48 protein-coding genes and 1 pseudogene (1 of these 49 cut by a window edge) are annotated in these 57,671 nt (G+C 64.2%); 29 read left to right on the forward strand and 20 right to left on the reverse strand.

Annotated features, from left to right (window positions below; translation table 11 throughout):
* From pstA to LOY69_RS29825, 4 genes are all read right to left on the reverse strand, one after another.
* Positions 1-107: the 5' end (the start) of a phosphate ABC transporter permease PstA gene (gene pstA / locus LOY69_RS29810; protein WP_102881326.1), read on the reverse strand. Its footprint begins 1,564 nt before the window's first position; the window shows 107 of its 1,671 coding nt (coding positions 1-107); it begins with the start codon at positions 105-107; the stop codon falls past the left edge of the window.
* Positions 108-122: 15 nt separating this feature from the next.
* Positions 123-2,408, reverse strand: a complete 2,286-nt coding sequence (locus tag LOY69_RS29815; RefSeq protein WP_102862318.1) for an ABC transporter permease subunit — start codon at positions 2,406-2,408, stop codon at positions 123-125.
* A gap of 219 nt (positions 2,409-2,627) precedes the next feature.
* Entirely contained in the window at positions 2,628-3,611 is a 984-nt protein-coding gene (locus tag LOY69_RS29820; protein WP_102881328.1) for a phosphate ABC transporter substrate-binding protein PstS, read from the reverse strand.
* A gap of 262 nt (positions 3,612-3,873) precedes the next feature.
* Positions 3,874-5,172 carry an MFS transporter gene (locus tag LOY69_RS29825; protein WP_102862320.1) on the reverse strand — a complete coding sequence of 433 codons (1,299 nt, stop codon included), beginning with the start codon at positions 5,170-5,172 and terminating at the stop codon, positions 3,874-3,876.
* Between the two features lie 515 nt (positions 5,173-5,687).
* On the opposite strand from LOY69_RS29825, the gene LOY69_RS29830 reads away from it, so the two are divergent.
* Together LOY69_RS29830 and LOY69_RS29835 are read left to right on the forward strand one after the other, a co-directional pair.
* Positions 5,688-6,092 (forward strand): acyl-CoA thioesterase, encoded by a 405-nt coding sequence (locus LOY69_RS29830; protein ID WP_003229628.1) that lies wholly within the window; start codon positions 5,688-5,690, stop codon positions 6,090-6,092.
* A 40-nt stretch (positions 6,093-6,132) separates the two neighbouring features.
* Positions 6,133-7,032 carry a D-hexose-6-phosphate mutarotase gene (locus tag LOY69_RS29835; RefSeq protein WP_265073944.1) on the forward strand — a complete coding sequence of 300 codons (900 nt, stop codon included), beginning with the start codon at positions 6,133-6,135 and terminating at the stop codon, positions 7,030-7,032.
* A gap of 156 nt (positions 7,033-7,188) precedes the next feature.
* Here the strand turns inward: LOY69_RS29835 and LOY69_RS29840 are convergent, their stop codons facing one another.
* From LOY69_RS29840 to LOY69_RS29860, 5 genes are all read right to left on the reverse strand, one after another.
* Positions 7,189-7,725, reverse strand: a complete 537-nt coding sequence (locus LOY69_RS29840; RefSeq protein WP_102881330.1) for a DUF3299 domain-containing protein — start codon at positions 7,723-7,725, stop codon at positions 7,189-7,191.
* A gap of 138 nt (positions 7,726-7,863) precedes the next feature.
* Entirely contained in the window at positions 7,864-8,109 is a 246-nt protein-coding gene (locus LOY69_RS29845; RefSeq protein ID WP_102862323.1) for a GlsB/YeaQ/YmgE family stress response membrane protein, read from the reverse strand.
* Between the two features lie 108 nt (positions 8,110-8,217).
* Entirely contained in the window at positions 8,218-9,300 is a 1,083-nt protein-coding gene (locus LOY69_RS29850; RefSeq protein ID WP_102881331.1) for a 5-(carboxyamino)imidazole ribonucleotide synthase, read from the reverse strand.
* 11 nt (positions 9,301-9,311) lie between these two features.
* Positions 9,312-9,803 carry a 5-(carboxyamino)imidazole ribonucleotide mutase gene (gene purE / locus LOY69_RS29855; RefSeq protein ID WP_016967060.1) on the reverse strand — a complete coding sequence of 164 codons (492 nt, stop codon included), beginning with the start codon at positions 9,801-9,803 and terminating at the stop codon, positions 9,312-9,314.
* A 458-nt stretch (positions 9,804-10,261) separates the two neighbouring features.
* Positions 10,262-11,179: a LysR substrate-binding domain-containing protein gene (locus tag LOY69_RS29860; protein WP_102862325.1), complete on the reverse strand. Its 918-nt coding sequence runs from the start codon at positions 11,177-11,179 to the stop codon at positions 10,262-10,264.
* Positions 11,180-11,360: 181 nt separating this feature from the next.
* Here LOY69_RS29860 and aspA point away from each other — a divergent pair, with 181 nt between their 5' ends.
* From aspA to LOY69_RS29950, 18 genes are all read left to right on the forward strand, one after another.
* Positions 11,361-12,785 carry an aspartate ammonia-lyase gene (gene aspA / locus LOY69_RS29865; RefSeq protein ID WP_102862326.1) on the forward strand — a complete coding sequence of 475 codons (1,425 nt, stop codon included), beginning with the start codon at positions 11,361-11,363 and terminating at the stop codon, positions 12,783-12,785.
* 702 nt (positions 12,786-13,487) lie between these two features.
* On the forward strand, positions 13,488-13,841 hold the full coding sequence (locus LOY69_RS29870; protein WP_265073945.1) for a DUF3077 domain-containing protein: 354 nt from the start codon (positions 13,488-13,490) through the stop codon (positions 13,839-13,841).
* Between the two features lie 132 nt (positions 13,842-13,973).
* A complete protein-coding gene (locus LOY69_RS29875) occupies positions 13,974-14,753 on the forward strand; it encodes a hypothetical protein (RefSeq protein ID WP_265073946.1) in 780 nt (259 codons plus the stop codon).
* 98 nt (positions 14,754-14,851) lie between these two features.
* Positions 14,852-15,499, forward strand: a complete 648-nt coding sequence (locus LOY69_RS29880) for a YcxB family protein (protein ID WP_253084109.1) — start codon at positions 14,852-14,854, stop codon at positions 15,497-15,499.
* Between the two features lie 47 nt (positions 15,500-15,546).
* Positions 15,547-16,566 (forward strand): beta-ketoacyl-ACP synthase 3, encoded by a 1,020-nt coding sequence (locus tag LOY69_RS29885; RefSeq protein ID WP_265073947.1) that lies wholly within the window; start codon positions 15,547-15,549, stop codon positions 16,564-16,566.
* Positions 16,566-17,573: an NAD-dependent epimerase/dehydratase family protein gene (locus LOY69_RS29890; RefSeq protein WP_053160475.1), complete on the forward strand. Its 1,008-nt coding sequence runs from the start codon at positions 16,566-16,568 to the stop codon at positions 17,571-17,573. The genes LOY69_RS29885 and LOY69_RS29890 overlap by 1 nt, the downstream gene beginning before the upstream one ends.
* On the forward strand, positions 17,570-18,424 hold the full coding sequence (locus LOY69_RS29895) for an MBL fold metallo-hydrolase (protein ID WP_265073948.1): 855 nt from the start codon (positions 17,570-17,572) through the stop codon (positions 18,422-18,424). The genes LOY69_RS29890 and LOY69_RS29895 overlap by 4 nt, the downstream gene beginning before the upstream one ends.
* Positions 18,414-19,772 (forward strand): F390 synthetase-related protein, encoded by a 1,359-nt coding sequence (locus tag LOY69_RS29900; RefSeq protein WP_265073949.1) that lies wholly within the window; start codon positions 18,414-18,416, stop codon positions 19,770-19,772. The genes LOY69_RS29895 and LOY69_RS29900 overlap by 11 nt, the downstream gene beginning before the upstream one ends.
* Positions 19,760-20,914 (forward strand): ATP-grasp domain-containing protein, encoded by a 1,155-nt coding sequence (locus tag LOY69_RS29905; protein ID WP_265073950.1) that lies wholly within the window; start codon positions 19,760-19,762, stop codon positions 20,912-20,914. Before LOY69_RS29900 ends, LOY69_RS29905 begins: the two co-directional genes overlap by 13 nt.
* Positions 20,911-22,050 (forward strand): hypothetical protein, encoded by a 1,140-nt coding sequence (locus LOY69_RS29910; RefSeq protein WP_265073951.1) that lies wholly within the window; start codon positions 20,911-20,913, stop codon positions 22,048-22,050. Before LOY69_RS29905 ends, LOY69_RS29910 begins: the two co-directional genes overlap by 4 nt.
* On the forward strand, positions 22,047-23,063 hold the full coding sequence (locus LOY69_RS29915) for an aromatic ring-hydroxylating oxygenase subunit alpha (protein ID WP_265073952.1): 1,017 nt from the start codon (positions 22,047-22,049) through the stop codon (positions 23,061-23,063). The genes LOY69_RS29910 and LOY69_RS29915 overlap by 4 nt, the downstream gene beginning before the upstream one ends.
* Positions 23,064-23,502: 439 nt before the next feature.
* The gene (locus tag LOY69_RS29920; protein WP_102881342.1) at positions 23,503-24,942 is read left to right on the forward strand and encodes an alanine/glycine:cation symporter family protein; all 1,440 of its coding nucleotides are present in this window, start codon (positions 23,503-23,505) and stop codon (positions 24,940-24,942) included.
* 104 nt (positions 24,943-25,046) lie between these two features.
* Positions 25,047-26,048, forward strand: a complete 1,002-nt coding sequence (locus LOY69_RS29925) for an asparaginase (protein WP_110652876.1) — start codon at positions 25,047-25,049, stop codon at positions 26,046-26,048.
* A 151-nt stretch (positions 26,049-26,199) separates the two neighbouring features.
* Entirely contained in the window at positions 26,200-27,192 is a 993-nt protein-coding gene (locus tag LOY69_RS29930; RefSeq protein WP_213664461.1) for an AraC family transcriptional regulator, read from the forward strand.
* Positions 27,193-27,263: 71 nt separating this feature from the next.
* Positions 27,264-29,186, forward strand: a complete 1,923-nt coding sequence (locus LOY69_RS29935; RefSeq protein ID WP_413787137.1) for an ankyrin repeat domain-containing protein — start codon at positions 27,264-27,266, stop codon at positions 29,184-29,186.
* A 100-nt stretch (positions 29,187-29,286) separates the two neighbouring features.
* On the forward strand, positions 29,287-31,212 hold the full coding sequence (locus LOY69_RS29940; protein WP_265073953.1) for an ankyrin repeat domain-containing protein: 1,926 nt from the start codon (positions 29,287-29,289) through the stop codon (positions 31,210-31,212).
* 163 nt (positions 31,213-31,375) lie between these two features.
* Entirely contained in the window at positions 31,376-32,407 is a 1,032-nt protein-coding gene (locus tag LOY69_RS29945) for a histone deacetylase family protein (protein ID WP_170001406.1), read from the forward strand.
* 12 nt (positions 32,408-32,419) lie between these two features.
* The gene (locus LOY69_RS29950) at positions 32,420-33,520 is read left to right on the forward strand and encodes a polyamine ABC transporter substrate-binding protein (RefSeq protein ID WP_102862356.1); all 1,101 of its coding nucleotides are present in this window, start codon (positions 32,420-32,422) and stop codon (positions 33,518-33,520) included.
* Positions 33,521-33,625: 105 nt separating this feature from the next.
* Here LOY69_RS29950 and LOY69_RS29955 read toward each other — a convergent pair whose 3' ends face one another.
* Together LOY69_RS29955 and LOY69_RS29960 are read right to left on the reverse strand one after the other, a co-directional pair.
* Positions 33,626-34,837, reverse strand: a complete 1,212-nt coding sequence (locus LOY69_RS29955) for a YeeE/YedE family protein (protein WP_102881348.1) — start codon at positions 34,835-34,837, stop codon at positions 33,626-33,628.
* 40 nt (positions 34,838-34,877) lie between these two features.
* On the reverse strand, positions 34,878-36,428 hold the full coding sequence (locus tag LOY69_RS29960) for a PLP-dependent aminotransferase family protein (protein WP_265073954.1): 1,551 nt from the start codon (positions 36,426-36,428) through the stop codon (positions 34,878-34,880).
* Between the two features lie 102 nt (positions 36,429-36,530).
* Between LOY69_RS29960 and LOY69_RS29965 the strand changes: the two genes are divergently transcribed.
* The 3 genes from LOY69_RS29965 to LOY69_RS29975 are packed head-to-tail and all read left to right on the forward strand — an operon-like array spanning position 36,531 to position 38,322.
* On the forward strand, positions 36,531-37,154 hold the full coding sequence (locus tag LOY69_RS29965; RefSeq protein ID WP_110594178.1) for an FMN-binding negative transcriptional regulator: 624 nt from the start codon (positions 36,531-36,533) through the stop codon (positions 37,152-37,154).
* A 30-nt stretch (positions 37,155-37,184) separates the two neighbouring features.
* A complete protein-coding gene (locus LOY69_RS29970) occupies positions 37,185-37,631 on the forward strand; it encodes a GNAT family N-acetyltransferase (protein WP_102881351.1) in 447 nt (148 codons plus the stop codon).
* Between the two features lie 19 nt (positions 37,632-37,650).
* Complete coding sequence (locus LOY69_RS29975) at positions 37,651-38,322, forward strand: GNAT family N-acetyltransferase (protein ID WP_102881352.1); 672 nt, start codon at positions 37,651-37,653, stop codon at positions 38,320-38,322.
* A 185-nt stretch (positions 38,323-38,507) separates the two neighbouring features.
* On the opposite strand, the gene LOY69_RS29980 is transcribed toward LOY69_RS29975, so the two are convergent.
* Entirely contained in the window at positions 38,508-39,407 is a 900-nt protein-coding gene (locus LOY69_RS29980; RefSeq protein ID WP_102881354.1) for a homocysteine S-methyltransferase family protein, read from the reverse strand.
* A gap of 110 nt (positions 39,408-39,517) precedes the next feature.
* Between LOY69_RS29980 and LOY69_RS29985 the strand changes: the two genes are divergently transcribed.
* Positions 39,518-40,339 (forward strand): ABC transporter substrate-binding protein, encoded by an 822-nt coding sequence (locus tag LOY69_RS29985; protein WP_102881355.1) that lies wholly within the window; start codon positions 39,518-39,520, stop codon positions 40,337-40,339.
* Positions 40,336-41,172, forward strand: coding sequence for an amino acid ABC transporter permease (locus tag LOY69_RS29990; protein WP_102862364.1), 837 nt, complete (start codon positions 40,336-40,338; stop codon positions 41,170-41,172). The genes LOY69_RS29985 and LOY69_RS29990 overlap by 4 nt, the downstream gene beginning before the upstream one ends.
* Positions 41,173-41,259: 87 nt before the next feature.
* Here the strand turns inward: LOY69_RS29990 and LOY69_RS29995 are convergent.
* The 4 genes and pseudogenes from LOY69_RS29995 to LOY69_RS30010 form a co-directional block, all read right to left on the reverse strand.
* Positions 41,260-41,526, reverse strand: a pseudogene (locus tag LOY69_RS29995) (helix-turn-helix domain-containing protein); the annotation flags it as partial.
* Positions 41,523-42,797 (reverse strand): type II toxin-antitoxin system HipA family toxin, encoded by a 1,275-nt coding sequence (locus LOY69_RS30000; protein WP_265074926.1) that lies wholly within the window; start codon positions 42,795-42,797, stop codon positions 41,523-41,525. The gene LOY69_RS30000 and the pseudogene LOY69_RS29995, both read right to left, overlap by 4 nt.
* A 270-nt stretch (positions 42,798-43,067) precedes the next feature.
* Positions 43,068-44,876, reverse strand: coding sequence for a sodium-extruding oxaloacetate decarboxylase subunit alpha (oadA, locus tag LOY69_RS30005; protein WP_102862366.1), 1,809 nt, complete (start codon positions 44,874-44,876; stop codon positions 43,068-43,070).
* Between the two features lie 11 nt (positions 44,877-44,887).
* On the reverse strand, positions 44,888-46,303 hold the full coding sequence (locus LOY69_RS30010) for an acetyl-CoA carboxylase biotin carboxylase subunit (protein ID WP_025131542.1): 1,416 nt from the start codon (positions 46,301-46,303) through the stop codon (positions 44,888-44,890).
* A 189-nt stretch (positions 46,304-46,492) separates the two neighbouring features.
* Here LOY69_RS30010 and LOY69_RS30015 point away from each other — a divergent pair, with 189 nt between their 5' ends.
* Positions 46,493-47,455 (forward strand): LysR family transcriptional regulator, encoded by a 963-nt coding sequence (locus LOY69_RS30015; RefSeq protein ID WP_047306689.1) that lies wholly within the window; start codon positions 46,493-46,495, stop codon positions 47,453-47,455.
* Here LOY69_RS30015 and LOY69_RS30020 read toward each other — a convergent pair.
* The 3 genes from LOY69_RS30020 to LOY69_RS30030 form a co-directional block, all read right to left on the reverse strand.
* Complete coding sequence (locus tag LOY69_RS30020) at positions 47,397-47,609, reverse strand: PA3496 family putative envelope integrity protein (RefSeq protein ID WP_081002137.1); 213 nt, start codon at positions 47,607-47,609, stop codon at positions 47,397-47,399. The genes LOY69_RS30015 and LOY69_RS30020 overlap by 59 nt on opposite strands.
* Positions 47,610-47,714: 105 nt before the next feature.
* A complete protein-coding gene (gene hexR / locus LOY69_RS30025; RefSeq protein ID WP_011064325.1) occupies positions 47,715-48,581 on the reverse strand; it encodes a transcriptional regulator HexR in 867 nt (288 codons plus the stop codon).
* 167 nt (positions 48,582-48,748) lie between these two features.
* Complete coding sequence (locus tag LOY69_RS30030) at positions 48,749-51,613, reverse strand: EAL domain-containing protein (protein WP_213664471.1); 2,865 nt, start codon at positions 51,611-51,613, stop codon at positions 48,749-48,751.
* 246 nt (positions 51,614-51,859) lie between these two features.
* Between LOY69_RS30030 and uvrD the strand changes: the two genes are divergently transcribed.
* The 3 genes from uvrD to LOY69_RS30045 all read left to right on the forward strand — a co-directional run bounded on the left by uvrD (position 51,860) and on the right by LOY69_RS30045 (position 55,785).
* Complete coding sequence (gene uvrD / locus LOY69_RS30035; RefSeq protein ID WP_110594177.1) at positions 51,860-54,043, forward strand: DNA helicase II; 2,184 nt, start codon at positions 51,860-51,862, stop codon at positions 54,041-54,043.
* A gap of 322 nt (positions 54,044-54,365) precedes the next feature.
* Entirely contained in the window at positions 54,366-55,241 is an 876-nt protein-coding gene (locus LOY69_RS30040; RefSeq protein ID WP_102881360.1) for a Tim44 domain-containing protein, read from the forward strand.
* Between the two features lie 136 nt (positions 55,242-55,377).
* Positions 55,378-55,785 (forward strand): SMI1/KNR4 family protein, encoded by a 408-nt coding sequence (locus LOY69_RS30045; RefSeq protein ID WP_102862372.1) that lies wholly within the window; start codon positions 55,378-55,380, stop codon positions 55,783-55,785.
* Between the two features lie 51 nt (positions 55,786-55,836).
* Here the strand turns inward: LOY69_RS30045 and LOY69_RS30050 are convergent, their stop codons facing one another.
* The gene (locus LOY69_RS30050) at positions 55,837-57,600 is read right to left on the reverse strand and encodes a cation:proton antiporter (RefSeq protein WP_102862373.1); all 1,764 of its coding nucleotides are present in this window, start codon (positions 57,598-57,600) and stop codon (positions 55,837-55,839) included.
* Positions 57,601-57,671 lie beyond the last annotated feature (71 nt).

The following is a 57,671-nucleotide window of genomic DNA, read 5'->3' on the forward strand; positions in this document are numbered from 1 at the left end:
GCCAGCAGGCCGATGGTCATGATGACCGCGATGGACACCGCGCCACCGCTGATCCAGACGCCCGGGGCGCCGCTCTTGAACCAGTCTTTTAGGGAGTTCTGTTTCACAGACTTCTACCTTTCTTAAAGCGACGAGTATTTCTTGCGCAGACGCTGACGAATCAGTTCTGCGAGGGTGTTCATGACGAAGGTGAACAACAGCAGCACCAGCGCCGAGAGGAACAGCACGCGGTAGTGGCTGCCGCCGACTTCCGATTCGGGCATTTCCACCGCGACGTTGGCGGCCAGGGTGCGCAGGCCTTCGAACAGGTTCATTTCCATGATCGGGGTGTTGCCGGTGGCCATCAGCACGATCATGGTCTCGCCCACGGCGCGGCCCATGCCGATCATCAGCGCCGAGAAGATCCCCGGGCTGGCGGTGAGGATCACCACCCGCGTCATGGTCTGCCACGGCGTGGCACCCAGGGCCAGAGAGCCCAGGGTCAGGCCGCGAGGCACGCTGAACACGGCGTCTTCGGCGATGGAGTAGATGTTCGGAATCACCGCAAAACCCATGGCCAGGCCGACCACCAGGGCGTTGCGCTGGTCGTAGGTGATCCCCAGGTCGTGGGAGATCCACATGCGCATGTCACCGCCGAAGAACCAGTTTTCCATGAAGGGGCTCATGTACAGCGACAACCAGCCCACGAACAGGATCACCGGAATCAGCAGCGCACTTTCCCAACCATCCGGCACTTTCAGGCGGATCGACTCCGGTAGGCGGCTGAAGATGAAACCGGCCACCAGAATGCCGATTGGCAGCAACATCAAGAGGCTGAAGATGCCCGGTAGATGACCTTCGACATAGGGCGCCAGGAACAGGCCGGCGAAGAAGCCGAGGATCACCGTCGGCATCGCTTCCATCAGCTCGATCACCGGCTTGACCTTGCGGCGCATGCCCGGGGCCATGAAGTAGGCGGTATAGATCGCCGCTGCCACGGCCAATGGCGCCGCCAGCAGCATGGCGTAGAACGCCGCCTTCAGGGTGCCGAAGGTCAGGGGCGAGAGGCTCAGCTTGGGTTCGAAGTCGGTGTTGGCCGCGGTGGATTGCCAGACGTATTTAGGCTCGTCGTAGTTCTCGTACCAGACCTTGCTCCACAGCGCGCTCCAGGACACTTCCGGGTGCGGGTTGTCCAGCAGCAGCGGCTGCAGCTTGCCGCCGGCCTCGACGATCACCCGGTTGGCCCGTGGCGACAGGCCGAACAGGCCCTGGCCATCCACCACCTGATCCACCAGCAGGGTGCGGTGGGCGGTGCTGTGGAACACCCCGAGCTTGCCGGCGGCGTCCAGGGCAACGAAGCCCTTGCGACGCTCTTCGGCAGTGATTTCAACGATAGGCGCGGTGCCCATCTGGAAGGTGCGGATCTGCTTCAGGCGCAGTTCGCCATCCGGGTCGCGGGCCATGAACCACTGGGCCAGGCCACCCTTGGAGGTGCCGATGATCAGCGAGATGCCGCCCACCAGCTGGGTGCTGGCGGTAACTTCGGTGTCTGCGTCTTCCAGCAGTTTGTAGCGACCGTTGAGGCTCTTGTCCCGCAGGCTGAACACGTCGGCCTGGGCCCGGCCATTGATCACATACAGCCATTGCTGGCGCGGATCGATGTACATGGCCTTCACCGCCTCGGTCATCTGCGGCAGCTCGATGCGGCTCTGCTCGCTGGTGACCTCGCCAGTCATCATGTTTTCTTCGCGGGTCAGCTTCAGCACATGCAGTTGCGCACCGGTGGAACCGGCGATGATCAGCGACGAATCAGTGGCGTTGAGATTGACGTGCTCCAGGGCACCGCCCTGCTCGTTCAGGGTGATCGGGCTGTCGCCGTAGGGGTACTCGATGGCCGGTGAGATGGTCTTCTTGCCGTCCGGGTAGCTGACCTTGTAGGTGTGGCGGAACACCAGGGCCTGACCGTTGGACAGACCGACCACCACCAGCGGATTGCCGGGCTGGTCCTTGCCGATGGACACCACGTTGGCGCCGGCCGGGATCGGCAGGTCGACCTTGCGCAGCTCGGCACCGCTGTCGATGTCGAAGAACAGCGCCTGGCCCTTGTCGGAGACGCGCATGCCGACCTGGTTCTGCTCTTCCAGAGAGAACATCAGCGGCTTGCCGGCGTCCTGCATCCAGGCCGGGGTCAGCGGGTCCTTGACGGTCAGGTCGGCGCCCTGGAACAGCGGCACCACGACATAGGCGAGGAAGAAAAAGATCAGGGTGATCGCACCCAGTACCGCCAGTCCGCCAACAAGGACGTACCAACGGGTCAGGCGGTCTTTGAGCGCGCGAATGCGACGCTTGCGTTGCAGTTCAGGCGTATTGAAGTCAATGCGCTTGGGGGGAGAAGTCGTAGTCATGGGGGAATTGGCCAGATCATTCATGCGCACACCCTAGCGATCCTGTATGACAGAAAGATGACAATGCAGTGACGCAGCAAATCCGCCACGTGGCAAAGCCGGCAGCGGGTTGAAAAATGAGGTTGCAGGAGCCGGCTGGCCGACGAACCGGCCTTGAGCCTGGGTCGCCCTTGCGGGCGCTGCCGCCCGGCCCGCTCCTACGAAAACGAGAAGGTCCGGGGAGCCCGGACCTTCTGCGGCGGCTTATGCGCCTTCTTTCAGGCCCAGGTCAGCCAGGGCCTTGGCGGCCACCTTGGCTGGCAGCGGGATGTAGCCGTCCTTGACCACTACTTCCTGACCCTGCTTGGACAGGACCAGTTTCACGAACTCGGCTTCCAGCGGGGCCAGAGGCTTGTTCGGGGCTTTGTTGATGTAGACGTAGAGGAAGCGCGACAGCGGGTACTTGCCGTTCAGGGCGTTTTCTTCGGTGTCTTCGATGAAGTCGCTGCTGCCTTTCTTGGCCAGGGCCACGGTCTTCACGCTGGCGGTCTTGTAGCCGATGCCCGAGTAGCCGATGCCGTTCAGCGAGGAGCTGATGGACTGCACCACCGAAGCCGAACCTGGCTGCTCGTTGACGTTAGGCTTGAAGTCGCCTTTGCACAGGGCTTCTTCCTTGAAGTAGCCGTAGGTGCCGGATACCGAGTTACGGCCGAACAGTTGCACCGGCTTGTTGGCCAGATCGCCTTTCACACCCAGGTCGCCCCAGGTTTTTACGTCAGCCTTGGCGCCGCACAGACGGGTGGACGAGAAAATCGCGTCGACCTGTTCCATGGTCAGGTGCTGGATCGGGTTGTCCTTGTGCACGAACACCGCCAGGGCGTCCACGGCCACCGGGATAGCGGTTGGCTTGTAGCCGTACTTCTGCTCGAAGGCCGCCAGCTCGGTGTCCTTCATCTTGCGGCTCATCGGGCCCAGGTTGGAGGTGCCTTCGGTCAGCGCAGGTGGCGCGGTGGCGGAACCGGCGGCCTGAATCTGAATGTTGACGTTCGGGTATTCCTTTTTGTAGTTCTCGGCCCACAGGGTCATCAGGTTCGCCAAAGTATCGGAACCGACGCTGGACAGGTTGCCCGACACACCAGTGGTCTTGGTGTAGCTCGGGATAGCAGGGTCAACAGCGGCAACCGCGTGGGCAGTCGCAACGCCAGCGGCGACAAAGGTCATTGCCGCCATCAAACGCTTCAGTTTCATGCCTTACTCCTAGCAGATAGGGTGTGTTAAGTCGGGGCCAAGTATCTGTAGGCCGTGTGAACACTCTATGTCCGGAATATGACAATTAGATGAAAGGCCAGCACTCCTGAACGCAAGCGGGCCTTTCTTTATACGGCGATAAAAACCTCTGTAGCCACTGCCGAAGGCTGCGACCGACCCGCAGGGTCGCAACACTCTTCAGCGCCCAGCAGGGCCTGCGGCCCTGTCGCAGCCTGCGGCAGCGGCTACAAGATGGCGCAGATCAGCGGCCCTTGGCCCACAGGTACAGCCCCACCAGCAGGCCGATACCGCAAATGATTGCCACATAGTAAGCCGGCCCCATCGGGCTTTCCTTGAGCAGCCAGGTCACCACCATCGGCGTCAGGCCACCGAAGATCGCGTAGGCCAGGTTGTAGGAAAACGACAGGCCGCTGAAACGCACCACCGCCGGGAACGCCTTGACCATCACATAAGGCACCGCGCCGATGGTGCCGACAAACAGACCGGTCAGGGCATACATCGGGAACAGCCACTGCGGGTTATCCAGCAAGCCGTGATAGAAGGTCCAGGAAGTGGCCAGCAGCAAGGCGCTGCCGAACACGAACACCTTGCCAGCGCCGAAACGATCCGCCAGAACACCGGAGATCACGCAGCCCAGGCTCAGGAACACAATGGCCAGGCTGTTGGCTTCCAGGGCGGTGATGGCCGGGAATTTATAAACGGTCTGCAGCACCGTTGGGGTCATCAGGATCACCACGATGATCCCGGCGGACAGCAGCCAGGTCAGCAGCATGGAAATGACAATGGCGCCACGGTGATCGCGCAGCACGGTGCGCAGGGGCAGCTCTTCGGCCAGGGCCTTGCGCAATTGCAGCTCGGCGAACACCGGGGTTTCGTGCAGCAGGCGGCGCAGGTACACCGAGAACAGGCCGAACACCCCGCCCAGCAGGAACGGAATCCGCCAGGCGTAGTCGGCCACTTCCACCGGGGTGTAGATGCTATTGATGGCGGTGGCCACCAGCGAGCCCAGGAGAATCCCCGCGGTCAGGCCCGCCGTCAGGGTGCCGCAGGCGTAGCCGATATGCCGCTGAGGCACGTGTTCGGAAACGAATACCCAGGCGCCGGGCACTTCTCCACCGATGGCCGCGCCCTGGATCACTCGCATCAGCAACAGCAGGATCGGCGCCCATAGGCCAATCTGCGCGTAGGTCGGCAAGAGGCCCATGATCAGGGTCGGCACCGCCATCATGAAGATGCTCAGGGTGAACATCTTCTTGCGCCCCAGCAGGTCGCCGAAGTGCGCCATGACGATTCCGCCCAGAGGACGGGCCAGGTAGCCGGCGGCGAAGATGCCGAAGGTCTGCATCAGGCGCAGCCACTCGGGCATGTCCGCCGGGAAGAACAGCTTGCCGACCACGGTGGCGAAGAACACGAAGATGATGAAGTCGTAGAACTCCAGCGCGCCGCCCAAGGCAGACAGCGACAGGGTCTTGTAATCACTACGGGTCAAGGGACGGGCGGGCTGCGCTGGCTGCGCGGCGCTCGAGGGCACAGTGGTCATGGCAAGGGCTTCTCTTATTAGTCGGTTCCGGCAACCGCAACAGCGCTGGTTGGGGCCTGGCAGGTTCGGCACGATAGCAAATTGTTCGAATGCGTACACAGCGGCGCACAAATGACTCACAAATTTGCGAACTGAGTGGGTCGTCGCGGAGTCTATCGACCGATATACTCGCAAACCTCGAAGCGCAAAGCCGCTTCTGGCAAGGGTTGCTGTACGAAAACCCGTTGTCCTCATGCGCTGTGAGAACGTAGCGAGCGAAAGCAAGGCAAGGCAGAAACAGGCACGGATGCGGAGTCTACGTGTTGTAAATGAGCAATCCGTGCCTGTTTCTAACGCAGTATTGCTGAGCGCAGTAGTTCTCACAGTGCATGAGCAGCCGATTTCGCAGAGTTTCCCTATAGCACGCCTTAGAAAGAACGTGACGAACGCAGTGTGTTCGGGCTGAATCGTTTTTCCTGAAGACGGCTATTCACCTGAAGTCACCATGAAGCGTCACGGGTCAGAGGCCCCTCGGCATGATAGAACTCGAACAAGAAGATCCAATCCCGCAAGGCGACCTGGCCCTGCAAATCACCGCTTTGCCCCGGGAAACCAACGGCTTTGGCGATATTTTCGGCGGCTGGCTGGTGGCGCAGATGGACCTGGCGGGCACCGCCATGGCCAGCCGCGTCGCCGGTGGCCGAGTCGCTACCGTGGCCATCGATCGCATGGCGTTCCTGGTGCCGGTGGCGGTGGGCGCGCAACTGTCCTTCTATACCCAGACCCTGGAGATCGGCCGCAGCTCGATCCAGATGATGGTGGAAGTGTGGAGCGACGACCCGCTGTCCAGCGAATGGCGCAAGGTCACCGAGGCGGTGTTCGTGTTCGTCGCCATCGACGGCAGCGGCCGCACCCGTTCGGTTCCGCCCCGAGCGCGCTAGGTTCCTACAACGCCCAAGCCACCCTAACGAGAACCGCAGCATGCCCACGCCCCACGTTGAAACGGTGAAACTGGATGAACTGAACTGCTGGCGCATCCGCCACGGTGATGCCGAACTGCTGGTGGCCCAGCAAGGCGCGCACATCCTCAGTTATCAAGTGGCCGGGCAACAGCCGCTGATCTGGCTCAACGACGAGGCGCAGTTCAAGACCGGCAAGAGCATCCGCGCCGGGGTTCCGGTGTGCTGGCCCTGGTTCGGCAACTTTGCACGCAACCCGCAAAGCGTGCAGGCCATGCGCCAAAGCGCTGAACCGGCACCGGCCCACGGCCTGGCGCGGGCCAGCGACTGGGAACTGCAAGGCATCGAAAGCGACGGCGACAGCTTGCTGGTACGGCTGCGCCTGCCCTGCCCCGCTGGCGGCTTTCCTGGCTGGCCCCATCAGGTGGAACCGAGCCTGAGCATCCGCCTCGACGAGCAACTGCACATCAGCCTCACCAGCCATAACCTGGGCACAGAAAGCGTGAGCATCAGCCAGGCGCTGCACAGCTATTTCGCGGTCAGCGATGTGCGCAAGGTGCAGGTCGAAGGCCTGGACGGGCTGAACTACATCGAAACCCTGGAAGACTGGACCACCAAGGTCCAGAGCGGCGCCCTGCACTTTAGCGGCGAGACCGACCGCATCTACCTGAACGTCCCGGCGCAGCTGGATATCGTCGATCCGGACTGGCAACGACGGATTCGCCTGAACAGCGCAGGCTCGCGCACCGCCGTGATCTGGAACCCCTGGATCGACCGCGCCGCACAATTCAGCGACATGGCCAACGACGGCTGGCAGCGCATGCTGTGCATCGAGACCGCCAACGTGATGGACGACATCGTCACCCTGGCACCTGGCGCCCGCCACACCCTGAGCGTGAGCATCAGCGCCGCCCCGCTCTGACCCCACCTAGCTGCGTAGGAGCTGGCTTGCCAGCGAAGAGGCCCTCAGACCGTCAGCCTTCTTGAGGCCGCTTTCGCCGGCAAGCCGGCTCCTACAAATGCCTTCAGCGGTCCAGTTCAACAGAGCCGTTTGGAAGGCACATTCAGCGCTGCGGCTTCAGAGATCCGATTCCTGCACCACCCGCACCTTCGCCGCATCCAGGGCGTAGGCCGCGTCGGCCAGGTCATTGCTGACCGTCTCGATCTTCAAGGTGCCGGTCACCCACAGCGGCGTGTAGATGTCCTCCAGCTTCACGCCCTTGGGAAAGCGCACCAGCACCAGCTGGTTGGGCGGCGGTGGCGGCACGTGGATGCAGGCGCCCGGGTACGGCACCAGGAAGAACAGCGTGCTGCGCCCCTTGGCATCAGCCTCCAGCGGCACCGGATAGCCGCCCAGGCGGATCTGCTTGTCGTTCATCGCCGGCACGGTCTTGGTGGAATACATCACCGCCGGCAAGCCCTTGCTCTGCTTCAGGCCGCCCTTTTCGGTGAAGGTGCCGTTGGCTTCGGGGGAGTTGTGGTCGATTTCCGGCATCTGCTCCAGGGCTTTCTGGTCCGACTTGGGCATCAGCTCCAGCCAGTCGGTTTCCGGCAGTTCGCCAGCCTGGGCCAGGCCGCAGCCCAGCAGAACAAAGGTCAATAGAAGACGGCGCATGAGAGGGTGGCTCGGTCAAAAAGGAAGGACGGAAAAACCCGGGCATTCTAGTGCCCAAAGCGTCGGCTGCGTTGAAGTTTCAGATGAAGAAAAGGGCTCCCCTCGGCACGAACGGCAGAGGGGGCTTGCAGGGGGAAATCAGCTTTTCTTGACGAAGCCGTAGATCACCAGCAGGACGACCGCGCCCACCAGCGCACCGATGAAACCGGCGCCCTGGCCAGCCTGATAAATACCCAGCGCCTGACCGCCATAAGTGGCCGCCAGCGAGCCGCCGATACCCAGCAGGATGGTCATGATCCAGCCCATGCTGTCGTCTCCCGGCTTGAGGAAACGCGCCAGCAGACCAACGATCAAGCCGATGAAAATGGTTCCAATAATGCCCATGGCTGTTCCTCTGTAAGGGGGGGATCAAGCCAAAGCCTAGCCAGCACTTTGGCATCCTGCTATCAGAGAACGGCGGGAAACGAAGGTTCCCGCCAGCCGGAGGATTTGTTACTCGGCGATCAGCGCTTGCACCTTGAGGATCTGCGCTTGCAGGGTCGCCTGATCGGCGCAACGCAGGTTGGCGTGGCCGACCTTGCGTCCGGCCTTGAAGGCCTTGCCGTAGTGATGCAGGTGGCAGTCGTCGATGGCGATGACTTTGTCCACCGGCGGCACTTCGCCGATGAAGTTGATCATGGCGCTCTCACCGACTTTGGCTGTGGAACCCAGAGGGAGACCGGCTACCGCCCGCAGGTGGTTTTCGAACTGGCTGCACTCGGTGCCTTCGGTGGTCCAGTGCCCGGAGTTGTGCACCCGCGGGGCGATCTCGTTGGCCTTGAGGCCGCCGTCGACTTCGAAGAACTCGAACGCCATCACGCCGACGTAATCCAGCTGCTTGAGCACGCGACTGGAGTAGTCCTCGGCCAGGGCCTGCAGTGGGTGATCGCTGCTGGCCACCGACAGGCGCAGGATGCCGCTGTCGTGGGTGTTGTGCACCAGCGGGTAGAAACGGGTTTCACCGTCACGGGCACGCACGGCGATCAGCGAGACTTCGCCGGTGAACGGCACGAAGCCTTCCAGCAGGCAAGGCACGCTGCCCAGTTCGGCGAAAGTGCCTGCGACGTCGGCGGCGCTGCGCAGGACCTTCTGGCCCTTGCCGTCGTAACCCAGGGTGCGGGTCTTGAGCACGGCCGGCAGGCCGATGCGCGCCACGGCGGCGTCGAGATCCGCCTGGGACTGGATGTCGGCAAACTCCGGGGTAGGAATTCCCAGGTCCTTGAACATGCTCTTCTCGAACCAGCGATCACGAGCGATGCGCAGGGCTTCGGCGCTCGGGTAGACCGGCACGAACTGCGAGAGGAAGGCCACGGTTTCCGCCGGCACGCTCTCGAATTCGAAGGTCACCAGGTCCACTTCATCGGCCAGCTGGCGCAGGTGGTCCTGGTCGCCGTAGTCGGCCCGCAGGTGTTCGCCCAGGGCAGCGGCGCACGCATCCGGCGCCGGGTCGAGGAAAGCGAAGTTCATTCCCAGCGGAGTCCCCGCCAGGGCCAACATGCGGCCCAACTGGCCGCCACCGATTACACCGATCTTCATCGTCAACAACCTCAGGCGACGCGCGGGTCTGGATTGTCCAGGACGCTGTCTGTCTGTTCAGCACGGAATTTTTTCAGCACCGCATGGAACTGCGGGTGCTTGGCGCCCAGGATGCTCGCCGAGAGCAGGGCCGCGTTGATCGCGCCCGCCTTGCCGATGGCCAGGGTGGCCACGGGGATGCCGGCGGGCATCTGCACGATGGACAGCAGCGAATCCACGCCCGAGAGCATCGACGACTGCACCGGCACGCCCAGCACCGGCAGGTGGGTCTTGGCCGCACACATGCCCGGCAAGTGCGCCGCGCCGCCGGCACCGGCGATGATCACCTCGATGCCACGCGCCTCAGCCTCTTCGGCGTACTGGAACAGCAGGTCCGGGGTGCGGTGTGCGGACACCACCTTCACCTCGTAAGGGATGCCGAGCTTTTCCAGCATATCGGCGGTGTGGCTAAGGGTGGACCAATCGGACTTGGAGCCCATGATCACGCCAACCAGTGCACTCATCGTCGTGCCTCTTCTCTCTGGGCGCCCGCGGGCGCGTCAAAAACAACAAGCCACGCGAAAATGCGTGGCTTGACTGTACGAATTATGGCCGGACGAACCGGCCGAAGGCCGCGCAGTATACCGAAAAAGCCGCGCTAAACGCACTTTCGCCGACCATCTGTCGAACAAAGTATTTCCGGCGCAAAACCCCGGTTTTATTGACTCTGAAGTCAGTCTCCCCGAACTGAAAACCCCTCGCAGCCAGACCAGTTCCCTGTAGCCGCTGCCGCAGGCTGCGAACGACGGCGCAGCCGGCGCCAGCGCTATATCCCCAATCCTTCAGACACTTCGCAGCGCCAGGTTTGGCGGCCCCTGCGGGGCCGAGCGTCCGAACGCGGCCCGAACCTGCGGCAGCGGCTACAGGGTCTGGCGTTGCCGACGCTGACATTCCCTCGCGATCTGCAACACCGGCAACAGGCTCATGTGTTGCCCGTCGCTTGTGCGGCGGCGCCTTCCAGCTTGCGCCAGAGCAAACGCACGTTGGCCTTGCGCACCAGGGCGCAGCGATACAGGCGGATCTCCAGCGGCACATGCCATTGCGCACCACCACAGACCACCAACTCGCCCCGGGCCAGTTCGGCGCGCACGCTCAGTTGCGGCACCCAGGCAATGCCCAGCCCTTCCAACGCCATGCTCTTGAGGCTGTCGGCCATGGCGGTCTCATAAACCGTGGTGAAACGCAGGTTGCGCTGGCGCAGCAGCAGGTTCACCGAACGCCCGAGAAAGGCCCCGGCGCTGTACGCCAGCAACGGCACACTGGCCTCGCCTTCCAGATCGAACAGCGGCTTGCCCTGGGCATCGGCAGCGCACACCGGGAGCATCTCGGTGTGCCCCAGGTGCAGCGAGGGGAAGATTTCCGAGTCCATCTGCAAGGCCGCGTCCGGGTCATAGAAGGCCAGCATCAGGTCGCAGCCGCCTTCGCGCAGGGCGTGCACCGCATCACCGACGTTGGTGGCCACCAGCCGGGTGGCAATGTTCAGCCCTTCATTGCGCAGTTGCGCGATCCAGCGCGGGAAGAAACCCAGCGCCAGGGAGTGGGCCGCGGCCACCTGCATCACTTCGCCCTGGCCGCCTTCCAGATGGTGCAGGTGACGCACCACCTCGCCGAGCTGTTCGACCACGGTGCGCGCGGTGACCAGGAACAACTGCCCCGCCGCCGTCAGTTCCACCGGCGTGCGCGAGCGGTTGACCAGGGTCAGGCCCAGGGCTGCTTCCAGGCTGCGGATGCGCCGACTGAAGGCCGGCTGGGTCACGAAACGTCGCTCGGCAGCCTGGGAAAAGCTGCGGGTGGCGGCCAAGGCACTGAAGTCCTCGAGCCATTTGCTTTCCAGATTCATCACGTCCTCCCGGACACGCACCATTTTAGGTCACACGCTCGCCGGCAAAGCGGCGTCACACCGGCATTATGCCGAATATGCATAGCCCAGTGTTTAACAGCATTGGCCCAAAAATTCCCTTCGGCCTAGGATTCGCAGCGTTCCCGGCACAGACCGGGTCCCTACCGAGATGATCTCCGTCATGTCCTCCGCTGCATCTTTCCGCACAGAAAAAGACCTGCTTGGCGTACTCGAAGTACCGGCTCAAGCGTATTACGGCATCCAGACCCTGCGAGCGGTGAACAACTTCCGTCTCTCCGGCGTTCCGATTTCGCACTACCCAAAACTGGTCGTGGCCCTGGCAATGGTCAAGCAGGCAGCTGCTGACGCCAACCGCGAACTGGGTCATCTGAGCGAAGCCAAGCATGCGGCCATCAGCGAGGCCTGTGCCCGTCTGATCCGTGGCGACTTCCACGAAGAGTTCGTGGTGGACATGATTCAAGGCGGCGCTGGCACTTCCACCAACATGAATGCCAACGAAGTCATCGCCAACATCGCGCTGGAGGCCATGGGCCACAGCAAGGGCGAATACCAGTACCTGCACCCGAACAACGACGTGAACATGGCGCAGTCCACCAACGACGCCTACCCGACCGCGATCCGCCTGGGTCTGCTGCTGGGCCACGACGCCCTGCTGGCCAGCCTCGACAGCCTGATCCAGTCGTTCGCCGCCAAGGGTGAAGAATTCAGCCACGTCCTGAAAATGGGCCGTACCCAGCTGCAAGACGCCGTGCCGATGACCCTCGGCCAGGAATTCAAGGCCTTCGCCACCACCCTGGGTGAAGACCTGGCTCGCCTGAAGACCCTGGCGCCGGAAGTACTGACCGAAGTCAACCTGGGCGGCACCGCCATCGGCACCGGCATCAACGCCGACCCGCGCTACCAGGCCCTGGCCGTACAACGCCTGGCCACCATCAGCGGCCAGCCGCTGGTACCGGCTGCCGACCTGATCGAAGCCACCTCCGACATGGGCGCCTTCGTGCTGTTCTCCGGCATGCTCAAGCGCACCGCGGTCAAGCTGTCGAAGATCTGCAACGACCTGCGCCTGCTGTCCAGCGGCCCACGCACCGGCATCAACGAAATCAACCTGCCAGCGCGTCAGCCGGGCAGCTCGATCATGCCTGGCAAGGTCAACCCGGTCATCCCGGAAGCGGTCAACCAAGTGGCGTTCCAGATCATCGGCAACGACCTGGCCCTGACCATCGCGGCCGAAGGCGGCCAACTGCAACTGAACGTGATGGAGCCTTTGATCGCCTTCAAGATCTTCGACTCGATCCGCCTGCTGCAACGCGCCATGGACATGCTGCGCGAGCACTGCATCACCGGCATCACCGCCAACGAAACCCGTTGCCGCGAACTGGTGGAGCACTCCATCGGCCTGGTCACCGCACTGAACCCGTACATCGGCTATGAAAACGCCACCCGTATCGCCCGCATCGCCCTGGAAAGTGGCCGTGGCGTACTGGAACTGGTGCGCGAAGAAGGCCTGCTGGACGACGCCATGCTCGACGACATCCTGCGTCCGGAAAACATGATTGCCCCGCGCCTGGTTCCGCTGAAAGCCTAACCGCCGCGACACCGAAACATGCAACACCGCTCACCAGGTTGAGGGACTAGACACCTCTCACCTTTTGAGGGCTTGGAGATACGTCTCCAGGCCCTTTTTTTTGCCTGCGGTTTTTTCCTGCCGTTGAAATCGCCGCGCCCGCTGCGCGGCCGATCGCAGCCTGCGGCAGCGGCTACACCCCCAACCTGAACTGCGACCGCGACCTCATTTGTAGCCGCTGCCGAGCCCGCGAGGCTGCGAACGGCACCGCAGGGGCCGCAAAACCTGCCAGCACACTCTGGCAGCCCTACCCCACTCGCACATTCAACAAAGCCCCTATCCCCCCCTGGCCCAGCACCCGATTTGTCAGGGAATACCGCCCAGTGCCAGAGCCGTTTCGCTTTGTTTTGTAGGGCAAATCCGAGAGAATCCCCAACGCCTTTGAGCGCCTTGTACCCCTTCGAACGATCAGGCAGTCTCCCGGGGCCGCTGCCAAATCAGCGGCCCGGATGTGGAAGTCTGGGATAAAGGACGTGCAGTCGTCTCATTCGAACATCCTTGCCGATGCGGCTTGGGTGAACCCGATCTATGGCGGCTGTGCGTAGGGCACCTTCGGGTGCGCCGGTTCCTTTAGCCCGGTCTTCCACACCTGCGCACGGCTGCCACCCTCTCATGTGGAAGTGAGATCCGGCGGTTTCTTAAATTGCTAAAGGAACCAGTCTCATGAAAAAGCTCGTCCCCGATCCGCCCTTGCCCACCGATCATCCACGCCGCGACCCGGAACTAGACCGCGCCAATGCCAACCTGCTGGCCGCCTTGCACGGCACCCGCCATCGCCCCTTCGGCCTGCGCGACGCCCAGGGCCACCCGCTGTTCGCCGTACAGCCCCAGGTGAATGCCGAAGACGCCCTGATGCACGTTTCCCTGCTGCTCAAATGCGCCGAAGAGGTGTCCGATGAAATCACCGAACGGGCCAGCGGCATCGAGCGCGGGCTGATCTGGTCCATGGTGCATTCCGTGGAAATGGCCCGCGCCGTGGTGGACGCCTTGCTCGACGGCGCCCGCACCACTCCCTGACGCAACCTGTAGCCGCTGCCGAGCCCGCGAGGCTGCGAAAAGGTCCGCAGGACCTTCAGCGACCTTGAGAGCCCCGCGTCCCTTCGGGCCGTTCGCAGCCTGCGGCAGCGGCTACAGGTTTTGCCCGGCGCGGTGGATAATCAGCCTCCCGCCGCCACCGGCAATGACGACCAAGGCACCCTGTCGATGGACCCGACGCACACCCAAGCTCTGCAACAGCTACGCAAGCTGATCCCCATCGGCCTGCGCCACGCCCAGGCCCTGCTCGCCCGTTGCGCCAATAATCCGCAGCAAGCCGCCGAGCTCTACAAAGCCGAGCTGCTGCAAGTGCTGGTAGACAAATCCGGCCTGCCCCCCGAGCGAGCCCGGGAACACTTGCTCAACGCCGGTTACGACCTGAACCGCGCCCTGCACGCTATAGAAGAAGCGCGCTTCACCCTGACCCAGCGCATCCTGCGCAAGCATCACCAGGACAAGGGCCAGGCCCTGGACCTGATCGCCCAGGCCATCGAAACCGCCGAGCAGCTGCCGCGCCAGTACTGGCTGGATTTCCAACGACTGGAGGCGCTGCCCCCGGCACCGCGCTGCTTCATGATCCTTCACGAATGGCTGGCCTTCGAGGGCTGGGAAGGCTTCGACAGCGCCCTGCACTTTCATCTGCCCCAGGCCATCGCTCAGTTCAGGCTCCTGCATCTGGACGCCCTGGCGGACACCCTGGAGCAGGCCGATCAGCGCCAGCAGCAGCTACGAGCCGCCCACGCCGGGAGCGAAGGCCCCGTCGAGCTGGCCATGCGCATCAACCAGGACCCGTTCTTCAACCGCTGCCAGGACCACTTCAACCAGCAGCGGCCGCAGCTGGACGAGCGCCTGTACCAGTGGGTGGAGCAACATCTGGAGCAGTTTCCAGCCTGAACAGCCGCTCGGCGTTGGCGCACACGCCGCTGCTCAACACACCCCAGAAGCCGGTAGACTGCCGCCCTCACCGAACACGGACCTCGGATTCAGCCCCCATGGAATTGCACTACCGCATCACCCCCGCCCACACCGAAGCCTGGATTGCCGAACCGCTGAAGCAGGAATTGCTCAAGGATGATCAGCAGCATGTCCGGGCCATGAGCACATTTGCCCGGTGGCAAAGCCGCTTGATCGGTCCCGTGATGTTCACCCTGTGTCTGATCGGCGGCTGCCTGTCGATCTACTTCCCCGAGCGGACCTTCACCCCGGAGAAGGTCATCGCCATGGTGGCGTTCGCCTTGATCTTCATCCCCCTGTGGTGGCGCTTTTCCGGACGCTGGATCAAGCACCTGCAAACCCGGATTGCCGCCACCCCGATCAAACCCCAAGCGCCGTTGCGCGGGTTGAGTCAGCGCCTGATCGAAACCCGCTTGCGGGCCGTCGAAGGCACCTATTGCCTGAACTTCGACGACCAGGGCTTCACCCTGCTCAACACCCGCGGAGGTCAGAGCAGCCTGGCCTGGAAGCAGATCGCAAGCGTGCAGGAAATTCCCGACTTCTACCTCGTGGCGGACGCCGATATGGAGCGTCAAGGCGTGGCCTGCTTCATCGCCAAACACACTGACCTGATGCCCACCGAGGCCTACCAGCAGGGGCTGCAAGCCTTCCTGAGCCAATGCCCGGCGGCACTGCCAGCGCACTAACCGCCTCTCTCAACGCCAGCCTCGACGCCCACACACACGGAATTTGCATGCACACATCAGCGTCCTCCCCCCGCCCGGCCCGCGCCCTGGCCATCCTCGGCACCGGCCACGCCCTGCCGCAGCGGGTGGTCACCAGTGCCGAGCTGGACCGCCAGCTCGGCCTGGAAACCGGCAGCGTGGCGCGCATCAGCGGAGTGCAGCAGCGCCACGTCGCCGATCCTGCGGACACCGCCGCCAGCCTCGGTGCCAGTGCCGCGCGCCAGGCCCTGCACGCGGCGGGCCTGGAGCTTGGCCAACTGGACCTGATCGTCTGCGCCAGCGGCACCATGGACCAAGGCATGCCCTGCAACGCCGCGTTGCTGCAACGGGAGCTGGGCCTGGGCCAGTCGGGCATCCCGGCCATGGACATCAACGCCAGCTGCCTGGGCTTTATTGCCGCCCTGGACACCCTGTCCTGGCCGATCCAGGCCGGGCATTACCGGCGCGTGCTGCTGGTGTGCGCCGACATCGCCTCCTGCGGCCTGGACTGGCAGCAGGTGGAAGTCTGCGGCATCTTTGGCGACGGTGCGGCAGCGGTGGTGCTGGAAGCCGGCGACGGCGGCCCGAAGATCCTCGCCTCGCGCCTCAAGACCTACGCCGAAGGCGCGGCGCTGTGCCAGATCCCCGCCGGCGGTTCGCGCTTTCATCCGCGGCGCATCGACGTGCCCTTCGAGCCCCTGACCAGCTTCGCCATGCAGGGCAAAGGCGTGTTCCGCCTCGCGGCCAAGCACCTGCCGGACCTGATGGACGATCTGTTGCTGCAAGCCGGGCTCTCCCTTGGGCAAATCGACTGGGTGATTCCTCATCAAGCCAGCCAACAGGCCATGCAGCATGCGGCCAAACGCCTGAGCCTGGGGCCGGAGAAAGTCATCGATATCTTTGCCCAGCATGGCAATCAGGTGGCGGCGTCCCTGCCCACCGCTCTGGACATCGCGGTGCGCGACGGGCGCATTCAACGCGGACAAACCCTGATGCTGATCGGCACCGGCGCGGGCCTGTCCCTCGGCGGCATGATCCTGGAGTACTGATGAAGATCCTGGTCACCGGCGGCACCGGTTTTATCGGACGGCATCTGGTCTGGAAGCTGGCCGCCGAAGGCTGCGAGGTGCAGTTCAGCGGGCGCAACCCCGAGGCGGCGGCGCAAGTCATTGCCCACAGCCCAGCGCCCGTGCGCTGGCTACCCCTGGAGCACGGCAGCCCGTTGGCCAAACGCCTGCTGGCCGATGCCAGCCGCGAGCATGACGCCATCGTGCATTGCGCCGCCTTGTCTTCGCCCTGGGGTTCGCCCCAGGCGTTTGCCCGGGCCAACCTCGACTCCACTGCCGAGGTGATCCACGCCTGCGGCAAGAACCGCATCCCGCGGCTGGTGCACATCTCTACCCCAAGCCTGTATTTCAATTTCAGTGATCGCCTGGGCATCCGCGAAGACCAGCCGCTGCCACCACCGGTGAATGACTACGCCCGCAGCAAGGCCCAGGCCGAAACCCTGCTGGCAGACGCCAAGCTGCCCGAATGCGTGATCCTGCGGCCCCGGGCGGTGTTCGGCCCCTGGGACGCAACCCTGATGCCGCGCCTGCTGCGGGTGATGCAACGCGGGGCGATTCCGCTGATGCGCGGCGGCCAGGCACAGCTGGACCTGACCTGCGTCGACAATCTGGTGCACGCGGTGTGGCTGGCCCTGACCCGGCCCCTGCCGCGCCCGCTGTGCGTGTACAACCTGAGCAATGGCACACCCCTGGCCTTCAAGGACCTGCTGCAACAGATGGCCGAGCACTTCCGCCTGCCCCTGCGCACCCGTCGCCTGCCCTGGCCTCTGGTGCATGGCGTGGCGCGCCTGCTGGAGCTCAAGGCACGGCTGGGCAACGGCGCCGAACCCTTGATCACCCGCTACGGCGCAGGCGTCCTGGCCTTCAGTCAGACCCTGGACATCAGCGCCATCCAGCGCGAGCTGGGCTACCACCCGGTGATCACCCAGGACCAGGGCATTGCCCAGCACGCCCAATGGTGGTTGGCCCAACAGAGACAAAAACCATGAGCCGCAGCGTGAGTTTGAAGATCCTCCGGGCCGGCTGGTGCCAGCACCTGGAATGCATGGCCGACCGTGGCGGGCGCCTGGCGCCGGTGCAATTTCCGGCACTGTGCGGGCTGATCCAGCACCCGGAGCACGGCTGGATTTTGTACGACACCGGCTACGCCGAGCACTTCTTCCAGGCCACCCGCGCCCTGCCCGAGCGCCTGTACCGCAGCGCAGTGCCGGTGCAGTTGCCGGTGGTCGAGCAGTTGGGGGCGCAGTTGCATGAGCTAGGCATCGGCCCGGGGGATATCCGCCATGTGATCATTTCCCACTTCCACGCCGACCATATCGCCGGGCTGCGGGATTTTTCCAATGCGCGCTTTATCGCCCTGGAAGCCGATTACCGGCATATCGACAGCCTGCGCGGTCAGCGTTGGCGCGCCACCTTGGGCGGCCATCTGCCGGGCTTGCTGCCGGACGACTTCAGCGCCCGCCTGCGCCTGGCCGAAGCCAGCCCCAGCTGTGCGCTGCCAAGCTGGATGGCGCCCTTCGAGCAGGGCCTGGACCTGTTCGGCGATGGCAGCCTGATCGGCGTGCCGCTGCCCGGGCACAGCGAAGGCCAGCTGGGCCTGTTCATCCCCGACGCCCAGGGCCGACCGGTGTTCCTGGTGGCCGACGCCTGCTGGTCGGTGCCGGCCTGCCGCGCCGAGCGCCTGCCCGCTGCACCGGCACTGTGGTTTGCCAGCGCCGACCGTCAGCAGTACGTGCGCACTTACCACGGCCTGGGCCAGCTGATCCGCCGTGAACCAGCGGTGGCGGTGCTGCCGTCCCATTGCACCCAGGCCTGGGAGGCATTCGCCAATGAACAGTGAACGCCTACTGGGCACCCTGCGCAGCATCGGTTCCTTCGTGTTCAGCCGCTACGCCCTGCGCTTTCGCCGTCGCGAGCGGCTGGAAGCCTGGCAGGCCCGGCGCCTCAAGCACTTCATGGCCAAAGTCCTGCCCCGTGGCCAGCGCTTCAACGAGCTGACCCACGACGGCCTGCACAGCTTGCCGCTCATGGACAAAGCCACCCTGATGAGCGATTTCGCTGCCTTCAACACCCGCGCCCTGAGCCTGGAACAGGTGTTGCCGGTGGCCCTGCAGGCCGAGCGTTCCCGGGACTTCAGCCCGACCCTGGGGGACATCACCGTGGGCCTGTCCAGCGGCACCTCGGGGGCCCAGGGGGTGTTCCTGGTCAGCAGCGTGGAACGCCAACGCTGGGCCGGCATCCTGCTGGCGCGCACCCTGCCCCGGGCCCTGCTGCCCCGGCTGCTGTGCCCCTGGCTGGCGCCGCTGCGGATCGCCTTCTTCTTGCGGGCCAATAGCCGCCTGTACACCACCCTGGCCAGCCGCCGCATCGACTTCGCCTTTCATGACCTGACCCTGGGCCTGACCGCCTCCCTGCAACGCCTCAACCAACAGAACCCGGACGTGCTGGTGGCCCCGGCCACGGTGCTGCGGGGGCTGGCCCAGGCGGCCCTGGCCGGGCAGCTGACGATCCGCCCACAACACATCCTGTCGGTGGCCGAAGTGCTGGAAAGCACCGACGCCGAGCTGGTGCAGCAAGCCTTCGGGCGCAAGCCGCAGCAGATCTATCAGGCCAGCGAAGGCTTTCTCGGCTACACCTGCGAGGCCGGCACCCTGCACCTGAATGAAAGCCACCTGCACATCGAGCCGCAATGGCTGGACCCTGAGCGCACGCGCTTCCAGCCGATCATCACCGACTTTTCCCGGCGTACGCAGCTGATCGTGCGTTATCGCCTCAACGACATTCTGCGGGTGGCTAGCGCGCCCTGCCCCTGTGGCCGTGCGGAGCGGTCCATCGCCGCCGTGGAAGGTCGCGCCGACGAGATCCTCTGGCTGCCCCGGCTCGATGGCCAGCAGCTGGCACCGCTCTACCCTGACGTATTGCGCCGGGCGCTGCTGATGCTGGGGGCGGAGCTGGAGGAATACGAAATCCACCAGCGCGGGCTGCTCTGGCAAATCAATCTGCACACTTCGGGCGACTATCACGGGCTGTGCCAGCGCTTGCGCGAGGCCCTGGCCGAACTCTGCGCGCAACAAGGGCTGCAAGCGCCGCAGCTGAGCTTCGGCCACTGGCAGGCACCGCCGCCCCACGCGAAAAGACGCCGCCTGCTGATGCTGCAACTGCCCGAGGGACTGCCATGCGTGTATTGATTCTCGGCGCCCGGGCCCCGGCCTGCCTGGAGTGGGCCCGGGCCTTTAGCCAAGCCGGCTGGACGGTGACCGTGGCCGATTCCCTGGCCCAGCCCCTGAGCCGTTTCAGCCGCGCCGCCGAGCACTTCGTGCGCCTGCCGGAGCCGCGCCACGACCCGGATGCCTGGATCGAAGCCCTGGCCGGGGTCATCCGCCAACAGGCCATCGACCTGCTGCTGCCGACCTGCGAAGAGGTGTTCTACCTGGCCCACGGCCTGGAGCGCTTGCGGCCTTTGTGCCGGGTGTTCACCAGTGATTTCGAGCTGCTGCACCGCCTGCATCACAAGGGTGATTTTGCCGCCATGACCCAGGGCTGGGACGTGGCCGCGCCGCCGACCCAAGTGCTGCATGAGCCGGCTGCGTTGCAAGCGCTGGCCGCCGAGCACGACGCCCTGGTGTTCAAGCCGGCCTATTCGCGCTTCGCCTCCCAGACCCTGATCCGCCCGAGCCCGGCGCAACTGGCGAAAGTGCGGCCCAGTAGCGATGCGCCCTGGGTGGCCCAGCGCTTTGTCCCCGGCCAGGAGTACTGCAGCTTCAGCGTGCTGGTGGACGGCCAGTTGCGCGCCCACAGCAGCTACCAGCCGCGCTACCGGGTCGGGCGCGGCTCGGGGATCTACTTCCACAGCTGCGCCCCGGCGCCGATCCGTGCGTTTCTGGAGCAGTTCGGCCAGGCCACCGGCTACACCGGGCAAGTGGGTTTTGACTTCATCGAGGACCAGCAGGGCCGCTTCCACGTGCTGGAGTGCAACCCCAGGGCCACCAGCGGCGTGCACCTGTTCGACAATCAGCGGGTGCAACTGGTGGCAGCGCTGGGCAGCGAAACCGACGCTGCGCTGGAGGCGACCCTGGAACCCCGGATGATCGCCCTGGCCATGCTGCTTCTGGCGGCGCCGTCACGGCTCTTGAGCCGCGAGTTCTGGCACGACTACCAACAAGCCCGGGACGTGATCGTCCAGGACGGCGATCGCGGTCCACTGAGCGCCCAGTTGCTGAGCCTGAGCGAGATCATCGGCCGCGCCCTGACCCGCCGCTGCGGGCTGCTGGCCGCCTCCACCGCCGATATCGAATGGAACGGCCAGCCTCTGGGGGCACAGCGCCAATGAGACTGCTGCTGCCCGAGCAACTGGCCCTTGAGCCCCCGAGCGCCGGCGACAGCCACGCCCGGCAGTACGTGCGCACCTGCGCCGGCGGCGCGCTGATCGGCAACGTCAGCACCGCCCTGGCCCTGCTGGACACCGGCCATCAGCAGTTCCCGGTGAGCATCAACCACGGCCACGACCCTGTGGATAACTGTTACGTGGTCTCGCCACAAACCGCCTACAGCGGCTACGCCCGGGAAGAACTGCAGCGCCTGAAGCGGCCCTGGCTTGCCCTGCCACTGAAGCTGCTGACCCAGGGCGTGGACCGGCTGCTGAGCGCGGCCAAGGTCGACCGTTTGGTGCAGATCAATAACTGGCTGCTGTCGACCAACCTCTACCCGGCCGATTGGGACGGCGCGGATTTGCCGGCGATCACCGAGCTGCTGCGCCGGGAGTTTCCCGACCACGGCTTTGGCTTTCGCTCGCTCAACGACTTCAGCAACCTCGCACTGCGCAAGCGCCTGCAAGCCCTGGGCTACCTGGCCATTCCCAGCCGTCAGGTGTACCTGTTCGACGGCCGTGAGGGCGAAAATTCAGCCTTCCTGCGCCACCACAACACCCGCCTGGACGCCACCCTGCTGCGCCGCAGCCCTTATGCGGTGGTGCCCGGCAGCGAGCTGAACGAGGCCGACTTCCAGCGCATCGAGCAGCTGTACAACCTGCTGTACCTGGACAAATACAGCCGCCTGAACCCCCACTACAGCGCCCAATGGCTGCAACGCGGGCAGGCCGAAGGCTGGCTGGAGGTGCGCGCCCTGCGCAACGCCGAAGGGCGTATTGACGGCGCCTTGGGCTGGTTCGCCAACAGCGCCCTGATCAGCACGCCCATCGTCGGCTACGACACCGCCCTGCCCCAGCGCGCCGGTCTGTACCGGCAACTGACCAGGCTGTGCCTGCAAGAGGCGGTGAACCGTCGTCAGGTGCTCAACTTCAGCTCCGGCGCCGCCGCCTTCAAACGCCTGCGCGGCGGTGAGCCAGAGATCGAATACAGCCTGATCCACGTCGCCCACCTGCCCTGGCCAAGGCGCCTGGTGTGGCAACTGATGGGCCTGCTGCTGCAACGGATCGGCGTACCGCTGATGAGGAAGCTCAAACTGTGAACAGTCACTCGGGCTGGTGGCCCGTCGCCCTGAGCCGGCACCTGCACAAGCAACCCATGGCCTGCACCCTGCACGGCGTGCCGCTGGTGCTGTTTCGCGACGCCGACGGCGCCGCCGCGGTGCTGCCGGACCGTTGCCCTCACCGCTTTGCGCCCCTGAGCGCCGGCCGGGTGCGCGACGGGCAGATCCAGTGCCCCTACCATGGCTGGCGCTTCGATCCCCAGGGCCGTTGCACTCAGCTGCCCGGCCAGGAGCAGCAGCGGTGCAGCCAGCCCTTGCTGCAGCCGCTGCACAGCTGCGAAGCCCAGGGGCTGGTGTGGGCCAGCCTTGCCAGCGAGCGACCGGAAGAGCCGCCAGTGGCCGCCGCCGAGCAAGCCCAGGCCCTGGATGTGTTCTGGATCAACGACCGGGTGCAGTGCAGCTTGCAGGACGCCGCGGAGAACTTCCTCGACGGTTTCCACACCCACTTCGTGCATGCCGGCTGGATTCGCCACGACCGCCAGCGCCAGCGCATTAGCGCCTGGGTGCATCAGCTCGAAGACGGGGTCGAAGCCCAATACAGCGAAGAAGGCACCCAATCCGGACTGATTTCGCGGCTGTTCGAAGGCGAACGCGGCCTCAGCATGGGCCGCTTTCGCCTGCCGGGGCTGGCGGAAATCGAATACCGCGACCGCCAGGGCCGGCTCAACCTGCTAGTCAGCGCCTGGCTGAGCCCGGCCGCCGAGGGCCAACTGCGGCTGTTCGCCCGCATCGCCACAGCCCAGGGCCGCCTGCCGGGCTGGCTCAAACGCGGCGTGCTGCAGCCCTTGTTCAAGGTGATCCTCAAGCAGGACCGGCAGATCCTGGAAAAAGTCAGCGCCAACCAGCAGCGCTTTGCCCAGGTGCCGCTGCACTGGCAGCGGCCCACGCCTCTGGACAGCTCGCTGGATCTGCTGGGGCCGTGGATTCGCCAGTTGCTGGAGCAGGGTGAACTGAAGGACTTCCAAGAACGCCGAGAGGAATTCTGGCTGTAGCCCCGCAAGCCGGCTGGCCGGCGAACAGGGCTTCAAGACGGACACCGCTCAAACGACCCCCTTCGCTGGCCAGCCAGCGCCTGCGATTACCAGGGGGCTCGCGGGGATGATACGGGCCCCTTGGAGCCCCTGTTCGCGGGGTTTGCTGGGCAGGACAAGAACCGATTCAGCCTCCCGCCAGCACTGCCGTTCCTCGGCTCGACACGCAACATGCAGACGGCGAGCCCGCGCACCGGTATAGTGCGCCCCCTCTTCACGTGGACAGCCGTCGGTAACGAGGCTCACCCCCACGGGAAACCCGAACTAATAACAACCCGCGAAATATAGAACCGGGACGAACGCTCGCCCCACCGCCTTGCCGTGCGTGCAATCAGCGGTGTAACTGAATGTTTCCGTCCGCTCTGCTTTTGCCTACACAAAAAACAGCGAGGAATAATCCATGCTCGAAGTCATCAACGACTTCCTCTCAGGGAAAGTACTGATCGTGCTCATTGTCGGGCTCGGCAGCTACTTCACGATCCGCTCGCGTTTCGTTCAATTGCGCCATTTCCTCCATATGTTCGCGGTGTTCCGCGACAGCCTGAAAAGCAGCGGCGGCCAGCTCAGCTCGTTTCAGGCGCTGATGCTCAGCCTCGCCGGCCGGGTGGGTGCAGGCAACATCGCCGGCGTCGGCATCGCCGTGACCCTGGGTGGCCCGGGCGCGGTGTTCTGGATGTGGGTGACCGCACTGGTCGGCATGTCCAGCAGCTTCTTCGAATGCACCCTGGCCCAGGTCTACAAGCGCGCCGACGGTGACGGCCTGTACCGCGGTGGCCCGGCCTACTACATCCAGCACGGCCTGAAGCTCAAAGGCATGGCGGTGGTGTTCTCGATCCTGCTGCTGGTCACCTACGGCTTCGCCTTCATCGGCCTGCAGTCCTACACCGTGACGCACTCGCTGCAGGACGCCTTTGCCTTCGACCCACGCCACACCGGCATCGTCCTGGCGGTGCTGCTGGCCATCACCTTCATCGGCGGCATCAAGCGCATCGCCGCGGTGTCCGACCTGCTGGTCCCGATCAAGACCCTGGCCTACATCGCCGTGACCCTGTACGTGATCGGCACCCAGATCGAACACGTGCCGGCCATGCTGGAAACCATCATCAAGAGCGCCTTCGGCCTCGACCCGGCCTTCGCCGGCCTGCTCGGCAGCGCCATCGTCATGGGCGTGAAGCGTGGCGTGTTCGCCAACGAAGCGGGCCTGGGCAGTGCGCCGAACGTGGCCGCCGTGGCCGCCGTGAAGCACCCGGGCGCCCAGGGCGTGGTCCAGGCCTTCAGCGTGTTCCTCGACACCTTCGTGATCTGCACCTGCACCGCGCTGCTGATCCTGCTGTCGGGCTTCTACACCCCGGGCTTCGAAGGCGACGGCATCGTCCTGACCCAGAACTCGCTGGCCGCCGTGGTCGGTGACTGGGGCCGCGTGTTCGTCAGTGTCGCGCTGTCGTTGTTCGTCTTCACCTGCATCCTCTACAACTACTACCTGGGCGAGAACAGCCTGCAGTTCCTCACCCGCAACCGCACTGTGTTGATGCTGTTCCGCGGCCTGGTGCTGGCGCTGGTGGTCTGGGGTTCGATGCAGAACCTCTCGACCGTGTTCGCCTTCGCCGACATCACCATGACCTGCCTGGCCTTCGTCAACCTGGTGGCCCTGGCCATGCTGTTCAAGGTCGGCCTGCGGGTGATGCGCGACTACGACGAGCAGCGCCGCGCCGGTGTCGACCAGCCGGTGTTCGACTCGCGCAAATTCGCCGATCTGGACCTGGACCTGAAGGCCTGGCCCGCCGAACCTTCGGCCGCCGCCCAGGCCGAGCCGCAAGGCGTGCCCGCAGCGCAACGCTGACGGGTGAACGACGGGCGCATCCTCTGCACCCGTCGGTTACAGTGCGATAAATGTGCGAGCGGGCTTGCCCGCTCCCACAGGAACTCACCGTTTCGGAGAATCCCATGAACCCTTCGACCTACCCTGCCGCCCAGCACGTCATGGTGCTCTACACCGGTGGCACCATCGGCATGCAGGCCAGCGCCGACGGCCTGGCCCCGGCGTCCGGTTTCGACGTGCGCATGCGCGCCTACCTCGACAGCCAGCCCGAACTGGTGGTGCCGGCCTGGCGCTTTCGCGAGATGGCGCCCCTGATCGACAGCGCCAACATGACCCCCGACTACTGGCAGCGCCTGCGTGCAGCGGTGGTCGAAGCCGTGGATCAGGGTTGCGACAGTGTGCTGATCCTCCACGGCACCGACACCCTGGCCTACAGCGCCGCCGCCATGAGCTTCCAGTTGCTGGGGCTGCCAGCGCGGGTGCTGTTCACCGGCTCGATGCTGCCGGCCGGTGTGCCTGACAGCGACGCCTGGGAAAACCTCAGTGGCGCCCTGTTGGCCCTGGGCCAGGGCCTGGCACCGGGGGTGCACCTGTACTTCCACGGCGAACTGCTGGCCCCGACCCGCTGCGCGAAAATCCGCAGTTTCGGCCGTCATCCGTTCGCCGCCCTGCAACGCAATGGCGGCGGCGCAAAGGCCGAAGCGATTCCGTCGGCGCTGGACTACCGCCAGGCCAAGCAACTGGCCAAGGTCGGCGTGCTGCCGCTGTTCCCCGGCATCAGCGCCGAGCTGCTGGACGGCGTGCTCGACAGCGGCATCCAGGCCCTGGTCCTGGAATGCTTCGGCAGCGGCACCGGTCCTAGCGACAACCCGGCGTTCCTGGCCAGTCTCAAGCGCGCACAGGAGCAAGGCATCGTCGTGGTGGCGGTGACCCAGTGCCATGAAGGCGGTGTGGAGCTGGACATCTACGAAGCCGGCAGCCGCCTGCGCGGCGTGGGCGTGCTGTCTGGTGGCGGCATGACTCGCGAAGCGGCGTTCGGCAAGCTCAATGCGCTGCTCGGTGCCGGGCTGGCCAACAGCGAAGTGCGGCGCCTGGTGGAACTGGACCTGTGCGGCGAACTGGCCTGAACACTCTGTAGGAGCCGGCTTGCCGGCGAAGGCGGTCTTGAGGGCCTCTTCGCTGGCAAGCCAGCTCCTACAACCAGCTCCGGCACCTGCAGATGCGGGGCGGCATGCAAATTGCTCCTGTTCCCGGTCTTTCTCAGGCTGGAATCTGCGCATGCTGCACTCGCACCTCACCACCCTCAATGCGGTTTCACTGGTCCTCAATACCTTCAAGGAACAGGGCCAGGACAGTGAAGCCCTGCTGGCTGGCAGCGGCATCAACCCCGCCGACCTGAGCCGCGCCGACACTCGCATCACCACCAACCAGGAGATGCTGGTGTGCGCCAATGCCGTGGCCCTGCAACGGGATATCGGCCTGGAACTGGGCCGGCGCATGCACGTTTCCTCCTACGGCATGCTCGGCTATGCCCTGCTCACCAGTGCCACCTTAGGTGACGCTTTGCGCCTGGCCATGCGCTATCCGGCGCTGATGGGAACACTTTTCGAACTGAGCCTGGAAGCCGACGGCCCGCGCATCTGGTTCACCGCCGCCGGCTACCGCGAAAGCCCGGCCCTGGCGGCGTTCAATACCGAGTTCTGCCTGGTGTCGCTGAAGGTCATCTGCGACGACTTGCTGGGCCACCCGCTGCCGCTGCTGGGCGCGCGCTTCGACTATCCGGCGCCGGACTATCAACAGCGCTACCGCGAAGCCTTCGACTGTCCGCTGCAGTTCAACGCCCGCAGCAACGCCTTCGCCTTCGACCAGCAATGGCTCGAACACCCCCTGCCCCTGGCGGATGCCATCACCCACCAGGCCATGGCCGAACGCTGCCGCAAGCAGAACACCGAGTTCACCGGGCGCCAGGCCTGGCTGGGGCGCATCCGCCAGCTGCTGGCAGCGCAACTGGACGCCGCGCCGGGGCTGGAAGGGCTGGCGGAACAGATGAACTGCTCGGCCCGGACCCTGCGCCGCCATCTGCGCGACCTGGGTTGCAGCTATCAGGAGTTGCTGGACGAGCTGCGCTTCGAGCGGGCCAAGCAGATGCTCTGCGAAGACCAGCTGCCCATCTACCGGATTGCCGAAGCCCTGGGCTTCAGTGAAACCGCGAGCTTTCGCCATGCCTTCATCCGCTGGAGCGGCGTGGCGCCGAGCCAGTTCCGGCCCTGAGACAAACCCCGGCATAAAGACGCCGATTGCATTACATTGCCGAGCTTTGAAACCGGCAAGGGACTGCAAGCTTGAACCCAATCACAGGCGCCATCGCCCGGCGCATCGGTATTCGCGGGGGGTGCCTGGCGCTGGTGCTGCTAGCCGGCCTCCCCCTCGCCCAAGCCTTCGAGCTGTCCAAAATCCGCTGGTGGGAGATGCAGAGCAGCATCCTTCTGGACGATCCGGAAACCGCCACGCTGCAACTCGAACCCTTTCCCCTGCCCGGGCTGGCCCAAGCGCCGGCACGGGTGATCCTCAGCCAATACCACGGCCTGTTCTATCTCAATGGCTATGCGGATGGGCAGTACCGGCAGCGGGTCTACAAGTCGCCGCCCCTGCCGCTGTTCAACGCCCAGGAACTACAGGCCTGCGTGCCCGAGCAGCGACCCGTTGGAGCCACGGACAACTGGCCGTCGAGCAAGCAGCTGGAATCCGCCCTGAGCCTGACCAAACTGAGTTTCGACTGCCAGAGCCCAGGCTGGGAGTTGAGCAATCGCTATCTGCTGGTGGACAGCCGCGATCCCCAGCGGCCGCTGCTGGCCATCGGTCAGCGTCAGGGCGAGGCACAGATCGACTTCACCCCGCAGCAACCGATCAGCCCCGAACTGCAGCAGCAATGGCTGCAAGCCCTGCAGAAGTACCCGAAGCTGCTGGAACCCTTTGACGCCAGCAGCGGCCAGCTGCGCGTCAAGCCCTATGCGCCGCCGCCCAGCGCGGAGCAGGTCTGGACAGAATTTCGCCAGCTGCACACGCAATTGCGCGATGCCAAAGACAAGGCTCCGGGCATCGCCCGGGTGGAAGAGTTCTTCAACCGTCATGACTTTCGCGCGATCGCCCCCGAGCGCAGTACCTACCCGGGCCTGCTCAACGACATCGCCTATTGGGCCACCGAGGCCGGCCAGTTGCAGAGCGCCCGACCGTGGCTGGCGTACGTGCTGCGTCGCGACCCGGGGCGCATGCCGACCTACCTCAATCTGGCGGACCTGGACTGGCGCCTGTACCAACAGCAGCCCGCAGACACCCGGCACCGGGGCCGGGCCATGGAGAACTATCGGCTGTATTGCGGGCTACGCCTGCAACGCCAGCTTGGGGTCCCCGCCAGGGTCACCCAGCGCCTGGGCCTTGAGGCACCCAGCGAACCGGCCTGCCAAAGCGCCTGGCCGCTGGTGACGGCGGTGGACCAGGGTGACGCGGGCGAAGTCCGGCGCCTGCTGGAGAACGGCCTGAGCGGCGACGTGATCGCCGCCGATGGGCGCCCGGCGCTGTTGCACGCCCTGGATAAACCCGACCTGGACATCGCCCGGCTGTTGCTGGCCCATGGCGCCCGTCCACAGGGTCAGTACAACGGCCGCTCCCAGGTGGTCCTGGCCATGCGCCGCGACCTCAAGGACAACCCGGACCTGAGCCAGGCCAAGCGCCTGAACTTCCTCCTCCAGGCCGGCGCCGCCATCGATGAACAGGATGTCCAGGGCGGCACCGCGCTGCAGGCCATGGCCAAGGAACGCGACGACATCGAGCGCTTCAACTGGCTGCTGCAACACCCGCAAGACCTCGACAAGCGCAGCGGGCCAGACGGCGAAACCGCACTGTTCCTGGCGCTCAAGGGCGGCAACTACGCCGCTGCCAGAGAACTGATAGAGGCCGGTGCCAACCTCAACCTGAGCTACGGCCGCGGTTTCTGCGCACAGCAGCCGGTTCGCCAAAGCCTGCTGATGATCGTCGCCGAACAGGGCTCGCCCGAGGTCATCAATCCCTGGGTCAGCCAGCAACAGAGCCTGGACATGTTCACCCTGCTGCTGGAAAAAGGCGCCGACCCCAACGTCGGCCGCTACTGCAAGAACAACGGCTACACCTGGCTGCTGGAGATCATGGCCCGGCGCAAGCGCGACGACATGCTCAAGGTGCTGCAAGGCTTTGCGCCGCCACCGCCGGCGACGGCGTTTCGCCTTTGAGGCGTGGCGCCGAACCCGCTGAGCCCCTGAAACAAAGCCCGGCACAACGGCGCCGATTGCATTACATTGCCGAGCTTTCTACCGGCAAGGGACTGCAACGTTGAAGCTATTCTCAGGCGCCATCGCCCGGCGCATCGGCATTCGCGGGCTTGGCCTGGCGCTGGCGCTGCTGGCTGGCGCACCCGCCGCCCAGGCCTTCGACCTGGACCTGGGCGCGATCAAATGGTCGGGTATGGCTCGCTACTTCGTCATCGACTACCCGGAAACCGCCACCCTGCAACTCAAGCCGTTCCCCGTGCCGGGCCGGGAGCGAGTGCCGGCGCGGATCGTCCTGAGCCAGTACCGCGGGCTGTTCTACCTCAACGCCTATCAGGACCTGAAGTACCAGCAGCGGGTCTACAAATCGCCGCCCATGGCCCTGTTCAGCCCCGAAGAACTGCGGGCCTGTGCGGCCCCGGAGTATCCGGTGCCAGTCGCCGACAACTGGCCCACGAGCAATACCCTGGACACCGGCATCACCCTGACCTCGCTCGACTTCAAGTGCCAGGAGCCCAGCGATTGGCAACTCAGCCGACGCTACCTGCTGATCGACCAACGTGATCCGCAGCGCCCGCTGCTGGCGATCAGTCACCGCCGGGACCTGACCCAGATGGAGTTCACCCCGCTGCAGCCCATCAGCGAGGAAACCGGGCGGCAGTGGTTGCAGGCCCTGGAGACATTCCCGCCGTGGTTCCGCCCTTTCACCCAAGGCAGCGGGCCGATCACCGTCAACGCCTTTGTGCCAGCGCCAGCCTCGAACCCGGACAGCATCTGGAAAGCGTTCCGCGCGCTGCACGAACAACTGCGCAGCGCCAAGGACAAGCAACCGGGCATCAACCGGGTGGAGGACTTCTTCGTCACCCATGACTTTCGCAGCATCGCCACCGAGCGCCGTGAATACGCCGGCCTGCTCAACGACATCGCCTACTGGACCAGCGAAGCCGGACAGCTGAGAACCGCCCGCCCCTGGCTCAAGGAAGTGCTGCACCGCGACCCCGGGCGCATGCCGACCTACCTCAACCTGGCGGACCTGGACTGGGCGATCTACCAACAACGCACGCAGGACACCATCCACCAGGGCCGGGCCATCGAGGGTTACCGGGTGTATTGCGGCCTGCGCCTGAAACGCCAGATGAGCATCCCGCCCCGGGTCCTGCAGCGCCTGGGCCTGAACGCCGCCAACCCCCGGGACTGCCAGGCCTTCTGGCCGCTGGTGGACGCGGTGGATGCCGGCGACCTGGCCGAAGTGCAGCGCCTGCTGGCCAGTGGCATCAGCGGCGAGGTCATGGCCGACGATGGTCGCAGCGCCTTGCTGCATGCCCTGGACGCCCCGCGCCTGGACATCGCCCGGCTGCTGCTGGAGCACGGCGCCCACACCAGCGGCCTGTACAACTGGACCACCCTGGCGACCCTGGCCATGCGCCGCGACCTGGGCGACAGCCCCGACCTGAGCCAGGGCGGGCGCCTGAAGTTCCTCATCGAGGCCGGTGTCGCCGTCGACGAGCCGGACAGCCAGGGCCAGACGCCACTGATGCAGATGGCCGAGAACAAGCGCAGCCTGCAAGGCTTCACTTGGCTGCTGCAACACCCGCAAAACCTCGACCGGCGCAGAACCGACGATGGTGAAACCGCGCTGTATCGGGCGTTCTCGGGCAACAACTACGAGGCCGTGCGACAACTGATAGCCGCTGGTGCCAACCTCAACCTGAGCTACGGCCGCGGCACCTGCTACAACCAGCCCGTCGGCGAGAGCCTGCTGACCCTGGTGGCCGACAAGACCTCCGCCGACGACAAGGCGCCCTACGTCAGCCAACGGGACACCCTGGACCTGTTCACCCTGCTGCTGGAAAAAGGCGCCGATCCCAATGTCGGCCAGCGCTGCGAGAAAAAGGGCTACGCGCTGTTGCTGGAAGCCATCGCCCGGAAAAAACGCGAGGACATGCTCAAGGTGCTGCAGCGTTTCGTTCCCACCCCGCCCGCCAGTTGAACCGGACGGCGCCCCGCAACGGGGCGCCCTGCCTCTTTAAGGGGCGAATTTCGGTCAAACACTTTGGCCAGATCAATCCCCTTTTGGCCGCTCCTGCCGTTCTCCGAAACCCCGCGCCCCGCAAGACTGTGATCCACCGAATCAGCCTGCGGAGAACAAGAAAATGCTGACGATCTACTCGGACGATCACCACCTGCACCACGGCCGTTGTGAACTTATCGACGGGCAATTGATGCCCTGCTTTGAAATGCCTTCCCGGGCCGACCATGTGCTGGACCGGGTGAAGTACCGCAACCTTGGCCCGGTAGAGGCGCCCAAGGACTTCGGCCTGGGGCCCATCGAACGCGTCCACAGCCGGGCCTACCTGGACTTCTTCAAAGGCGCCTGGGAGCGCTGGGCGGCACAGGGCATCGACGGCGACCTGCTGCCCTACACCTGGCCGGCGCGCACCCTGCGCAGCGTGATTCCCACCAGCCTCCATGGCCAGCTCGGCTACTACAGCTTCGACGGCGGCGCGCCGATCACCGCCGGCACCTGGCAGGCGGCCTACAGCGCAGCGCAAGTGGCCCTCACCGCCCAGGCGGTGATCCAGCGCGGTGCCCGCAGCGCCTTTGCCCTGTGCCGGCCACCAGGACACCACGCCGCCAGCGACCTGATGGGCGGCTACTGCTACCTGAACAACGCGGCCATCGCCGCCCAGGCCTTCCTCGACCAGGGCCACAAGAAAGTCGCGATCCTCGATGTCGACTACCACCACGGCAACGGCACCCAGTCGATCTTCTACGCGCGCAGCGACGTGCTCTTCACCTCGATCCACGGCCACCCGGAAGCCGAGTTCCCGTTCTTCCTGGGCTATGCCGACGAAAGCGGCGAAGGCGCCGGGGAAGGTTTCAACTTCAACTACCCGCTGGCCGCCGGTAGCGGCTGGGATGAGTGGAGCGCAGCCCTGGAGCAGGCCTGCAACCAGATCCACAGCTATGACGCCGACATCATCGTGGTGTCCCTGGGCGTGGACACCTTCAAGGACGACCCGATCTCGCAATTCAAACTCGACAGCCCGGATTACCTGGCCATGGGCAAGCGCATCGCCGCCCTCGGCAAGCCGACGCTGTTCGTCATGGAAGGCGGTTACGCGGTAGAGGAAATCGGCATCAACGCCGTGAACGTTCTCGAAGGTTTTCAAAGCGCCCAGTGAGGGACTCGCATCATGCAAAGACTCAAACGCTTAATGGTTCCCGCCCTGTGCGCCAGCCTGCTGGGCACCGCCGCCCACGCCGAGGAGCGCACGCTGCGGGTGTACAACTGGTTCGACTACATCACCCCCAAGGCCCTGGAAGATTTCAAGGCGCAGAACAGCCAGGTGAAGCTGGTCTACGACATCTTCGACACCAACGAAGCCCTGGAAGCCAAGCTGCTGACCGGCAACTCCGGCTATGACGTGGTGGTGCCGTCCAACGTGTTCCTGGCCAAGCAGATCGAGGCCGGGGTGTTCCAGCCCCTGGACCGCAGCAAGCTGCCCAACTGGAACCACCTGGACCCCAAGCTGATGAAGCTGATCGAGGCCAACGACCCGGGCAACCAGTTCGCCGTGCCCTACATGTACGGCACCATCCTGATCGGCTTCAACCCGGACAAGGTCAAGGCCGCCCTGGGCGACAAGGCGCCGGTGGACAGCTGGGACCTGATCTTCAAGGAAGAGAACATCAGCAAGCTCAAGCAGTGCGGCGTGGCCCTGCTGGATTCGCCTTCGGAAATCCTGCCCCTGGCCCTGCAGCACCTGGGCCTGGACCCCAACAGCAAGAAGCCGGCGGACTACGAGAAGGCTGAAGCGCTGCTGATGAAGATCCGGCCGTACATCACCTACTTCCACTCGTCCAAGTACATGGCCGACATCGCCAATGGCGATATCTGCGTGGCGGTGGGCTATTCGGGGAGCTTCTCCCAGGCCGCCAACCGCGCCAAGGAAGCCAAGAACGGCGTGACCGTGGACATGCGTCTGCCCAAGGAAGGCGCGCCGATCTGGTTCGACATGCTGGCGGTCCCTAAAGGCGCCAAGAACCCGGAAGATGCCTACACCTTCATCAACTACCTGCTGCAACCTCAGGTGATCGCCCCGGTCAGCGACTTTGTCGGTTACCCGAACCCGAACAAGGACGCCACCGGACTGGTGGACCCTTCGATCCGCAACAACCCCAACCTGTATCCGACGGAAGCGGCGATGAGCACCCTGTACACGCTGCAACCGCTGCCCCGTGATGCAGAGCGGGCGCGGACCCGGGCCTGGACCAAGATCAAGTCCGGGACCTGATCCGGCGCAAGCACACGGGCGGTGTTCGGGTGGGCGGCGGGACGCGGTGGGTGACGAACCGCGTCGCCGCTGTTCGCCGGCAAGCCGGCTCCTACACAGTGGCGGTTAGCAGCCCGTGAGGCCTTGGGGCGTGCGCTCTTCGGCGAAGAACCAGGGGCGCAGGCGTACGCCGACGCCGTTGCCGATAAAGGCCGCCACCAGCCACAGCCAGCCATGCAGGCTGCCGGAGGCGATGCCGCTGAAGTAGGCGCCGATGTTGCAGCCATAGGCCAGGCGCGAACCGTAGCCCAGCAGCAGCCCGCCAATCACCGCCGCCACCAGGGAACGGGTGGGGATTCTCAGGTTGGGGGCAAAACGTCCCGCCAGTCCCGCGGCCAGCAAGGCCCCCAGGACGATGCCGATGTCCATGACGCTGGTGATGTCCTGCCACACCGGGGCGGCCAGGGCCTTGGCGTTTGCCGCGCCCTGCCAGAACACCCAACTGCCCACGTCTACGCCCAAGCCACTGGCGACTTTCGCGCCCCACAGGGCAAAGGCCGAGGTGATGCCCCATGGGCGCCCGGCCAGGGCCAGGGTGGCGAAGTTGAGCAAGGCCAGGGCCACCGCGCCCCAGACCAGCGGCCAGGGACCGCGCAACAGTCGGCGCCAGCCCTGGTGCTGGCTGGCGACCGGGGCTTCAAGGCTGCCGTAGCGGCGTTTTTCCAGGGTCTGGGTGAGCAAGGCGATCAGCGCGAACAGGCACAGGCTCAAGCCCAGGGCCGGGCCGACGCCGAAGCTCTGGACGATGGAGATCGGTGGCAGCGACGGCAAGGCAAACCACCAGTCCACATGATGGGTGGCAATCAGCGAGCCGCAGATGAAGAACGCCAGGGTCACTAGCATCCGCGCATTGCCGCCGCCGACGGTGAACAGGGTGCCCGAGGCGCAACCGCCCCCCAGTTGCATGCCGATGCCGAAAATGAAGGCACCGAAGATCACCGACACCCCGGCCGGCGCCACCAGCCCCACCACCGGCTGGCCGAACAGGCTGCCCGCCCCCAGCGCCGGGAAGAACAGCAACACCGCCAGGGCCAGCATGACCATCTGCGCGCGCAGGCCAGCACCGCGCCGATCACGGATAAACACCCGCCAGGCCGAGGTGAAACCGAAGGCGGCGTGGTACAGGGTGAGCCCCAGGGCGGCACCCAGCAGCAACAGCAGCACCTGTCGCGCACCCACCTGGGTCTGCAGGAACAGGGCGCCGGCCACCAGTAGCAGCAAGGCGAACAGGGGGGCGCCGAACATGCGTTGCGGGGCCACGGGGAGGGTCTGGCTCATGAGGCTTCTCGGGCAGGGAAATGGCCGCGAGTATAACCCGTCAGACCCGCCAGGCCTGGCGCAGGCGGCCCAGGGCGGCCTGGATATCGGCCTCAGGCACCGCGGCGAAGCCCAGCACCAGCCCAGCCCGTTGGTCCTCGGGCAACAGGGTTTCCGGTAACCAATAAGTGCTCAAGCCGTTAACCTCGACATCGACGCTGGCCGCCTGCTCCAGCAGTTGCTGCTCCCGGGCCAGGCTGTCCACGCGCACTGTCAGGTGCAACCCGGCGGCCACCGTGGGCAGCGGTCCGACGCCTGGGATCGCCTCGGGCCAGCCGGCGAGCAAGGTATTGCGCCGGCTCAGGGCGGCCCGGCGCATGCGCCGGATATGCCGCTGGAAATGCCCGGCGGCCATGAACTCGGCCATCACCGCCTGGGTGCTGACCTCGGAGTGGCGCACGTCCACCGCCCGGCGCTGGGCGAAGGCCTGCACCAGATTCGGCGGCAGCACCAGGTAACCCAGGCGCAAGGCCGGGAACGCCACCTTGCCGAAGGTGCCGACGTAGATCACCCGCCCCTGCCGGTCCAGCGCCGCCAGGGGGGCCAGGGGCGCGCCGCTGTAGCGGTATTCGCCGTCGTAGTCGTCCTCGACGATCCAGCCGCCGCTGCGCTCGGCCCAGGCCAGCAGCTCCAGGCGCCGGGCCAGGCTCATGATCACCCCGGTGGGGTACTGGTGGGACGGGGTGACATAGGCCAGGCGGCAGTTGGGCAACTGCTCCAGCTGACGGCAGTCGATGCCCTCCTGATCCACCGCCACGCCCTGCAACTGTGCCCCGGCTACGGCGAAGGCGTGACCGGCCGCCCGATAGCCGGGGTTTTCCACAGCCACGCTGTCGCCGGGCTCCACCAGCAGCTGTGCACAAAGGCTGATGCCCTGTTGCGCGCCACTGGTGATCACAATTTGTTCAGCGCTGCATTGCAGCCCACGGGCACTGCGCAGGTAAGCGGCGATCAGGCTGCGCAGTCGCGAATCGCCAGCGGAATCGCCGTAGCACAGCTGACGCAGGTCCGGCCTGCGCCAGAAAGCCGCATTCAGCTTGGCCCAGACCTCGAACGGGAACAGATCGAAAGCCGGCACGCCGACCCGAAAAGCCCGCGGCGGACCACTGGGCGGCGTACTCAGATGATGCTTTTGCAGGCGCTGCACACCACTGCTGTGGATAACTTTACTGGATGCATCACCAGTTATTTCGGTCGATTTTGTGGATAAACCTGTGGGTAAGCCTGTTGACAACCCTGTGGATACTTTTGTGGATAGTTTTTTGATGGGTAAGCGGGTTTCTGGCAATTGGGCCACGTAGGTGCCATCGCCGACCCGGCCTTCGATAAAACCCTCGGCATACAGCTGGTCATAGGCGCGCACCACGCTGTTGCGGGAAATCCCCAATGCCACCGCCAGATCACGGCTGGCCGGCAGGCGCGTGCCGCTGGCCAGGCGCCCGTCCAGCACCCGCAGGCGCAGGGCCTGGTACAGCTGGCGGCTGAGGCCCTGGCGGCGATCCAGCTCGATCCCGGCAGGGTTGAAAGACAGCGGAGGCAAAGCACTGTTCATCGAGGCGCCCCAGGGATTGGACCCACAAAATAGACCAAAGATGGCTCTTACAACGAACCATTAGCCTGCCTAGGATGCAGCCACTCGCCAAGGATTTTTTCCATGTACCTACCGCGCGCTTTCGTCGATGAAGACCTCCCCCGCCTGCAGGGCGTGATCCAACACAGCCGCCTGGCGACCCTGGTGACCTGGGGCGCCCTGGGCCTGCAGGCTAGCCACGTGCCACTGCTGCTGGCCCCCGAACAGGGGGCCAATGGCACCCTCTACGGACACTTGGCCAAGGCCAACCCACAGTGCGCCGAGCTCGCCAGTGGCGCCGAAGCGTTGCTGATCTTCATGGGCGAGGATGCCTATATCAGCCCTTCGTTCTATCCGAGCAAGGCCGAACACGGCAAAGTGGTGCCCACCTGGAACTACGTGGCGGTGCACGCCTATGGCCAGCCGGAGGTCTTCACCGACCCGCAGCGGCTGCTGCAGGTGGTCGAGGGCCTGACCGAGCGTCACGAGGCCGGTCGCCCGCAACCGTGGAAGGTGGCCGATGCCCCGGCCGACTACATCGACGGCATGCTCAAAGCGATTGTCGGTTTCGCCCTGCCGATCCAGCGCCTGGAGGGCAAGCGCAAGCTCAGCCAGAACCGCAATGCCGAAGATATTGCCGGGGTCCGCGACGGTCTGGCGGCCAGCGCCGACCCGCGTGACCAACACCTGTCGCAACTGATGGGCTGAGTGCCCGCCCAGAACAATAAAGGAGCTTTCATGAGCCAGATCCAGATCCGCCCGGTTACCACCGCCGACCACGCCGCCTGGCTGCCGTTGTGGCAGGCCTACCTGCGCTTCTACGAAACCGAACTGGCGGACGCCGTGACCCAGAGCACCTGGCAGCGCTTCCTCGATGCCCGCGAGCCGACCCACGCGGCCCTGGCCTGGGACGGCGAGCGCGCCGTGGGCCTGGTGCATTTCATCTACCACCGCTCCAACTGGAGCATCGAGAATTCCTGCTACCTGCAGGACCTGCTGGTGACCCCGGACCAGCGCGGCACCGGCGTCGGCCGCCAGCTGATCGAGTTCGTCTACGCCCAGGCGAAACAGGACGGCTGCGCCAAGGTGCATTGGCTGACCCACGAAACCAATGCCACGGCCATCCAGCTCTACGAGCGCATCGCCGAGCGCCCGGGCTTTATCCAGTTCCGCAAACCCCTCTGAACCCGCAAGGAGCCACTGCATGTCGATTTCTCTCGCCGATTGGAAAGGCGTCCCCGCCCCTTCGGCCACCCTGCTTGAAGGGCGTTTCATCCGTTTGGAAAGGCTCGACCCGGTGCGCCATGGCGATGAGCTGTTCCAGGTGCTGCAAGGCCCCGGCGCCGACCCCGTGCTGTGGAACTACCTGCCTTATGGCCCCTTCCCCGAGCGTGCGGCGTTCGATGCCTGGCTCGGTAACCACGCCCTTGCCAGTGACCCGTATTTCTTCACCGTGATCGACCGCGCCAGTGGCCAGGCCCAGGGCCTGATCAGCCTGATGTCCATCGTCCCGGCCCAGGGCCGCATCGAGATCGGCCACGTCACTTTCGGCGCACCGATGCAGCGCTCGCCCAAGAGCACCGAGGCGGTGTACCTGCTGGCCAAGGAAGCTTTCGCCCTGGGCTACCGGCGCCTGGAATGGAAGTGCAACAACGCCAATGCCCGCTCGCGCTACGCCGCCGAGCGTTTGGGTTTCAGCTTCGAGGGGGTGTTCCGCCAGCACATGGTGGCCAAGGGACAGAACCGCGATACCGCGTGGTTCTCGATCCTGGACGGGGAATGGCCAGTGATTGCCAAGGGTTTCGAGCAATGGCTCAGCGATGAGAACCAGAGCGGCGCGGGGCAGCTCAAGTCGCTGGCGGAGTGTCGCGGGTAACCGTGGTTTTCGCCGGCAAGCCGGCGCCTACAAGGGGGCGGTGAGCCCGGCCTGGCAGAAGACCTGTAGCCGCTGCCGCAGGCTGCGACCGGGCTGGGCGGCACTCCGACGCAGCGGGCGCCGCCGTTGAAGGCCGCGGAAGGTCCTGCGGACCTTGGCGCAGCCTGCGGCAGCGGCTACAGGGGTCAGCCCAGCTTCTGCGCCAGCACCGCAATATGCTCCGGCCCAATGCCGCAGCACCCGCCGACATGGCTGGCACCGCGCTGGTGCCAGTCCGCCACCCATTGCAGATAACCCGGCGGGTCCAGGTCTTCCCGCAGGGGGCACAGGCCGTCGTTGGCGGTGGCATCCTCGGGCTGCGGCGGGAAGGCATTGGCGTACACGCCGATATGGATCTGCACCCCCAGGCGCTCGAAGGTCTCGCGAGCGGCATCCACCGCCGCACCAATCACTTCCGGCTGGCTGCAGTTGAACAGCAGGGTCTGCACGCCCAACTGCGCCGCCACCGCCGCCGCTTCAGCCACCGGCTCGCCGGAACGCAGGCGCGGCACTTCATCGACCTCTTCGTCCTTGAGGGTGAAGGACAGCCAGAACGGCTTGCCGTCCTTGGGCAGTCCGGCGTGGATGGCCCGCGCCTCGGCGATCGAGCTTTGGGTTTCTGCGAGCCACAGGTCCACGAAAGGCGCCAGCCCTTTAACCAGTGGGCTCAGCACCTCCTCAACCCGGGACGCATCGAACAGGTCCGGGCGATAGGAACCGAACAGCGGCGGCAACGAACCCGCCACCCGCACCGGCTTGCCGGAGGCCTCTACTGCGCGGCGCGCCAGCTCACCGGCCAGGGCCGCCAGGGCCTGGCCTTCGGCGGCAAAACGCTCTTCACCGATGTGGAAAGGCACCACGGCGTAGCTGTTGCTGGTGATCACGTTGGAACCGCTGGCGATATAGGCCGCATGCACCGCCTCCACCGCCTGGGGGTCCTCGCTCAACGCCAGGGCCGACCACTCGGGCTGCCGGAACGGCGCACCACGGCGCTGCAACTCACGACCCATACCGCCATCCAGAATTACCGTGCTACCTGCGCCCATATGCTTTTTACTCATATGCTTATGAAAATAACTCACTACCGGAGTCGTTCTTATAACTATTAAATACGCACCATTCGGTTAATAACAACTCTTTTTCAGTCAGGATTCCGATGAATTTCAAACCGCTGCTGGCCCTCGGCCTGACCCTGCTTACCGCCTCTTCCCAAGCCTTCGCCGGCGCCACCCTGGAGCGTATCGAGCAGAAAAAGGAGCTGGTCGGAGTGCTGATGGAAAGCTACCCGCCCTTCTCGTTCCTCAATGACCAGAACCAGCTGGACGGCTTCGACGTCGACGTGGCCAAGGCCGTGGCCGACAAGCTCGGCGTCAAGCTGCGCCTGGAAACCCCGTCTTGGGATGTGATCGCCGCGGGACGTTGGAGCGGACGCTACGACATCTGCATCTGCTCCATGACCCCGAGCAAGGCCCGCGCCGAAGTCTTCGACTTCCCGGTGCAGTACTACGCCTCGCCGGCGGTGATAGTGGTCAACGCCAAGGATGATCGTATCCACAGCGCCAAGGACCTGAGCGACAAGAAGGTCGGCCTGACTGCCGCCTCCAGCTACGAGAGCTACCTGAACAAGAACCTGGTGATCGAAGGCGCCGAGGACACCCACCTGCAATACCCCTTCGAGAACGTACAGATCGCCCCCTACGACACCGACAACGTGGCCTTCCAGGACCTCGGCCTGGGCCCGGGCGTGCGCCTGGATGCGATCCTCACCAACCTGGTCACCGCGCAGCCGCGGCTGACCCAGGATGCGCGCTTCAAGCTGGCCGGCGAGGCCTTGTACGCCGAGCCCAACTCGGTGGCCATCGAGAAAGGCGATGCCCAGTGGAACGCCAAGGTGCGTGAAGTCTTCGCCCAGTTGAAGCAGGACGGCACCCTGAGCAAGCTGTCGCAGAAATGGATCGGCGCCGATATCAGCCAATGACTGCCTACACGCCACCGCCTCAGCCACCGCAACCGGTGGCTGAACCGCTGCTCAAGCGTCTGCTGGGCTTTCGCACTCGTCTGTACCTGACCTGGGCGGCGCTGCTGGTGCTGTTCGCCAGCTTCTTCCTGAGCTTCGATCTGAAGTTCTCGATCATCCTCGACAAGCTGCCGAACCTGCTGGGCCTGCACCTGTCCCCCAGCGGCTTTCTCCAGGGCGCGGCGCTGACCCTGTTCCTCTGCGCCTGCTCCATCGTCGCTTCGTCGCTGCTGGGCTTTGTCACCGCCCTGGCGCGCCTGTCGTCCAGCGCCGTGGCCTTCGGCATCGCCAGCTTCTATGCCTCGTTCTTTCGCGGCACGCCGTTGCTGATCCAGATCCTGCTGATCTACCTCGGCCTGCCGCAACTGGGAGTGGTGCCGGGCGCCATTACCGCCGGGATCATCGCCCTGTCGCTGAACTACGGCGCCTACCTCAGCGAGATTTTCCGTGCCGGCATCCTGGGCGTGCCCCACGGCCAACGCCAGGCCGCCTTGGCCCTGGGCATGAGCGACAGCGTGATCTTCTGGCAGGTGACTCTGCCCCAGGCCATGCGCACCATCATCCCGCCGGCCACCAACCAGTTCATATCGATGCTCAAGGACTCGTCGCTGATCTCGGTGATGGGGGTCTGGGAAGTGATGTTCCTGGCCCAGTCCTACGGCCGCTCCAGCTACCGCTACATTGAAATGCTCAGCACCGCGGCGCTGATCTACTGGCTGCTGTCCATCGGCCTGGAACTGATCCAGGCACGGATGGAAAAGCATTACGGCAAGGGCTACGCCAAACGCGGCTAAGGCTCAGGCAAGCGTCGAAGGCCCGGGAATACCCGGGCTTCTTGCCGAGCGCTCAAGTTCATCGAGCAGCGAACGGGCGCGGCTGGTCTTCTGCACCTTCACCACCCCCATCTGCAAGCCGAACGGCTTGAACACCGCATTCAATGACTTGAGGGTCGGGTTGCCGTCACCGTGTTCGATATGGATCAGGGTGCGCAGGGAAATCCGGCACATACGGGCAAACTGGCTCTGATGCAGCCCCGTGACTTCAGTGCGCAGGCGCTTGACCGCGTCGCCAAGCGACAAGCGACCGCCCGCCAGCTCCTGCTGGATGTGGTCGATCAAGGCCCCGCGTTCTTCCAGCGTCATGCTCATCGCAATCCCCACTCCTGCAGGCGTCGGTCCAGGTGGCGCAGGTGAATGCGCGGATGATTGAAGGTGGCTTCGGGCAGGCCGCCGGCACTCAACAGGTCCGGCAGGGCCCGCAGGTGTTCGGCATCTGCCCGCAGGCGCGTCAGGGCGGCCTCGGGATCGAGCAGCGGCTTGAGGCTGGCACACACCAGGCGCCAGTCGACGTCGCCGGCTACTTCCATGCGTCCGGGCCATTTGGTGGTGCGGACAATCCCCTGGTCATCCATGACCTTGGGCGCCAGGTCATGGATCGGGGCCAGGCGCACCTCTGTATCCGTGCGAACCACCGCAAGCGTGCGGCCATGATTGTCGGTGTTGCCGAGGATCCTGTTGAGCAGGTCGCGCCGCAGGTAGTCCGCCACCAGTTCAGGGATCGACGCCTCCTGGCCGGTGGCGCGCCACAGTTCAGCGAGAATCCCCAGGACCTCGGTATGGCGCATGCCCTGGCCATGGCCCACCAGCCCGGCCAGGGAATAGATCGACTCCACCGCCAGACGCTCGACTCCGGCGGGCGTTAGCCGACGGTCAAAACGCTGCATCCACAGGCTTGGCCGCCGACCCTCTTCCAGCGCCAGCCCAGGCGCCGGGAACGTCTCGATACCCAGCTGCTGCAGCGCCCGGTAGTAATGGAACTCGCTTCTGAGGATGTCGCAGGCATTCGGCGAAGCCGGGTGACGGGGGAACTTCACCCACCAGTGACGCGCTGCACAAGCGTCATCGAGCAGCGCATCGGGGTACAACAAGCCCTCGCGGTTTTCTGTCAGCAACAGCTTGGGCGCTTCGTCGCCGATGCTCGCCGTGCCACCAAAGGCCGCCGCCTGCTCATGGGCGTATTCAAGAAAACGGTTATCCAGGGTCACCACCTGTTCCCGGGTGAAGCCCAGGGCCGGACGCCTGTGCAACCCCGCCAGGGACTCCTTGATCCGCAGATGGCCAATGGGCGCCGCAGTGCTTCGGGCCAGGAGGAACAACTCGCTGCCCATGCCATCGGGCCGCTCATGGCCGATCTGCCGGAGCAAAAAGCTGCGCGCCGCCGGCGTTGCGATCAGGTCATAAAGAAAGGCCGGAGCCCGGTCCTCTCGCCAGGGCTCCCACCCCAAAGGTATCTGTGCACTGACCGAGCGGCCCAGCGAGCTGGCAACAGCGTCCAGGTTGTCCACCAGATACTGCGGGACATAACCAAAGCTGCAAGGGCTGGCAAAGCCCTCTTCAGGGTTGTCGAAACTCAGGGTCATGGCATCGGCCCACGCCCCTGCGCCGTAGAGCTGCAACGTCAGCCGGAGCATTGGGGTACCTGTCATTTGCTGCACTTCAAGAGACGCTCCGCTTCAATCATCCGTGCATTATATTGCAGTTTTTCCAAGCCAATATGCCTAAAAGTGCATCAAAATGCATTTCGATAAAATATTCCTCCCATAAAATGCATTAAAAGACACTTCAGAAAAGCAAAAAAAAGGGGAGCCGTAGCTCCCCCGAGGTAAACCGTTGCAGATGAGGGCCTGAATTCAGCCCTCGATTTCGATGAGGATTTCGCCCGGGTTGACCCGGTCGCCCTTGGCCACGTGGATCGCCACGACCTTGCCGGCGACGGCCGCCTGGACTTCGGTTTCCATCTTCATGGCTTCGGTGATCAGCACCGCCTGACCTTCCTTGACCACGTCGCCTTCCTTGACCAGCACATCGACGATGTTGCCCGGCATGGTGGTGCTGACATGGCCCGGGGCGCTGGCCTGTTTGCGCTTGCTGGTGCCGCCGCCGACGAACTCGTTGAGTGGCTCGAACACCACTTCTTCCGGCATGCCGTCGATGGACAGGTAGAAGTGGCGCTTGCCTTCGGCCTTGACCCCGACGCCAGTGATGTCGACGCGGTAGGTTTCGCCGTGGACGTCGATGACGAACTCGGTAGGCACGCCTTCACCGCCCGGCTTGCTGACGCCACCGGCTTCGGGGATCGGCAGCAACGCTTCCGGAACCAGGGTGCCGGCCTCACGCTCTTCGAGGAATTTGCGCCCGATGTCCGGGAACATGGCGTAGGTCAGCACGTCTTCTTCGGAATGGGCCAGGGCACCGATTTCGCCGCGCAGCTTGGTCATTTCCGGTTTCAGCAGGTCGGCCGGACGCACATCGATCACATCCTCGCTGCCGATGGCCTGGCGCCGCAGGTTTTCGTCCACCTGACCCGGGGCCTTGCCGTAGCCGCCTTGCAGGTAGAGCTTCACTTCGTTGGTGATGGTCTTGTAGCGCTCGCCGGCCAGGACGTTGAAGAACGCCTGGGTGCCGACGATCTGCGAGGTCGGGGTCACCAGCGGCGGGTAGCCCAGGTCGTGACGCACCCGCGGGATCTCGGCCAGCACTTCGCCCATGCGGTTCAACGCGCCCTGCTCTTTCAACTGGTTGGCCAGGTTGGAAATCATCCCGCCCGGCACCTGGTTGACTTGCACCCGGGTGTCGACCGCGGTGAATTCGCTTTCGAACTGGTGGTACTTCTTGCGCACGGCGTAGAAGTACAGGCCGATCTCTTGCAGCAGTTCCAGGTCCAGGCCGGTGTCGAACTCGCTGCCTTTAAGGGCCGCAACCATCGACTCGGTGCCCGGGTGACTGGTGCCCCAGGCGAAGCTGGAGATGGCGGTGTCGATATGGTCGGCGCCGTTCTCGATGGCCTTGAGCTGGCACATGGCAGCCAGGCCGGCGGTGTCGTGGGAGTGGATGAACACCGGCAGCGACAGCTCGGCCTTCAGCGCCTTGACCAGCTCGCCGGTGGCATAAGGGGTCAGCAGGCCGGCCATGTCCTTGATGGCGATGGAGTCGCAGCCCATGGCTTCCATCTGCTTGGCCTGGGCCACGAAGGCCTCGATGGTGTGCACCGGGCTGGTGGTGTAGGCAATGGTGCCCTGGGCGTGCTTGCCGGCGGCTTTCACCGCTTCGATCGCCACCCGCAGGTTACGTACGTCGTTCATCGCGTCGAAGATGCGGAACACGTCGATGCCATTGACCGCGGCCTTGGCCACGAAGGCTTTGACCACGTCATCGCTGTAGTGGCGATAGCCCAGCAGGTTCTGCCCGCGCAGGAGCATTTGCAGGCGAGTGTTGGGCAGCGCCGCGCGCAATTGGCGCAGGCGCTCCCAGGGGTCTTCCTTGAGGAAGCGCACGCAGGCGTCGAAGGTCGCGCCGCCCCAGACTTCCAGGGACCAGTAGCCGACTTTGTCGAGCTTGTCGCAGATCGGCAGCATGTCTTCGGTGCGCATGCGGGTCGCCAGCAGCGATTGGTGGGCGTCGCGCAGGATGGTGTCGGTTACATGAATCTTCTTGGACATTGTTTTATTCCTCACAGGCCTGCGTGGGCGGCGATGGCGGCGGCGATGGCCAGGGCCAGCTCTTCGGGTTTGCGCTTGATCGAGTAGTTGGTCAGTTCCGGATGGCTTTCAACGAAGCTGGTATTGAACTGACCGCTACGGAATTCCGGGTTACGCAGGATTTCCTGGTAGTAGGCGGCGGTGGTCTTGACCCCTTGCAGACGCATGTCGTCGAGGGCGCGCAGGCCACGGTCCATCGCTTCTTCCCAGGTCAGGGCCCAGACCACCAGTTTCAGGCACATGGAGTCGTAGAACGGCGGAATGGTGTAGCCGGTGTAGATCGCCGTGTCGGTGCGCACGCCGGGGCCGCCGGGGGCGTAGTAACGGGTGATCTTGCCGAAGCTGGGGAGGAAGTTGTTCTTCGGGTCCTCGGCGTTGATCCGGAACTGCAGGGCGAAACCACGGTGGTGGATGTCTTCCTGCTTCACCGACAGTGGCAGGCCCGAGGCGATGCGGATCTGCTCGCGGACGATGTCGATGCCGGTGATTTCCTCGGTGATGGTGTGTTCCACCTGCACCCGGGTGTTCATCTCCATGAAGTACACCTCGCCCTCGGCGAGCAGGAACTCCACGGTGCCGGCGTTCTCGTAGCCCACGGCCTTGGCCGCGCGCACCGACAGATCGCCGATGTAGGCGCGCTGTTCCGGGGTCAGTTGCGGGCTCGGAGCGATCTCGATGAGCTTCTGGTTGCGGCGCTGGATCGAGCAGTCGCGCTCGAACAGGTGCACCACGTTGCCAAAGCTGTCGCCGAGGATCTGCGCTTCGATGTGCTTGGGATTGACGATGCACTTTTCCAGGAACACTTCCGCCGAACCGAAAGCCTTGGTGGCTTCGGAAATCACTCGGGGGAACGCCTGCTCCAGCTCTTCACGGCTGTTGCAGCGACGAATGCCGCGGCCGCCACCACCGGAGGTGGCCTTGAGCATCACCGGGTAGCCGATGCGGTCGCCTTCAGTCAGGGCTTCGTGGATATCCGCGACGTTGCCTTCGGTGCCTGGGGTCACCGGCACGCCGGCCTTGATCATGCTGCGGCGGGCTTCGGTCTTGTCGCCCATGCGGCGGATGACTTCCGCCGACGGGCCAATGAATTTGATTCCACGTTCGGCGCAGATGTCCGCCAGTTCGGCGTTTTCCGAAAGGAAACCATAGCCGGGATGCAAGGCATCACAGCCGGTTTCCACCGCCAGGTTCACCAGTTTGCGGGGGTTCAGGTAGCCGGCCAGCGGCTCGGCGCCAATGCTGTGGGCCTCATCCGCACGCTTTACATGCAGGGCATGGCGATCAGCGTCGGAGAAGATCGCTACCGAACGGATGCCCATCTCGGCGCAGGCACGCACGATTCGTACGGCGATCTCACCACGGTTGGCGATCAGGATCTTTTTTATCACTTGGAGGTTCCCTTGAGCCGTTGGAACAAACGACCCGCTAGACCGAGTCGGCGCGTGACCAAATGTTTCAAGTCAGTCGCCGCGTCACACTAGCTCTGCAGAGGGATTAACAAAAATCAATAATTATTGGGTTGGGCATAAGTAAAGACTTATAGTTGTGCTACCAACCCTTGGCGCGAGCACTGAAAAATGCGTAAGTCATTGATGAGACTGACATTACGTCAGTTGCAGATTTTCAATGAAGTCTGCGATTTACGCTCCTATAGCCGCGCCGCCGATGAAATGAATCTCACCCAGCCTGCGGTCAGCCTGCAGATCCGTCAGTTGGAGGAGCTGATCGGCCAGCCGCTGTTCGATTACGTCGGCAAGAAGCTCTACATGACCGAAGCCGCCGAGGCCCTGCAACGGGCCAGCCGGGACATCTTCGGGCGCCTGGAAAACCTCGACATGCAGCTCTCGGACATGCAGGGCTCGCTGCAGGGCCAGCTCAAGCTGGCCATCGAATCCAGCGCCAAGTACTTCGTCCCGCACCTGTTTGCCGCCTTCAAGCGCCAGCATCCGGAAGTCCACCTGCAACTGACCGTGGTCAACCGCGCCCAGGTGATCCGCCGCCTCTCGGACAACCGTGATGACCTGGTGATCATGTCCATGGTGCCCCAGGACATGGAGCTGGAGTTCCTGCCGTTCCTCAATAACCCCATCGTCGCCGTGGCACCGCCGGATCATCCCCTGAGCCACATGGGTCCGCTGCGCCTGCAGGACCTGGAGCCCTACACCCTAGTGCTGCGCGAGCCGGGCTCGGGCACCCGCCTGGCCTGCGAGGAGTACTTCAAGGAGAAGCGCGTGCACTTCACCCAGATCCTCGAAGTGTCGTCGGCGGAAGCTCAGCGTGAATGTGTGCGGGCGGGTCTGGGCGTGGCCTTGCTAACGCGCCACGCCCTGAACCTTGAGTTGGCGACCGGCGGCTTGATCGAGTTGCCGGTCGAAGAGCTGCCATTGCTTCGCAGCTGGTGCCTGGTGCAGGCCAAAGCCAAACGCCTGTCACCGGTAGCGCATGCGTTCCTGGGATTCATCCGCAGCGAACGCGTGCAGATCAGCGGGCTGGTTGAACGCTTCGACGGGAAGCCGCGGGTGCCGCCTGCCAGTAATTGACGGCCTCAAGCTCGGGGTAATCGTTGATTTGCTGCTGCAACTGACGCAGCTCGAAGCGGTGTTCGATCGCACGACGAAATTCCATGCGGCGCTGGTCTTCCTGCTGACGACGGGTCTTGACTGCGCTGTTGCTCTCTTCGTAAGGCCGGGCCATTTCGAGTCTCCCAATGCGAGTACGGGAGCTTCACGATGGACGTCGGCGGTTACGGTTTGGCGGCGGGTCGGTTACAGGACGATGAACATTCGCCCCTCTCCAGACTCAATCGTCCAGGGCTTTGACCGACTTGGGCGACAGACGCAGGCTGCGCAGACTGCGCTTGACGCTCTTGAGGTGGTTCACCAGGCTCGGCCCGCGAGCCATGGCCACGCCCATGGCCAGCACGTCGATCACCACCAGGTGGGCGATACGCGAGGTCAGCGGGGTATAGATCTCGGTGTCTTCGTGCACATCGATGGCCAGGTTGACCGTGGACAGCTCGGCCAACGGCGTCTGGCTCGGGCACAGGGTGATCAGCGAGGCGCCGCTTTCACGCACCAGATTGGCGGTGATCAGCAGGTCCTTGGAACGCCCGGACTGGGAAATGCAGATGGCCACGTCGGTAGGCTTCAAGGTCACCGCCGACATCGCCTGCATGTGCGGGTCGGAATAAGCCGCCGCGGTCAGCAGCAGGCGGAAGAACTTGTGCTGGGCATCCGCCGCCACCGCGCCCGACGCGCCAAAGCCGTAGAACTCCACACGCTGGGCCTGGGACATGGCCGTCACCGCCTGCTGCAGGGCCACCGGATCGAGCTTCTCGCGAACTTCCATCAGGGTGTGCAGGGTGGTGTCGAAGATCTTCAGGCTGTAGTCAGCGACAGAATCGTCTTCATGGATCGCGAACTGGCCAAAGCTGGCACCGGCGGCAAGGCTCTGGGCCAACTTGAGCTTCAAGTCCTGAAAACCGGAGCAACCGATGGCCCGACAGAAACGCACAATGGTCGGTTCGCTGATGCCCACGCTGTGGGCCAGGTCCGCCATGGAACTGTGCATCACGGCCGCAGGATCAAGGAGCACGTGATCGGCGACCTTGAGTTCCGATTTGCGTAACAAATGACGTGACTGGGCGATGTGCTGCAACAGGTTCAAAGGGCTGGACTCATTGTTATTGGCTGACGCCGGGGATGTAGCAAGCTTGTAGTTATACTACAGGAATCGTCTTTTTGCCTGTTCAATGCATCATCAATTTGCCGGCCTGCCCCCCATTTTCAGCCGGGTACGACTTATGTAGCCGTTGTGGCTGGCGTCGCCGCCCACTAGCGAGACTGGGCCTGCAACAGCTGCGCGAGCGCTTCGGCATTCACCGGACGACTGATCAGGTAGCCCTGCACTTCATCGCAGTGTTCGGCCCGCAGGAAGGTCAACTGCGCCGGATCCTCGACCCCCTCGGCCACCACTTTCAGCGACAGCCCGTGCGCCATGGCAATGATTGCCCGGGTAATCGCCGCGTCCTCGCCACCTTCGGCAAGACCACGGATAAAGGCCTGGTCGATCTTCACGTAGTCCACCGGAATGCGCTTGAGGTAGCTCAGAGACGAGTAGCCCGTGCCGAAGTCGTCGATGGCCAGCTTCACTCCCAGATCACGCAGTTGCTGGAAGGTCGCGATGATGTGCTCGACGCTGTCCAGGAGCTGGCTTTCAGTCAGTTCCAGTTCGAGGAAATGCGGCGCAAGGCCGGTTTCTTCCAATACCTGGCGCACCAGGCTCACCAGCTTGCCTTGGCGCAGTTGATACACCGACAGGTTGACCGACACCCGAATCGGCTCCAGCCCCTGGCGCTGCCAGTCGCAGGCTTGGCGGCAGGCCTGGCGCAACACAAATTCGCCGATGGGCCCGATCAGCCCGGTCTCTTCCGCCAGGCCGATGAAGTCCCCCGGCGGCACCCGGCCCATGGTCGGGTGATCCCAGCGCACCAGGGCTTCGGCAGCATTCAGCCGGCCCGTGGCCAGGCACAGCTTGGGTTGGTAGAACACCATCAACTGGCCTTCTTCGATGGCCTTGCGCAGCTGGTTCTCCAGTTGCAGACGCTCCAGGGTGCTGGCCTGCAGGCTCTCGGTGTAGAACTGGAAGTTGTTGCCGCCCAGGTGCTTGGCGTGGGCCATGGCCATGTTCGCCTGACTGACCAAAGCAGCAATCTCCCGGGCACTGTCCGGCAGCATGCTGATGCCCATGGAGGCGCTGACCACCAATTCATGGCCATCGACGGTGATCGGCAGGCGCAACTTGCTCAGCAGCCGGGTCGCCACCCGCGTCAGGCTCGACAGGCTGCCGTAGGCGTCGAACAACACAGCGAACTCATCCCCGGACAGCCGGGCGATGGTGTCGGCCTCCGGCAGGGCATTGACCAGTCGCCTGGACATCTTCTGCAGCAACTGGTCGGCCACTTCATGGCCGAGGCTGTCGTTGAGCAACTTGAAGCGATCCAGATTGATGTGCAGCAAGGCCAGGCTGCGGCCGCCCTGGCGTACCCGTTGGTGGGCCTCGCCCAGGCGCTCGCGAAACAGGGAGCGGTTGGCCAGCCCGGTGAGTTCATCGTAGTGAGTGAGGTAGCGCATGCGCTCCTCGGACTCGCGCCGAGCCGAGAGATCGGCGAAGAAGCCCACGATGTGGCGGATTTTCCCTCGCTTATCCCGCACGACGTTCAATTGCAGCCATTGCGGATAGAGCTCGCCGTTCTTGCGGGTCTCCACCAGCTCGCCCTGCCAACTGCCGTGTTGCTCCAGGGCCTGATGAATCAACGGGTAATGCCGGCGGGCATCGCGGCTACAGGACAGTTCCACCACATTGCGCCCGAGCATGTCCTCGATCTGATAGCCCGTGACCTGGCTGAAGGCCTGGTTGGCGGCGATCAGGGCGTACTCGGGGTCGAGGATGACGATGCCTTCACTGGCCGCCTCGAACACTGTCGCCGCCAGATTGCGCTGCACCTCCACTTCCTTGTCGGCGCTGATATCCCGCCGCGTGCCCACCATGCGCAACACCCTTCCACCAGGACTGCGCTCCACCGCCCTGCCCCGGTCCTCGATCCACACCCAATGGCCGTCGCCATGGCGCACCCGGTACTCCACCTGGTAATCCTCGCTGCGGCCCTTGAGATGCTCCACCAAGGCACGTTTGAGCAGCGGCAAATCCTCGGGGTGCAGGCGCGGCTTGAGATGGCTGAGCATCGCGGTGACGTCTTCGGGCTCCAGGCCAAACAGTTCCTTGATCTGGGTGTGATGGATTTCGTCGGTCTGCAGGTTCCAGTCCCAAAGTCCCAGCTCGCTGGCATTCAGGGCCAGGGCCAGGCGCGCCTCGCTCTTGCTCAGGGCCTGGTTGGCCTGGTCCAGTTCCAGGCTGCGCTGGGCCACCCGCTGCTCCAGTCCCGCCTGGGCTTCACGCAATTGTTCTTCGGCCCGTCGGCGCTGTTCGATCTCACGGGCCAGCTCGCGGTTGAGCTGGCTGCCGCGGCTCTGGGCATCCTGCAGATGCTCGATCAGCGCCTGATTCTGAAAGCGCCGCAACAGGCCTCGCTGAATCAGGCGGTTGACCTGCCAGGCCACGACGCTCAGGGATACCAGGAGAATCAGCCCAAGCCAGCCCCAGCCGCGCTGCTGATCGTCTCCGCCCCAGAACAGATAGGCGATGGCCGGCAACAGGCAGGGCAATGTGAAGGAGAGAAAAGCCTGCAGGCTGACCGCGTAGGCCACGCTGGCGGAAAGAATCGCCGCGCCGATCAGGCCGAAAACCCAGGCCTGCTGCAAAAAGCTGTCGGTGGGCACCAGGGCGATGCCTGCGCAGGCCAGGGTCAGGCCACTGACCGCCGACCCCAGAAGAAACATGCGCTGCCAGATGGGCTGCGCCTGGCGACTGGGAATCGCCGAGTCGAACGCCGCCACCTGGATCACCCGCAAGGCCACCAGGGCCAGCAGCCAGACCATCCACACGCTGAGCAACAGATAGCGCGCCGGACTCCAGAGCAACCAGGTGCACACCAGACCGTTGAGCAGCATGAAAAGGGTCGGCAGCAGCGAGCCCTGATACAGCAGGCGCGTACGCTCCACTGCCATCTCGACGGCGTAATGCTGGCGGATGCCCCCCGGCGCCATGAAGGGCCCGGACGGGTCGGGGTTAAGTGTCATAGGCAGTATTCTTATAATGTAGAGCCCGAAACGTCGGCGGAGCATACACAAGCACAAGCTCGAGCCAAACTGCTCTGGATCATAAAATCGATAAAACAAATCCCTCCGTAATCCGCCGTGCAAGTGTGCGCGCGAGAGACACCAATGGCTGCGGCCTGTGACCAACCGGTCGTCCCCGGCCGTTGTTTTATCGGCTAATGCAATGCCGGGTTTGCCCGGGGTGACGCGGCCCCCTAGAATGCCCCGATGCGCGATGATCTCTCCCTCCTGTTGAACTCCCTCAACGATGCCCAACGCCAGGCCGTAGCTGCCTCCGTGGGTCGTCAGTTGGTCCTGGCCGGTGCTGGCTCCGGCAAAACCCGAGTGCTGGTGCACCGTATCGCCTGGTTGATCCAGGTCGAGAACGCCTCGCCCCACTCGATCCTGTCGGTGACCTTCACCAACAAGGCCGCCGCCGAGATGCGCCACCGCATCGAACAATTGCTGGGTATCAACCCGGCGGGCATGTGGGTCGGCACCTTCCACGGCCTGGCACACCGCCTGCTGCGAGCCCACTGGCAGGAAGCCGGCCTGAGCCAGACCTTCCAGATTCTCGACAGCGACGACCAGCAACGCCTAGTCAAGCGGGTGATCCGCGAGCTGGGCCTGGATGAGCAGCGCTGGCCGGCCCGTCAGGCCCAGTGGTTCATCAACGGACAGAAAGACGAAGGCCTGCGCCCGCAACACATCCAGGCCAGCGGCGATCTTTTCCTGGCCACCATGCGCGGCATCTATGAGGCCTACGAGGCCGCCTGCCAGCGCGCCGGAGTCATCGACTTCTCCGAACTGCTGCTGCGCGCCCTGGACCTGTGGCGCGACCACCCGGGCCTGCTGGCGCACTATCAGAAGCGCTTCCGCCATGTGCTGGTGGACGAGTTCCAGGACACCAACGCCGTGCAGTACGCCTGGCTGCGACTGCTGGCCCAGGGTGGCGACAGCCTGATGGTGGTGGGCGACGACGACCAGTCGATCTACGGCTGGCGCGGGGCGAAAATCGAGAACATCCATCAGTATTCCGCCGATTTCCCGGACACCGAAGTGATCCGCCTGGAGCAGAACTACCGCTCCACCGCCGGCATCCTCAAGGCCGCCAACGCCCTGATTGCCAACAACACCGGGCGCCTGGGCAAGGAGCTGTGGACCGATGGCGGCGACGGCGAAGCCATCAACCTGTACGCCGCCTTCAACGAGCACGATGAAGCCCGCTATGTCGTGGAAACCATCGAGAGCGCGCTGAAAACCGGCCTGGCCCGCAGCGACATCGCCATTCTCTACCGCTCCAACGCCCAGTCCCGGGTGCTGGAAGAAGCCCTGCTGCGCGAGCGCATTCCGTACCGCATCTATGGTGGTCAGCGCTTCTTCGAACGGGCCGAGATCAAGAACGCCATGGCTTACCTGCGCTTGCTGGAAGGCCGGGGCAACGACGCAGCCCTGGAACGGGTGATCAACGTTCCAGCCCGGGGCATCGGCGAAAAGACCGTCGAAGCCATCCGCGAACACGCACGCCACAGCGATGTGTCGATGTGGGAAGCCATGCGCCAACTGGTGGCCAATAAAGGCCTCACCGGTCGTGCGGCCGGCGCTCTCGGCGCCTTCATCGAGCTGATCGAGAACCTGGCGGCCAAGACCCAGGAAATGCCCCTGCACCTGATGACCCAGACGGTGATCGAGCAGTCGGGGCTGATCGCCTACCACGAAGCGGAAAAAGGCGAGAAAGGCCAGGCCCGGGTGGAAAACCTTGAGGAACTGGTGAGCGCCGCGCGCAACTTCGAGAACAGCGAAGAAGACGAGGACCTGACGCCCCTGGCGGCCTTCCTCGGCCACGCGTCCCTGGAAGCCGGTGATACCCAGGCCGACGAGCACGAAGACAGCGTGCAACTGATGACCCTGCACAGCGCCAAGGGCCTGGAGTTCCCCTACGTGTTCCTGGTGGGCATGGAAGAAGGCCTGTTCCCCCACAAGATGAGCCTGGAGGAACCCGGCCGCCTTGAGGAAGAACGCCGCCTGGCCTACGTGGGCATTACCCGGGCCATGCAGAACCTGGTGATGACCTATGCAGAGACCCGTCGTCTATACGGCAGCGAAACCTACAACAAGGTGTCGCGCTTCGTACGCGAAGTGCCCAAGGGACTGATCCAGGAAGTGCGCCTGTCCAACAGCGTCAGCCGGCCTTTCGGTGGCGGCCAGTCGCAAAGCACCAGCAGCCTGTTCGGTGGCAGCGAGATTCCGGACACCGGCCTGAGCCTGGGTCAGGCCGTGCGCCACTCGGTCTTCGGCGACGGAGTGATCCTCAACTTCGAAGGTGCCGGCGCCCAGGCCCGGGTCCAGGTCAACTTCAGTGAAGGCAGCAAATGGCTGATGCTCGGCTACGCCAAGCTGGAAGCCATCTAACCGCAGACGATCCGCAGGCGCTGGCTTGCCAGCGAATCTTGCTGGTGAAGAACTTCTTCGCCAGCAAGCCGGCTGCTACAGGTCAGCGCAGAAATCGCGCTGATCAGGGCTGGCGTGGTACTGCTGGCAATGCGTCGCTGTTCGGCTTGGGGATTGAACCTAAACCACGTCCTTACAGACAAAAAACCTATCGGCGAGCATGATTGCGGACAGGGCTGAATCAAGCCTTTCAGGCAAAAGCCCGAAACATTATGCCGCTCGCCACTGACACTTGACCTGTGCAATATGGCGCGCGTGCCATCCACAAATGGGAACCCCCTTTATGAAACGTTTTCTTAGCATCGCCATGGCGCTGTGCATCGGCCTGACGATGAGCCTCGACGCCAACGCCAAGCGCTTCGGTGGCGGCAAAAGCGCCGGCGCTGCCCCGACCCACCAAACTCGCCAGGCGGCGCCAACCACTCCGGGCGCTCCTGCCGCTGCAGCCACCGCTGGCGCAGCCGGAGCTGCAGGTGCCGCGGCCAAGGCCGGTGGTGCTTCGCGCTGGCTCGGCCCTCTGGCCGGCATCGCAGCCGGTGGCCTGCTGGCCTCCATGTTCATGGGTGACGGCTTCCAGGGCATGCAGATCTTCGACATCCTGATCATGGCGGTCATCGCCTTTGTGATCTTCCGCTTTATCGCCGCTCGCCGTCGCAAGCAGCAGGAGCAGTTCGCTCCAGCGGGTCACGCACCGATGCAGCGTGAAGCTTTCGAGCCTCAGCAACCGGCTGGCGGTTCGATCTTCGGTGGCTCGGCAGCACCTGCCGCGCGTCCGGTGATCAACGCTCCGGCCTGGTTCAACGAAGAGCGCTTCATTGAAGCGGCGCGCAATCACTTCCAGTCCCTGCAGCAACACTGGGACGCCAACGAAATGGACAAGATTGCCGAGTTCGTCACCCCGCAGATGCTGCAGTTCCTGAAACAGGAACGTGCCGATCTGGGCGACAGCTTCCAGTCCACCTACATCGACAACCTGCAAGTGCAACTTGAAGGTGTGGATGACCGTGCCGACAAGACCATCGCCACCCTGACCTTCAGCGGTGTATCGAAGACCTCGCGCTTCGACCAGGGCGAAGTGTTCAGCGAAAGCTGGAACATGGAACGCGCCCAGGGCGACAACCAGCCATGGCTGGTGGCAGGTATCCGCCAGAACGGCTGATTCATTCTGCTGTCACAGCTGTAAGGCAAAACCCCGACTCAGGTCGGGGTTTTGCATTTCACGATTGCACTTATAGCGAGCTACTGTATAAACCGCCGTCAAACAACCGCGCCATAGAGCAAAGAGGACCCAGGCCGTGGAAGAAGTCATCGAACAACTCCGAGAAGCCAACGAACCGGTACCCGTCCCCCTGGAACTGCCGGACGAAGACCAACTGGTGGAAATTGAAGAACAGCTGTTCATCAATATCCCGTTCGTCTTCAAAGAGTTCCTGTTGACGGTCAGCGACGTGGTTTACGGCAGCCTGGAACCGGTCACCGTCACCGACCCGCAATCCCACACCTACCTGCCGGAAGTGGCCGCGACCGCCTGGGACCTGGGCGTGCCTCGTGAGCTGATCCCGATCTGCCAGGACGGCGACGACTACTACTGCGTCGAAGAAGACGGCACCGTGGTGCTGTGGTCCGGCGAAGAAGAGCTGATCACCGAAGAGTCCTGGGAATCGGTGTGGCACTGGGCGCGGGACGTCTGGCTGGAAAGCTGAGCCCCCGCCGTTGCAACCGGCTCGCCAGCGCCCTGCTGGCGAGCGGCAAGGTCAATGCCCGCCGTTGTCCTTGCTGTGATCGAGGGTTTCGATCAGCGCCACCTGCATCCGCGTGTGCACGCGGATGAACCAGCGCCACAACACCGCGGCCACCACCGCCGCCACCACGGCAATCAGTACCAGCAACTCCAGGGTCGGCAGGATGCTCGACGACAGCGCCGCCAACAGCAGAAAGATCACCAGTAGCGACAGGATCGGAATCACCTCGGCGATCACCCGACGCACTCGCTGGGTATGACGCCCGGCCATTTCCGCCTTGACCCCCATCTCCGCCAGCAGCATCGACAGCGCCTTGAGCTTGCGGTAGGCGGCAATCAGGAATGGCAGGGACAGCAGCAACGCTGCGCCCCAGATCAGCGCCTTCTGCCAGCTAGGATCACTGACCCATTCCTCCAGATAAGTGCCGATGCGCTTGGCGAAATAGCCACCGGAAAAGAAGATCGCCACCACCAGCGCCAGATTCACCCCCACTTGCAGCAGGATCTTGCGGATCATCGACGCCAGCAATGCGCCCTCACCCTGAGGCTGGATACTGCGCAACCACTCCCCATACATGCCCAGCACCCGGCTCAGGCGTTGAGGCAGGACTCCAGCCAGCTTGTGCGACAAAGGATCGGCCGCACGAATCAGATAAGGCGTGAGCAAGGTGGTGATCGCCGACACGGCAACCGCGACCGGATAGAGAAAATCGCTGGTGACCTGCAGGGTCATGCCCAGGGCGGCGATGATGAACGAAAATTCGCCAATCTGTGACAGGCCCATCCCGACTCGCAACGAGGTCCGTCCATCGTTACCAGCGATAAAGGCGCCCATGCCGCAGGACAGCATCTTGCCCAGCACCACTGCCACGCTGATCACGGCGATGGGCCAGGCGTATTGCAGAAGGATCTGCGGGTCGATCATCAGACCGATGGCGACAAAGAAGATGGCACTGAACAGGTCACGAACCGGCTCGATCAGCCGTTCGATCTTCAGCAACTGACGGGACTCGGCCATGATCGCGCCGATCAGGAAGGCGCCCAGGACCATGCTGTACTCCAGCTTGACCACCAGCAGGCAGAAGCCGAAACACAGCCCCAGCACCGTGATCAGCAGCATCTCGTTGCTGTCGAACCTGGCCACGTAGGCCAAGAGGCGCGGCACCAGCAGAATGCCGATCACCAGCGCCACGATCATGAACAGCGAAAGCTTGCCGACGGTGGAAAACACATCGCCGGAACTCACGGTGCCACTGACCGCAATACTCGACAGCAAGGCGATGATGCCGATGCCGAGAATGTCTTCGACGATCAACACACCGAAGATCAGCTGGGCGAAGCGCTCGTTCTTCATCTTCAGGTCGTTGAGCGCCTTGACGATGATGGTGGTGGAGGAAATGGCCAGGATCGCCCCGAGGAACAGCGAATCCATGGTGCTCCAATCGAACCAGCGACCGATCTCGTAGCCGATCCAGATCATCAGGACGATTTCCAGAAACGCCGCGATAAACGCCGTGGCGCCCACCTTGAACAGCTTGCGCAGACTGAATTCCAGCCCCAGGCAGAACATCAGGAAAATCACCCCAAGCTCGGCCAGGGTCTTGATGGTCTGTTCGTCGTGGATCAGGCCGAACGGCGGTGTGTGGGGACCGATGATGAAGCCAGCGACGATGTAGCCCAGCACCACCGGTTGCTTGAATCGATGAAAGAGAATGGTCACTACACCTGCGACCAGCATGATCACGGCCAGGTCCTGAATGAAGCTGATGGCATGCATGGACGGGGTTCTCCTTGAACGCTGGGCGGCGCAGATCGCCTAAAAAGAAAAATCTGATCAGTACAAAGAAA

This window comes from Pseudomonas sp. B21-059, assembly GCF_026016285.1.
Classification (GTDB): domain Bacteria; phylum Pseudomonadota; class Gammaproteobacteria; order Pseudomonadales; family Pseudomonadaceae; genus Aquipseudomonas; species Aquipseudomonas danubii.

Coding starts and splice junctions, on each gene's coding strand:
- LOY69_RS29815 (WP_102862318.1), bottom strand. CDS start 2,408: ATGAATGATCTGGCCAATTCCCCCATGACTACGACTTCTCCCCCCAAG.
- LOY69_RS29820 (WP_102881328.1), bottom strand. CDS start 3,611: ATGAAACTGAAGCGTTTGATGGCGGCAATGACCTTTGTCGCCGCTGGC.
- LOY69_RS29825 (WP_102862320.1), bottom strand. CDS start 5,172: ATGACCACTGTGCCCTCGAGCGCCGCGCAGCCAGCGCAGCCCGCCCGT.
- LOY69_RS29830 (WP_003229628.1), top strand. CDS start 5,688: ATGATAGAACTCGAACAAGAAGATCCAATCCCGCAAGGCGACCTGGCC.
- LOY69_RS29835 (WP_265073944.1), top strand. CDS start 6,133: ATGCCCACGCCCCACGTTGAAACGGTGAAACTGGATGAACTGAACTGC.
- LOY69_RS29840 (WP_102881330.1), bottom strand. CDS start 7,725: ATGCGCCGTCTTCTATTGACCTTTGTTCTGCTGGGCTGCGGCCTGGCC.
- LOY69_RS29845 (WP_102862323.1), bottom strand. CDS start 8,109: ATGGGCATTATTGGAACCATTTTCATCGGCTTGATCGTTGGTCTGCTG.
- LOY69_RS29850 (WP_102881331.1), bottom strand. CDS start 9,300: ATGAAGATCGGTGTAATCGGTGGCGGCCAGTTGGGCCGCATGTTGGCC.
- purE (WP_016967060.1), bottom strand. CDS start 9,803: ATGAGTGCACTGGTTGGCGTGATCATGGGCTCCAAGTCCGATTGGTCC.
- LOY69_RS29860 (WP_102862325.1), bottom strand. CDS start 11,179: ATGAATCTGGAAAGCAAATGGCTCGAGGACTTCAGTGCCTTGGCCGCC.
- aspA (WP_102862326.1), top strand. CDS start 11,361: ATGTCCTCCGCTGCATCTTTCCGCACAGAAAAAGACCTGCTTGGCGTA.
- LOY69_RS29870 (WP_265073945.1), top strand. CDS start 13,488: ATGAAAAAGCTCGTCCCCGATCCGCCCTTGCCCACCGATCATCCACGC.
- LOY69_RS29880 (WP_253084109.1), top strand. CDS start 14,852: ATGGAATTGCACTACCGCATCACCCCCGCCCACACCGAAGCCTGGATT.
- LOY69_RS29885 (WP_265073947.1), top strand. CDS start 15,547: ATGCACACATCAGCGTCCTCCCCCCGCCCGGCCCGCGCCCTGGCCATC.
- LOY69_RS29890 (WP_053160475.1), top strand. CDS start 16,566: ATGAAGATCCTGGTCACCGGCGGCACCGGTTTTATCGGACGGCATCTG.
- LOY69_RS29895 (WP_265073948.1), top strand. CDS start 17,570: ATGAGCCGCAGCGTGAGTTTGAAGATCCTCCGGGCCGGCTGGTGCCAG.
- LOY69_RS29900 (WP_265073949.1), top strand. CDS start 18,414: ATGAACAGTGAACGCCTACTGGGCACCCTGCGCAGCATCGGTTCCTTC.
- LOY69_RS29905 (WP_265073950.1), top strand. CDS start 19,760: ATGCGTGTATTGATTCTCGGCGCCCGGGCCCCGGCCTGCCTGGAGTGG.
- LOY69_RS29910 (WP_265073951.1), top strand. CDS start 20,911: ATGAGACTGCTGCTGCCCGAGCAACTGGCCCTTGAGCCCCCGAGCGCC.
- LOY69_RS29920 (WP_102881342.1), top strand. CDS start 23,503: ATGCTCGAAGTCATCAACGACTTCCTCTCAGGGAAAGTACTGATCGTG.
- LOY69_RS29925 (WP_110652876.1), top strand. CDS start 25,047: ATGAACCCTTCGACCTACCCTGCCGCCCAGCACGTCATGGTGCTCTAC.
- LOY69_RS29930 (WP_213664461.1), top strand. CDS start 26,200: ATGCTGCACTCGCACCTCACCACCCTCAATGCGGTTTCACTGGTCCTC.
- LOY69_RS29945 (WP_170001406.1), top strand. CDS start 31,376: ATGCTGACGATCTACTCGGACGATCACCACCTGCACCACGGCCGTTGT.
- LOY69_RS29950 (WP_102862356.1), top strand. CDS start 32,420: ATGCAAAGACTCAAACGCTTAATGGTTCCCGCCCTGTGCGCCAGCCTG.
- LOY69_RS29955 (WP_102881348.1), bottom strand. CDS start 34,837: ATGAGCCAGACCCTCCCCGTGGCCCCGCAACGCATGTTCGGCGCCCCC.
- LOY69_RS29960 (WP_265073954.1), bottom strand. CDS start 36,428: ATGAACAGTGCTTTGCCTCCGCTGTCTTTCAACCCTGCCGGGATCGAG.
- LOY69_RS29965 (WP_110594178.1), top strand. CDS start 36,531: ATGTACCTACCGCGCGCTTTCGTCGATGAAGACCTCCCCCGCCTGCAG.
- LOY69_RS29970 (WP_102881351.1), top strand. CDS start 37,185: ATGAGCCAGATCCAGATCCGCCCGGTTACCACCGCCGACCACGCCGCC.
- LOY69_RS29975 (WP_102881352.1), top strand. CDS start 37,651: ATGTCGATTTCTCTCGCCGATTGGAAAGGCGTCCCCGCCCCTTCGGCC.
- LOY69_RS29980 (WP_102881354.1), bottom strand. CDS start 39,407: ATGGGCGCAGGTAGCACGGTAATTCTGGATGGCGGTATGGGTCGTGAG.
- LOY69_RS29985 (WP_102881355.1), top strand. CDS start 39,518: ATGAATTTCAAACCGCTGCTGGCCCTCGGCCTGACCCTGCTTACCGCC.
- LOY69_RS29990 (WP_102862364.1), top strand. CDS start 40,336: ATGACTGCCTACACGCCACCGCCTCAGCCACCGCAACCGGTGGCTGAA.
- LOY69_RS30000 (WP_265074926.1), bottom strand. CDS start 42,797: ATGACCCTGAGTTTCGACAACCCTGAAGAGGGCTTTGCCAGCCCTTGC.
- oadA (WP_102862366.1), bottom strand. CDS start 44,876: ATGTCCAAGAAGATTCATGTAACCGACACCATCCTGCGCGACGCCCAC.
- LOY69_RS30015 (WP_047306689.1), top strand. CDS start 46,493: ATGCGTAAGTCATTGATGAGACTGACATTACGTCAGTTGCAGATTTTC.
- LOY69_RS30020 (WP_081002137.1), bottom strand. CDS start 47,609: ATGGCCCGGCCTTACGAAGAGAGCAACAGCGCAGTCAAGACCCGTCGT.
- LOY69_RS30030 (WP_213664471.1), bottom strand. CDS start 51,613: ATGACACTTAACCCCGACCCGTCCGGGCCCTTCATGGCGCCGGGGGGC.
- uvrD (WP_110594177.1), top strand. CDS start 51,860: ATGCGCGATGATCTCTCCCTCCTGTTGAACTCCCTCAACGATGCCCAA.
- LOY69_RS30040 (WP_102881360.1), top strand. CDS start 54,366: ATGAAACGTTTTCTTAGCATCGCCATGGCGCTGTGCATCGGCCTGACG.
- LOY69_RS30050 (WP_102862373.1), bottom strand. CDS start 57,600: ATGCATGCCATCAGCTTCATTCAGGACCTGGCCGTGATCATGCTGGTC.